General features: G+C 65.8%; 63 protein-coding genes and 7 pseudogenes (1 of these 70 running past the window's edge). 38 read left to right on the top strand and 32 right to left on the bottom strand.

Features of this window, described 5'->3' with window-relative positions:
* A protein-coding gene (locus F9929_RS20080; RefSeq protein WP_152048409.1) for a methyl-accepting chemotaxis protein crosses the window boundary here: on the bottom strand, positions 1 to 345 show its 5' portion. 1,590 nt of this gene lie to the left of the window's left edge; only the first 345 of its 1,935 coding nucleotides appear in the window; its start codon is at positions 343 to 345; the stop codon falls past the left edge of the window.
* Positions 346 to 577: 232 nt separating this feature from the next.
* Between F9929_RS20080 and F9929_RS24760 the strand changes: the two genes are divergently transcribed.
* A complete protein-coding gene (locus tag F9929_RS24760; protein WP_268915683.1) occupies positions 578 to 712 on the top strand; it encodes a hypothetical protein in 135 nt (44 codons plus the stop codon).
* 26 nt (positions 713 to 738) lie between these two features.
* Here F9929_RS24760 and F9929_RS20075 read toward each other — a convergent pair.
* A pseudogene (locus tag F9929_RS20075) lies at positions 739 to 1,513 on the bottom strand (integrase core domain-containing protein); the annotation flags it as partial.
* Here F9929_RS20075 and F9929_RS20070 point away from each other — a divergent pair.
* Positions 1,466 to 2,482, top strand: a complete 1,017-nt coding sequence (locus tag F9929_RS20070; RefSeq protein WP_152048332.1) for an IS110 family RNA-guided transposase — start codon at positions 1,466 to 1,468, stop codon at positions 2,480 to 2,482. The pseudogene F9929_RS20075 and the gene F9929_RS20070 overlap by 48 nt on opposite strands.
* Before the next feature lie 235 nt (positions 2,483 to 2,717).
* Here the strand turns inward: F9929_RS20070 and F9929_RS20065 are convergent.
* From F9929_RS20065 to F9929_RS20045, 6 genes and pseudogenes are all read right to left on the bottom strand, one after another.
* Positions 2,718 to 2,846, bottom strand: a pseudogene (locus F9929_RS20065) (IS3 family transposase); the annotation flags it as partial.
* Between the two features lie 70 nt (positions 2,847 to 2,916).
* Positions 2,917 to 3,066, bottom strand: a complete 150-nt coding sequence (locus F9929_RS24905; RefSeq protein ID WP_193227844.1) for a hypothetical protein — start codon at positions 3,064 to 3,066, stop codon at positions 2,917 to 2,919.
* Positions 3,067 to 3,173: 107 nt separating this feature from the next.
* Entirely contained in the window at positions 3,174 to 3,371 is a 198-nt protein-coding gene (locus F9929_RS24900) for a hypothetical protein (protein ID WP_193227843.1), read from the bottom strand.
* 206 nt (positions 3,372 to 3,577) lie between these two features.
* Positions 3,578 to 4,099, bottom strand: a complete 522-nt coding sequence (locus tag F9929_RS20055) for a Mov34/MPN/PAD-1 family protein (protein WP_152048331.1) — start codon at positions 4,097 to 4,099, stop codon at positions 3,578 to 3,580.
* On the bottom strand, positions 4,080 to 5,792 hold the full coding sequence (locus F9929_RS20050) for a ThiF family adenylyltransferase (protein WP_152048330.1): 1,713 nt from the start codon (positions 5,790 to 5,792) through the stop codon (positions 4,080 to 4,082). Before F9929_RS20050 ends, F9929_RS20055 begins: the two co-directional genes overlap by 20 nt.
* A complete protein-coding gene (locus F9929_RS20045) occupies positions 5,789 to 7,105 on the bottom strand; it encodes an adenylate/guanylate cyclase domain-containing protein (protein ID WP_235919462.1) in 1,317 nt (438 codons plus the stop codon). The genes F9929_RS20050 and F9929_RS20045 overlap by 4 nt, the downstream gene beginning before the upstream one ends.
* 38 nt (positions 7,106 to 7,143) lie before the next feature.
* Between F9929_RS20045 and F9929_RS24895 the strand changes: the two are divergent.
* Positions 7,144 to 7,250: pseudogene (locus F9929_RS24895) on the top strand (DDE-type integrase/transposase/recombinase); the annotation flags it as partial.
* A 161-nt stretch (positions 7,251 to 7,411) separates the two neighbouring features.
* Here the strand turns inward: F9929_RS24895 and F9929_RS20040 are convergent.
* Positions 7,412 to 7,591, bottom strand: a pseudogene (locus F9929_RS20040) (IS3 family transposase); the annotation flags it as partial.
* A 73-nt stretch (positions 7,592 to 7,664) separates the two neighbouring features.
* A complete protein-coding gene (locus F9929_RS20035) occupies positions 7,665 to 8,372 on the bottom strand; it encodes a GntR family transcriptional regulator (protein ID WP_235919460.1) in 708 nt (235 codons plus the stop codon).
* 271 nt (positions 8,373 to 8,643) lie between these two features.
* On the opposite strand from F9929_RS20035, the gene F9929_RS20030 reads away from it, so the two are divergent.
* The 10 genes from F9929_RS20030 (at position 8,644) to F9929_RS19985 (ending at position 17,456) form a co-directional block, all read left to right on the top strand.
* The gene (locus F9929_RS20030) at positions 8,644 to 9,633 is read left to right on the top strand and encodes an ABC transporter ATP-binding protein (protein ID WP_152048327.1); all 990 of its coding nucleotides are present in this window, start codon (positions 8,644 to 8,646) and stop codon (positions 9,631 to 9,633) included.
* 39 nt (positions 9,634 to 9,672) lie between these two features.
* Positions 9,673 to 10,968, top strand: coding sequence for an ABC transporter substrate-binding protein (locus F9929_RS20025; protein ID WP_152048326.1), 1,296 nt, complete (start codon positions 9,673 to 9,675; stop codon positions 10,966 to 10,968).
* Positions 10,969 to 11,083: 115 nt separating this feature from the next.
* Positions 11,084 to 11,968, top strand: coding sequence for an ABC transporter permease (locus tag F9929_RS20020; RefSeq protein ID WP_193227842.1), 885 nt, complete (start codon positions 11,084 to 11,086; stop codon positions 11,966 to 11,968).
* Position 11,969: 1 nt separating this feature from the next.
* Entirely contained in the window at positions 11,970 to 12,854 is an 885-nt protein-coding gene (locus F9929_RS20015) for an ABC transporter permease (protein ID WP_152048324.1), read from the top strand.
* Between the two features lie 8 nt (positions 12,855 to 12,862).
* The gene (locus F9929_RS20010; protein WP_152048323.1) at positions 12,863 to 13,507 is read left to right on the top strand and encodes an aspartate/glutamate racemase family protein; all 645 of its coding nucleotides are present in this window, start codon (positions 12,863 to 12,865) and stop codon (positions 13,505 to 13,507) included.
* A gap of 399 nt (positions 13,508 to 13,906) precedes the next feature.
* Complete coding sequence (gene rutA / locus F9929_RS20005; RefSeq protein ID WP_152048322.1) at positions 13,907 to 14,998, top strand: pyrimidine utilization protein A; 1,092 nt, start codon at positions 13,907 to 13,909, stop codon at positions 14,996 to 14,998.
* The gene (gene rutB / locus F9929_RS20000) at positions 14,995 to 15,747 is read left to right on the top strand and encodes a pyrimidine utilization protein B (RefSeq protein WP_152048321.1); all 753 of its coding nucleotides are present in this window, start codon (positions 14,995 to 14,997) and stop codon (positions 15,745 to 15,747) included. The genes rutA and rutB overlap by 4 nt, the downstream gene beginning before the upstream one ends.
* A 13-nt stretch (positions 15,748 to 15,760) precedes the next feature.
* Positions 15,761 to 16,150, top strand: coding sequence for a pyrimidine utilization protein C (gene rutC / locus F9929_RS19995; RefSeq protein WP_152048320.1), 390 nt, complete (start codon positions 15,761 to 15,763; stop codon positions 16,148 to 16,150).
* Complete coding sequence (rutD, locus tag F9929_RS19990; RefSeq protein ID WP_152048319.1) at positions 16,147 to 16,941, top strand: pyrimidine utilization protein D; 795 nt, start codon at positions 16,147 to 16,149, stop codon at positions 16,939 to 16,941. Before rutC ends, rutD begins: the two co-directional genes overlap by 4 nt.
* On the top strand, positions 16,938 to 17,456 hold the full coding sequence (locus tag F9929_RS19985; RefSeq protein WP_152048318.1) for a flavin reductase: 519 nt from the start codon (positions 16,938 to 16,940) through the stop codon (positions 17,454 to 17,456). The genes rutD and F9929_RS19985 overlap by 4 nt, the downstream gene beginning before the upstream one ends.
* Before the next feature lie 23 nt (positions 17,457 to 17,479).
* On the opposite strand, the gene F9929_RS19980 is transcribed toward F9929_RS19985, so the two are convergent.
* From F9929_RS19980 to F9929_RS19960, 6 genes and pseudogenes are all read right to left on the bottom strand, one after another.
* The gene (locus F9929_RS19980; RefSeq protein WP_152048317.1) at positions 17,480 to 18,133 is read right to left on the bottom strand and encodes a TetR family transcriptional regulator C-terminal domain-containing protein; all 654 of its coding nucleotides are present in this window, start codon (positions 18,131 to 18,133) and stop codon (positions 17,480 to 17,482) included.
* Between the two features lie 117 nt (positions 18,134 to 18,250).
* Entirely contained in the window at positions 18,251 to 18,451 is a 201-nt protein-coding gene (locus tag F9929_RS19975; protein ID WP_235919458.1) for a DUF3830 family protein, read from the bottom strand.
* 142 nt (positions 18,452 to 18,593) lie between these two features.
* Positions 18,594 to 19,049, bottom strand: a pseudogene (locus F9929_RS24550) (DDE-type integrase/transposase/recombinase); the annotation flags it as partial.
* A gap of 15 nt (positions 19,050 to 19,064) precedes the next feature.
* Positions 19,065 to 19,304: a hypothetical protein gene (locus F9929_RS24545; RefSeq protein WP_235919456.1), complete on the bottom strand. Its 240-nt coding sequence runs from the start codon at positions 19,302 to 19,304 to the stop codon at positions 19,065 to 19,067.
* A gap of 281 nt (positions 19,305 to 19,585) precedes the next feature.
* A complete protein-coding gene (locus F9929_RS19965; RefSeq protein WP_152048316.1) occupies positions 19,586 to 20,239 on the bottom strand; it encodes a CoA transferase subunit B in 654 nt (217 codons plus the stop codon).
* On the bottom strand, positions 20,239 to 20,976 hold the full coding sequence (locus F9929_RS19960) for a CoA transferase subunit A (RefSeq protein ID WP_152048315.1): 738 nt from the start codon (positions 20,974 to 20,976) through the stop codon (positions 20,239 to 20,241). Before F9929_RS19960 ends, F9929_RS19965 begins: the two co-directional genes overlap by 1 nt.
* A gap of 55 nt (positions 20,977 to 21,031) precedes the next feature.
* On the opposite strand from F9929_RS19960, the gene F9929_RS19955 reads away from it, so the two are divergent.
* Complete coding sequence (locus F9929_RS19955; RefSeq protein ID WP_235919454.1) at positions 21,032 to 21,658, top strand: helix-turn-helix transcriptional regulator; 627 nt, start codon at positions 21,032 to 21,034, stop codon at positions 21,656 to 21,658.
* Positions 21,659 to 21,755: 97 nt separating this feature from the next.
* On the opposite strand, the gene F9929_RS24890 is transcribed toward F9929_RS19955, so the two are convergent.
* Positions 21,756 to 21,965, bottom strand: coding sequence for a helix-turn-helix domain-containing protein (locus F9929_RS24890; RefSeq protein ID WP_152048407.1), 210 nt, complete (start codon positions 21,963 to 21,965; stop codon positions 21,756 to 21,758).
* On the opposite strand from F9929_RS24890, the gene F9929_RS19945 reads away from it, so the two are divergent.
* Positions 21,940 to 22,626 carry an APC family permease gene (locus F9929_RS19945; protein ID WP_235919452.1) on the top strand — a complete coding sequence of 229 codons (687 nt, stop codon included), beginning with the start codon at positions 21,940 to 21,942 and terminating at the stop codon, positions 22,624 to 22,626. The genes F9929_RS24890 and F9929_RS19945 overlap by 26 nt on opposite strands.
* A 305-nt stretch (positions 22,627 to 22,931) precedes the next feature.
* On the opposite strand, the gene F9929_RS19940 is transcribed toward F9929_RS19945, so the two are convergent.
* The gene (locus tag F9929_RS19940) at positions 22,932 to 23,696 is read right to left on the bottom strand and encodes a nucleotidyl transferase AbiEii/AbiGii toxin family protein (protein WP_152048313.1); all 765 of its coding nucleotides are present in this window, start codon (positions 23,694 to 23,696) and stop codon (positions 22,932 to 22,934) included.
* Complete coding sequence (locus tag F9929_RS19935; protein WP_152048312.1) at positions 23,653 to 24,018, bottom strand: hypothetical protein; 366 nt, start codon at positions 24,016 to 24,018, stop codon at positions 23,653 to 23,655. Before F9929_RS19935 ends, F9929_RS19940 begins: the two co-directional genes overlap by 44 nt.
* 138 nt (positions 24,019 to 24,156) lie before the next feature.
* Between F9929_RS19935 and F9929_RS24540 the strand changes: the two are divergent.
* From F9929_RS24540 to F9929_RS19915, 6 genes and pseudogenes are all read left to right on the top strand, one after another.
* Positions 24,157 to 24,276, top strand: a pseudogene (locus F9929_RS24540) (IS481 family transposase); the annotation flags it as partial.
* Between the two features lie 446 nt (positions 24,277 to 24,722).
* A pseudogene (locus F9929_RS24885) lies at positions 24,723 to 24,848 on the top strand (DDE-type integrase/transposase/recombinase); the annotation flags it as partial.
* Between the two features lie 67 nt (positions 24,849 to 24,915).
* The gene (locus F9929_RS24755) at positions 24,916 to 25,050 is read left to right on the top strand and encodes a hypothetical protein (protein ID WP_268915679.1); all 135 of its coding nucleotides are present in this window, start codon (positions 24,916 to 24,918) and stop codon (positions 25,048 to 25,050) included.
* Between the two features lie 155 nt (positions 25,051 to 25,205).
* Complete coding sequence (locus tag F9929_RS24535; RefSeq protein ID WP_407922260.1) at positions 25,206 to 25,673, top strand: DUF2269 family protein; 468 nt, start codon at positions 25,206 to 25,208, stop codon at positions 25,671 to 25,673.
* A complete protein-coding gene (locus tag F9929_RS19920) occupies positions 25,670 to 27,007 on the top strand; it encodes an SDR family oxidoreductase (protein ID WP_152048309.1) in 1,338 nt (445 codons plus the stop codon). Before F9929_RS24535 ends, F9929_RS19920 begins: the two co-directional genes overlap by 4 nt.
* 174 nt (positions 27,008 to 27,181) lie before the next feature.
* Complete coding sequence (locus F9929_RS19915; RefSeq protein ID WP_152048308.1) at positions 27,182 to 28,216, top strand: energy transducer TonB; 1,035 nt, start codon at positions 27,182 to 27,184, stop codon at positions 28,214 to 28,216.
* A 107-nt stretch (positions 28,217 to 28,323) separates the two neighbouring features.
* Here the strand turns inward: F9929_RS19915 and F9929_RS19910 are convergent, their stop codons facing one another.
* Positions 28,324 to 29,148: a DMT family transporter gene (locus F9929_RS19910; protein WP_328596010.1), complete on the bottom strand. Its 825-nt coding sequence runs from the start codon at positions 29,146 to 29,148 to the stop codon at positions 28,324 to 28,326.
* A 5-nt stretch (positions 29,149 to 29,153) separates the two neighbouring features.
* Positions 29,154 to 29,285: a hypothetical protein gene (locus tag F9929_RS24825; protein WP_328596009.1), complete on the bottom strand. Its 132-nt coding sequence runs from the start codon at positions 29,283 to 29,285 to the stop codon at positions 29,154 to 29,156.
* A 112-nt stretch (positions 29,286 to 29,397) separates the two neighbouring features.
* On the opposite strand from F9929_RS24825, the gene F9929_RS19905 reads away from it, so the two are divergent.
* Positions 29,398 to 30,321, top strand: a complete 924-nt coding sequence (locus tag F9929_RS19905) for a LysR substrate-binding domain-containing protein (protein WP_152048307.1) — start codon at positions 29,398 to 29,400, stop codon at positions 30,319 to 30,321.
* Positions 30,322 to 30,555: 234 nt separating this feature from the next.
* On the opposite strand, the gene F9929_RS19900 is transcribed toward F9929_RS19905, so the two are convergent.
* A complete protein-coding gene (locus F9929_RS19900) occupies positions 30,556 to 31,038 on the bottom strand; it encodes an RrF2 family transcriptional regulator (RefSeq protein ID WP_152048306.1) in 483 nt (160 codons plus the stop codon).
* Between the two features lie 129 nt (positions 31,039 to 31,167).
* Between F9929_RS19900 and F9929_RS19895 the strand changes: the two genes are divergently transcribed.
* Both F9929_RS19895 and F9929_RS19890 read left to right on the top strand, forming a co-directional pair.
* A complete protein-coding gene (locus F9929_RS19895) occupies positions 31,168 to 32,085 on the top strand; it encodes an NAD(P)/FAD-dependent oxidoreductase (protein ID WP_152048305.1) in 918 nt (305 codons plus the stop codon).
* A 12-nt stretch (positions 32,086 to 32,097) separates the two neighbouring features.
* On the top strand, positions 32,098 to 32,676 hold the full coding sequence (locus F9929_RS19890) for a class I SAM-dependent methyltransferase (protein WP_210251366.1): 579 nt from the start codon (positions 32,098 to 32,100) through the stop codon (positions 32,674 to 32,676).
* 248 nt (positions 32,677 to 32,924) lie between these two features.
* Here F9929_RS19890 and F9929_RS19885 read toward each other — a convergent pair whose 3' ends face one another.
* Positions 32,925 to 33,314 carry a tautomerase family protein gene (locus tag F9929_RS19885; RefSeq protein ID WP_152048304.1) on the bottom strand — a complete coding sequence of 130 codons (390 nt, stop codon included), beginning with the start codon at positions 33,312 to 33,314 and terminating at the stop codon, positions 32,925 to 32,927.
* Between the two features lie 96 nt (positions 33,315 to 33,410).
* Here F9929_RS19885 and F9929_RS19880 point away from each other — a divergent pair, with 96 nt between their 5' ends.
* A complete protein-coding gene (locus F9929_RS19880) occupies positions 33,411 to 34,289 on the top strand; it encodes a LysR substrate-binding domain-containing protein (protein WP_193227841.1) in 879 nt (292 codons plus the stop codon).
* A 207-nt stretch (positions 34,290 to 34,496) separates the two neighbouring features.
* Here the strand turns inward: F9929_RS19880 and F9929_RS24150 are convergent, their stop codons facing one another.
* A complete protein-coding gene (locus F9929_RS24150; RefSeq protein ID WP_193227840.1) occupies positions 34,497 to 35,057 on the bottom strand; it encodes a TetR/AcrR family transcriptional regulator in 561 nt (186 codons plus the stop codon).
* Between the two features lie 75 nt (positions 35,058 to 35,132).
* Here F9929_RS24150 and F9929_RS19870 point away from each other — a divergent pair, with 75 nt between their 5' ends.
* Together F9929_RS19870 and F9929_RS19865 are read left to right on the top strand one after the other, a co-directional pair.
* Positions 35,133 to 35,423 (top strand): hypothetical protein, encoded by a 291-nt coding sequence (locus F9929_RS19870; protein ID WP_210251365.1) that lies wholly within the window; start codon positions 35,133 to 35,135, stop codon positions 35,421 to 35,423.
* A gap of 1 nt (position 35,424) precedes the next feature.
* Positions 35,425 to 35,904 carry a hypothetical protein gene (locus F9929_RS19865; RefSeq protein ID WP_152048303.1) on the top strand — a complete coding sequence of 160 codons (480 nt, stop codon included), beginning with the start codon at positions 35,425 to 35,427 and terminating at the stop codon, positions 35,902 to 35,904.
* Between the two features lie 23 nt (positions 35,905 to 35,927).
* On the opposite strand, the gene F9929_RS19860 is transcribed toward F9929_RS19865, so the two are convergent.
* Complete coding sequence (locus tag F9929_RS19860) at positions 35,928 to 36,404, bottom strand: MarR family winged helix-turn-helix transcriptional regulator (RefSeq protein ID WP_152048302.1); 477 nt, start codon at positions 36,402 to 36,404, stop codon at positions 35,928 to 35,930.
* An 89-nt stretch (positions 36,405 to 36,493) separates the two neighbouring features.
* Here F9929_RS19860 and F9929_RS19855 point away from each other — a divergent pair, with 89 nt between their 5' ends.
* Positions 36,494 to 36,940: an anthrone oxygenase family protein gene (locus F9929_RS19855; RefSeq protein WP_152048301.1), complete on the top strand. Its 447-nt coding sequence runs from the start codon at positions 36,494 to 36,496 to the stop codon at positions 36,938 to 36,940.
* Between the two features lie 38 nt (positions 36,941 to 36,978).
* On the opposite strand, the gene F9929_RS19850 is transcribed toward F9929_RS19855, so the two are convergent.
* From F9929_RS19850 to F9929_RS19840, 3 genes are read right to left on the bottom strand one after another with little or no spacing between them, the layout of a single operon-like run.
* Complete coding sequence (locus F9929_RS19850) at positions 36,979 to 37,551, bottom strand: YdeI/OmpD-associated family protein (protein WP_152048300.1); 573 nt, start codon at positions 37,549 to 37,551, stop codon at positions 36,979 to 36,981.
* Complete coding sequence (locus F9929_RS19845; RefSeq protein WP_152048299.1) at positions 37,548 to 37,964, bottom strand: DUF1761 domain-containing protein; 417 nt, start codon at positions 37,962 to 37,964, stop codon at positions 37,548 to 37,550. The genes F9929_RS19850 and F9929_RS19845 overlap by 4 nt, the downstream gene beginning before the upstream one ends.
* 5 nt (positions 37,965 to 37,969) lie before the next feature.
* Positions 37,970 to 38,623: a TetR/AcrR family transcriptional regulator gene (locus tag F9929_RS19840; RefSeq protein ID WP_210251364.1), complete on the bottom strand. Its 654-nt coding sequence runs from the start codon at positions 38,621 to 38,623 to the stop codon at positions 37,970 to 37,972.
* A gap of 82 nt (positions 38,624 to 38,705) precedes the next feature.
* Here F9929_RS19840 and F9929_RS19835 point away from each other — a divergent pair, with 82 nt between their 5' ends.
* From F9929_RS19835 to F9929_RS19820, 4 genes are all read left to right on the top strand, one after another.
* Entirely contained in the window at positions 38,706 to 39,752 is a 1,047-nt protein-coding gene (locus tag F9929_RS19835) for an aldo/keto reductase (protein WP_152048297.1), read from the top strand.
* Positions 39,749 to 41,434: an FAD-dependent monooxygenase gene (locus tag F9929_RS19830; RefSeq protein WP_152048296.1), complete on the top strand. Its 1,686-nt coding sequence runs from the start codon at positions 39,749 to 39,751 to the stop codon at positions 41,432 to 41,434. Before F9929_RS19835 ends, F9929_RS19830 begins: the two co-directional genes overlap by 4 nt.
* Before the next feature lie 11 nt (positions 41,435 to 41,445).
* On the top strand, positions 41,446 to 42,597 hold the full coding sequence (locus F9929_RS19825; protein WP_152048295.1) for a metallophosphoesterase: 1,152 nt from the start codon (positions 41,446 to 41,448) through the stop codon (positions 42,595 to 42,597).
* 310 nt (positions 42,598 to 42,907) lie between these two features.
* The gene (locus F9929_RS19820; RefSeq protein WP_152048294.1) at positions 42,908 to 43,264 is read left to right on the top strand and encodes a response regulator; all 357 of its coding nucleotides are present in this window, start codon (positions 42,908 to 42,910) and stop codon (positions 43,262 to 43,264) included.
* On the opposite strand, the gene F9929_RS19815 is transcribed toward F9929_RS19820, so the two are convergent.
* Both F9929_RS19815 and F9929_RS19810 read right to left on the bottom strand, forming a co-directional pair.
* On the bottom strand, positions 43,261 to 44,829 hold the full coding sequence (locus tag F9929_RS19815) for a sensor histidine kinase (protein ID WP_193227839.1): 1,569 nt from the start codon (positions 44,827 to 44,829) through the stop codon (positions 43,261 to 43,263). The two genes, F9929_RS19820 and F9929_RS19815, sit on opposite strands and share 4 nt — an antisense overlap.
* Before the next feature lie 261 nt (positions 44,830 to 45,090).
* Positions 45,091 to 45,540 (bottom strand): GNAT family N-acetyltransferase, encoded by a 450-nt coding sequence (locus F9929_RS19810; protein WP_152048292.1) that lies wholly within the window; start codon positions 45,538 to 45,540, stop codon positions 45,091 to 45,093.
* Positions 45,541 to 45,662: 122 nt separating this feature from the next.
* On the opposite strand from F9929_RS19810, the gene F9929_RS19805 reads away from it, so the two are divergent.
* The 3 genes from F9929_RS19805 to F9929_RS19795 all read left to right on the top strand — a co-directional run bounded on the left by F9929_RS19805 (position 45,663) and on the right by F9929_RS19795 (position 48,381).
* A complete protein-coding gene (locus F9929_RS19805; RefSeq protein ID WP_152048291.1) occupies positions 45,663 to 46,604 on the top strand; it encodes a DMT family transporter in 942 nt (313 codons plus the stop codon).
* A gap of 465 nt (positions 46,605 to 47,069) precedes the next feature.
* The gene (locus tag F9929_RS19800) at positions 47,070 to 47,531 is read left to right on the top strand and encodes a transposase (protein WP_152048290.1); all 462 of its coding nucleotides are present in this window, start codon (positions 47,070 to 47,072) and stop codon (positions 47,529 to 47,531) included.
* Positions 47,532 to 47,922: 391 nt separating this feature from the next.
* Entirely contained in the window at positions 47,923 to 48,381 is a 459-nt protein-coding gene (locus tag F9929_RS19795; RefSeq protein ID WP_152048289.1) for a hypothetical protein, read from the top strand.
* Between the two features lie 110 nt (positions 48,382 to 48,491).
* Here the strand turns inward: F9929_RS19795 and F9929_RS19790 are convergent, their stop codons facing one another.
* Complete coding sequence (locus F9929_RS19790; protein ID WP_152048288.1) at positions 48,492 to 49,271, bottom strand: SDR family oxidoreductase; 780 nt, start codon at positions 49,269 to 49,271, stop codon at positions 48,492 to 48,494.
* Between the two features lie 79 nt (positions 49,272 to 49,350).
* On the bottom strand, positions 49,351 to 50,307 hold the full coding sequence (locus F9929_RS19785) for a sugar-binding transcriptional regulator (protein WP_152048287.1): 957 nt from the start codon (positions 50,305 to 50,307) through the stop codon (positions 49,351 to 49,353).
* Between the two features lie 316 nt (positions 50,308 to 50,623).
* On the opposite strand from F9929_RS19785, the gene F9929_RS19780 reads away from it, so the two are divergent.
* From F9929_RS19780 to F9929_RS19770, 3 genes are all read left to right on the top strand, one after another.
* Entirely contained in the window at positions 50,624 to 51,439 is an 816-nt protein-coding gene (locus tag F9929_RS19780) for a transketolase (RefSeq protein ID WP_210251363.1), read from the top strand.
* The gene (locus tag F9929_RS19775) at positions 51,436 to 52,386 is read left to right on the top strand and encodes a transketolase family protein (protein ID WP_152048285.1); all 951 of its coding nucleotides are present in this window, start codon (positions 51,436 to 51,438) and stop codon (positions 52,384 to 52,386) included. The genes F9929_RS19780 and F9929_RS19775 overlap by 4 nt, the downstream gene beginning before the upstream one ends.
* A 5-nt stretch (positions 52,387 to 52,391) precedes the next feature.
* Positions 52,392 to 53,399 (top strand): FGGY family carbohydrate kinase (locus F9929_RS19770; RefSeq protein ID WP_210251362.1); only part of this gene is annotated, 1,008 nt, incomplete at its 3' end.

The raw sequence follows: 53,399 nt of genomic DNA, 5'->3' as shown, positions 1-53,399 counted from the left end.
GGCATCGATGTCCGACCGGGCGTCGGGAAGTTTCGCCAGGGCATCGCCGAAGAGCTTGCCAACACCGTCGATCCCCTTTTCGACATCGGCGCCGGCTTTCTTCGCCTGGGCCGACTGCGCGTCGTAGGCCATGGTCATATAGGCGGCGTAGGCGATCTGGTTCGTGACGCGGCTCGCACGCAGGACTTGCATGACGCCCGCATCGCGCTGATCGATCAGGTAATGATAGGACGTGTCCATGCGCTTCATCTGCACGGCAGAGTAGAACGAAAGAGTAAGACCGATCAGGCTGACAAGCACGACGGCCGAAATGATCTTGGTCGATATCTTGAAGTGCTGGAGCATCGACACGGTCCCGAGTGTATCTTCCCCAAGGTTATTTTGGGGCTGAAAGGGACGATGAGCCGGGAAAATGAATTGGAAGTTAAGATTTGGTTTGCGGCAAAGATGATTTTCGAAAGTCAACCCTTTCCGTGGCCGTGACCGAACAGGAAGGCACAGGACGTAACAGCGATTTCGTTGTCGGCGCTGAGGGTTAGGCCTGCCCCCATCAGGTGGCCCGGTTGAACTCTCATGCATGGCTGGCTTGCCGGCCACGGCTGAGGTGGCCGGCGAAGCGGGTTGGGGTGCCGCAGCCGGCCATGGCGCGGCGGCGGGTGCGAGTGGTTTGAAGCCGAGCAAGGAATACGGTCGCCTCGTGTTGTCGAACTGACGTCAACCTTCCATGACGATCTCGGCCTCGCGCAGGCTGTGGAAGGCCTCGACGTTCAGAAGCTCGTCCCGGAGTTTCGAGTTGAAGCTTTCGCAATACCCGTTCCCTCAGGGCGAACCCGGCTCGATCGCGGCGGTTCTAGCGCCAACCGCCGTGATCCATATGCGCGCCGCCCTGGCGACGAACTGCGGACCGTTGTAGGAACGAACATAACCAGGCACGCCGCGCAGGATAAACAGGTCGGACAGGACGTCGATCGCCTTCAGCTTGCGGGCCGCCAGATCCGCTCAACCCGCTTCACGTTCACGACCCACCGGGCACTCGCCGGCAGAGCGGCGATCCGGCGGTATCCGTGGCGTCCATACTGCGTCGCCAACCCGATGATATCGGCCGTCAGCGCTGCATCGTCCGCACGCTCCTTCGGGAACTTGCGTTGTGTTGATCGATGCTACCCCAGAACCCGGCACGCCAACCGCTCCGAAACGCTGAACTTCTCCATGACGTGCTCGATGCAGCGGCGGCGTCGGGCGGGGCTCACCAGTTTCCCGATGCGGCTTCCTCCAGGATCAGCTTCTCCAGCGTCAAGTCCGAAACGGCTTTGCGAAGGCGCTCGTTCTCTCGTCCAAGCTCCTTCAGACGCTTCACTTGCTCGACCTTCAGGCCGCCGAACTCCTTGCGCCAGCTAATGGCATGGACGGCTCTCCCTCTCGGGGCGCAGACTTCAGATCTGCCAACAGGAAAGGAGACACGAAGATGACCCTCGACATCCTCGGCATCGACCTCGCCAAGAACGTTTTCCAACTCCACGGCGTCAATGCCGCAGGTCGTGTTGTGCTGAAGCGGCGTGTCATGCGCGATCAGCTTCTAGAAGTAGTGGCGCAAACCCAGCCATGCACGATTGTTGTCGAAGCCTGCACGGGCGCCTTCACTTGGGCTCGTAAGTTCGAGGCGCTCGGCCATCACGTGAAGATCATCAGTCCGCAGTATGTGAAGCCCTTCGTGCGGCGGCAGAAGAACGACGGCAACGATGCCGAGGCGATCTGCACCGCCGCCCGGCAGCCCCATATCCCGCTGGTGCCGAAGAAGACGATCGAGCAGCAAGACATCCAAGCCCTTCATCGAGCTCGCCAGCGCATGGTGAACCATCGCACGGCCGTCGTCAGTCAGATCCGGGGGCTTCTGCTTGATCGCGGCCTGGCCATGCCCAAGAGCATCACCTGCGCTCGCAGACTGATCCCCGACATCCTGGCTGACTTCAACAACGAACTGACGCCGATGGCACGCGAGACCATGCACGAGCTTTACGATCTCTTCCGGGATCTCGATCGCCGGATCGGCTCCTTCGACAAGAAGATCGAGCGGGTGTTCCGCGAGAGTGAACCTTGCCAGCGCATCGCCAAGATCAAAGGTGTCGGCCCGAAGACCGCCACGGCGATCGTTGCGGCTGTCGGCAACGGCGCCGAGTTCAAGAACGGCCGCCATCTTGCCGCGTGGGTCGGGCTGGTGCCGCGCCAGTTCTCAAGCGGCGATCGCACCGTGCTGATGGGCATCTCGAAGCGCGGCAGCCAACATCTACGCAGCCTTCTCGTTCACGGCGCCAGAGCCGTGGTGAGAACCTGCACCAACAAGACCGACCCGCTGAACCAATGGGTCAACCAGCTTCGGGAGCGACGTGGCTTCAACCGGGCAACGGTTGCTGTCGCCAATAAGAACGCACGGATCATCTGGGCCGTGCTTCGAACAGGCGAGCCTTACCGCGCCGCTGCCTGAAGAGCCTGCCCTCGTGATTGCGAGCTGACGGAGAAATGAAACGCACGAGGTAAGGACCGGCGCGCAAAGAGCCTGATTACTATCGAGGCCTTCGAGGCCTACCAGCTGTAGAGGCGTGCGCGAGCGGATTTGCCATTTGGGCGCCCCGGAACCGGGTGACGCCGGATAGATGTTTGCAACAGACCAACGCGGATCAGTTCAAAACCAGCTTGCAACGGGAGAGCCGTCCATAGAGGTAGTACGTGAACGGCGTCACGCTGATCGTGCGCACCGCTTCCGCCACCGGGCGGCCTTGCGACAACAGCACGTCCACTTACCGAAGCTTGGCGACGATCTCTTCAGGCCTGTGCTTCTTCTGTCCCATCTGGGCATCCTCCATCCGCTCAAAAGCCTACTTCAGGGAGGACCACTTTTCAGGGGGCAGACCATTGCCGTTAACTGGCGTGCTCAAGTGCCTCGCTCGCGTCGGCCGCGGAACGCCTCGTATTCTCGGCCACGCGGCCGTGGCCGCTGATCTCGCGGCCGGCAACCACCGCAAAACGAAGGTTCCAGACCGTCGCCACCAGCGAGATCGCAACCACCACGCGAAGGCCACCGAGAAGTCGGAGAATTCCGGCACGCCGTGGCCCCGGACGCTCATCGAGCCGTAGAGGGCCAGCGCCGCCACGCAGATGCCGAGCGACAGCATCAGCTATTGGAAGGTCGTGTAGAAGCTCGTCGCCGAACTCATCTGCGCCGGCGAGATTCGGTCGTAGGCGATCGTGTTGTAGGCGGTGAACTGGGACGACATCGAGAAGCCGCAGCAGACCGCCAGCCCGAAGATCAGGTGCAGCGGCCAAACCGGCCGGAAGAAGGCGCAGGCGCCACAGATGTATCGTAGTAGCTGCAATAGACTCGCCGGAAATCCGACGCGGTGGCAGCGACGAAGCTTGAGACGGCGGGCTGCCAGTGGCCGTCGATGCAAAGCGCTTCCGGACGGGGACGGGTCTCGTAACGCACCCACGGTGTGTCCCAGGCAACCAGCAGGCCGTGACCGGCGAAGAACGGCACCAGATGCGAACATCCGTCCCAGGTGAAACGCGTGCGCTCCTCACTTTACGATGTCAGGAAGCCGAGGAGCCGCCGCCAAGGCGACGAACGCCCGCCGTGAGCTCCCAGCTCGACGAAGACCGATACCGGGCGGGCCGTGCTGTCTCCCAGCACCGCAGTCGCCGACATCGCCAGCGAACCTCGACCATCCAACCGAACGATGATCAGGACGGCAAAGTTCACGCCCACGTCGGGGTCGCGCACGATCGCCGCCATCGTTGCTAGGTCCTTGGCGCTCGGCGAGACCTCGAAGCATGGGTGGGAATGCCACTCCCCGATGTAGTTGAACCGTCGGAAATCTTTTCCGGTGCGTTCGAAGAAGGCGTCGAGGTCAGCTTGGTGGCGGCGCGGGTCCCGTTCGAAGCTGGCGCGGGTGCCCCCCGCCGTCTGGATCGTGAGATCGACTAGGCGGAACCTTCGGGCGGATAGGTGTTCCGCCATCAGGAGGCCCCCGATCTCCCGGCGGCCCGCCTTGCGCAGGGCGCGACGCATGCGGTTCGCAAGCGTTTCAGGAAGCAGCAATTCCATTGGCGGTTCCCAGGAAGATCCGGACTACCCGTGCCCGCTCGTCCGCAGCCTCTTCCGCATCCAGGTTCGGAGGGCGGTCGCTTTCGGACGGCGCACCGACATTGACGGGATGCGTCTCGAAGGGCTGGGAGAATATCCAACCCGGCCCGAGGCCCACGAAGTAAGCAGAATGGGGGAAGATCGAAGGCTCCCGGGGAATGAGGGCGTCGATCGCGAAGCGCGCCGCGTGCGCCGCGATGACCGCGACGTCGGCGTCGTCCGCGACCATCGTCGACGTCCCGGCGCCGGACTCGTAGTGAGAAGGATGCCGTTCGATCGGCAGCGCATGTTCCGCGCACCAGTTTTCGATCGCGCGCCGCATCAGGGCCGGCTCGGGCTCCTTGCCGGGCCTGTGCCTGGCCACCAAGCCACCAATCCCGCCGCCGTAGACCTCGGCCCAGATCATCGAGGTCTTGCCGACCTCGGTTGCGGCCGACAGGTAGTTGAACACTTCGGGCGTTGCCGACGCGTCCACGATGAGGTCGCATTCGGCCAGCGCGGTCATCAAGGTCTCCACCGAGCCGCTCGCTTCTTGGCCCCCCAGGCGATGCTGACGCGTGACCACCGTGGCCGACGGGTTCACGAGATCGATGCGGCGCGCGACGGACTGCGTCTTGTGCGTGCCGACCTCGCGCCAGTCGAGCTCGTGCCGGACGAGGTTCTCCGGCAGCAGGATGTCGTCGTCGACCAGCAGGAAGTTGCCGACGCCGGAACGGGCGAGACTGACGGCGACCTTACTGCCGAGCGAGCCGCATCCCACGACGGCGACACGCCGGGAGGACAGGCTCCCGTGGTCGGCGTCGAGCCGGCGCCCCGAAGGATCGGCCGACACGACGTCGATCGACTGGACCGTTTGATCCCACGCCGAATAGCCGCGACGGAGCTTGCCGCGAGCAACCAGGACGACGCACCCGGCCGGAGGCACCTCGGCACCGTTCGCCGCGAGATCCGCCCGGAAGTTTTCGGAAACGTCGGTTCGCGGCCACGCCTCCCCGTCGGGCAGCCGAACGAACATGACCGGGCGATCGTGGTTCTCTTGCCGCAGGGATACGGGATGGGTGGGATCGGCGCATTCGGGATCCGATCCCCAGGACCTGATCGTGTAGAGCACCATCTCCTCGCGGAAGGATACGGTTCCCTGTCCGTGAAGCACCGTCCCGACGGGGATCGCGTTTAGGAACCCTTGCGAGAACGCGGTTAGGACGAGCCTCCACCGCGAGCCCCGCAGGACTTGACCGAGGGTGGTCGAGTGCCTCGAGGGCAACCTCCCGGCCGGACCGTCGGGCGTCGGGCTCTCGCCCGCCAGCAGGCGATGTGCGCTCTCGAGCATCATCCGGCCCGAGATGGTCCTGTCCCAGTTGTCGGCCCCGTACTCAAGGCAGAGTTCCCCGCCGGGACCGTACTGGTGGAGCGACCACCGTTCCGTGTCGTCTCGGGGCATCACGACGGGAGGCGAGAAGGGGAAATGGTTCGGGAAGCGCAGGGAGATCGGCCACGTCCTCCCGCCGTGCTCGATCTCCGCGTCGACGGTTAGTCGGAGGTCGGCGTCGACGTGCCACTTAGTGATCAGGAGCCACGGAGCCCTGGCCGCCAGGAGTTCGAGCTGCTGTCGCTCGTGCCGGAACCTCTCGGGACTCTCGAGGTACCAGATCAAGCGAAGCCGTCCCTCTTGGCCGGGCCGGCCGGCCTGTTCCGGAACGTGAAGGGATCGGCTGCGGCAGCGGCAGGCTTCAGAAGGCCGGAGGCCAGCGCGACGGACGCTTTCGCGACCCTGTCCCCCTTCCCGGCGAGGGCGGGCGCGGCGGGGTCGTAACGGAGGCCGGAGAGCTTCCTGGACGTCCCGAACAGCTCCCTGACGGGATTCGCGGCCGCCTTGTACGCCCGCTGCCCGATCGCGGTCTCGTCACCACCGCACCGACGCTGTTCCGCTTCGGAGCCGAGAACGCCGCGGCTCACGGAGCATCGGACCAAGTCGCCCTTCATGCCGAGCCTTGTCGCCGTGATCGGTCCGTACTCGAAACCGATCGCCAGACCCAGCGACGTCGCGTCGGTCCCGACCGCCGCAAGCTTCCCCAGCGCGAGCTCGAAGCTGCTGCGCATGGCCGCGGCGCAGAGCGTCATGTTGGTCACTGTCTCCTCGGCATCGGTGGACCTCGCGGTTCCCTCCGCGAGGAGACCATGGACACAGTCCCCGACGAAGCGGACCTTACGGCCACCGAAGTCGGCATGGAGGACGGCATCGAGCTCGCTTCGCAGGACGTGGAGGGCTCGCACGACGTGCTTGGCGGCGGTGTCGGAAACGACGCTCCGGCTGACGTAATCCGTGAACCCGTCAATATCCGCGTAGACGCTCGCCGCATCCTGCCGCCGCGAGTTCCTGGCGGAAAGGGTTTCGAAGTCGAGGTTTCCGAACGGCGGGGTATGTCCGCTGAACTCGAATCCTCCGATGGGGTTCGCCTCGAGGTCGGCCCGCCACTCCCTCACGATATCGTCCGCGGACACCCCAAGGCCCGCAGCCTCCCGGCAACGCTCGATCTCGTCCGCGGTCAGCGGCGCGCTGTCGGGATCGGCGACTTTGGGGTACGCGAGCGCCCCGCGCGCGTTGTGCGTGAGGTAGATGCCGGTGCCTTTCCCGCCACCGGAGCGTTTCGCCGCGTGGTTGGCCGGCTCGCCCAGGAACAATGGCTCGCGATGGCCCCGCCGCCCGTTGCTCACGGCCAGCGCCAGACCGCTGTCGATGCCGACGCGAACCCGTGCCGCCGGATGATCCGAGTCCTCCCCAGTGCGGGACAGGACGTCGATCACCAACTGGGCGATCGCCACGGCCCGGCGAAGCCGCATGGCCTTGGAGCCATATGGCTTCGTGACGACGGAATGGAGTCTTTGATTGTGGAAGTCCACGAGCACGGCTTCGCAGCGGCGCAGGATCCGGTGGACGGCGCGGTAGTGCAGGTTCAGGAACCGCAAGGTGCGCCGATGGCTGGTACCAGGGATACCGGCATCTCTCGTGGCGCGGGGACGAGACTTACGTTCGCGTTGGCGGGGAGTGGAAACCCTGTTCCGCGCCGTGGATCGGAATGGCTGCCTGATCGACTTCCTGCTGTCGGAGCGCCCCAACACGAAAGGCGCTCCACCGGTTTCTGGCCAAGTCTCTGACGGTGATGAAGGGCCGCCTGCCTTCCTCGATCATGACCGATAAGCTTGCCACCCATCCGAAGGCGATCGCATGGCTTGAGAGCGATGATCTTTCCCCGGTTCGGCGGACAGGCTGGGTTAGCCGATCATGGGCTGCTCGGCTTGTTCGGGCGTGAGATACCCGAGGGCTGAGTGCATGCGGTGTCGATTGGAGTAGCCCTCGATGTATCCGAACAGCGCCTGGCGGGCTTCGGCCTGCGTCGCCCACCGGCACTGATAAACGAGTTCAACCTCGAGCGTGTGGAAGAAGCTCTCCATCACCGAAAGACTGAAACTGGCATGTTCAGGCGGTAGAGGCGGATAAAAAGCACCTCTACCCAAAATTCCACCGTCATCGGCTGATTGTTCGCAGGGCGCTGGCGAGGTCAGACGACGGCGGCAGAGCGTAAGTAAGATCGAGGTCTGCCAGAAGCGCGTCGAGATGGCATCGCATGAGTTCGGATGCATTTGGGCCGTCGCCACGGGTCAAGGCGTCCAGCAGCTCCGAATGCGCGGCGTTGTCGCAAAGCGTCCTCGGCTGTCGCCAGTAAAGCGCGATGACGAGGGAAGAGCGGGACAAGAGGCCGTCGACGATCGCGGCCAGCACAGTCTGTCCCGATAGGCGCGCGATCCTTCTGTGGAAATCGGCGGAATGATAGACGGCCTCGCGTGGGTTGTCGGCATGTAACGCACCATGCTCGGCGTCGATCGACGCGCGCAACATCTCCGCATCGCCGGCCCCCAGGCGGCCAGCCGCCAAAGCGGCAAGCGGCGGCTCGACCACGGCCCGCGCCTCAAAGATCTGGCGCGCCTCCTCCGGGGTCGGATGGGCGATCCGGGCCCCCTTGTTGCGTTGGAGGATCACCACGCCGTCGCGCGCCAGGGCCTGCAGGGCGGCTCGGACAACCGTGCGGCTGACGCCGTAGATCTCGGCGATCTCCTCCTCCGCGAGCTTGGTCCACGGCCCAAGGCGGTGCCTGGCGATCGCGTTCAATATGGCGTCGTAGATGGGCTGCCAGGAGGCAGCGGTCCCCCGTTCAATGGTGAGATCGGCTGGCACTCGTCGTCTCCGCAGCAGGCGGTCGGCGACCGCCTGCTGCTTCTTGCACGAACCATGCCACCCGCGAAGCCCTGACGCCGCGCAAATCGGATACAACGCCTGTATACGATACAGGCAGTTTGTTCGATCCGGCGCTGCCTTCCTGTGCAGAGTCGGCAGATCAACCCTTTCGACCGGAGGCAGGAAAGCCGCTCCACCGGTTTTCCTCCGGCTCTGAGCAATCTGGCACGCTTCCTGCTCTCTCCCCTTCAAGTGAAGTGGAGACATCCGTATGGCCTCTGGAGACCTCGAACTTGTAAAACTGACCAAGCGCTATGGCGCCACAACGGCCGTGGACGCGATCGACTTGCGCGTGCCGGCCGGCACTTATTGCTGCGTCCTCGGGCCATCGGGCTGCGGCAAGTCCTCGACCATGCGCGTGATCGCCGGCCACGAGAGCGCTTCGGGCGGCGACGTCATTCTCGGCGCCAGCAACGTGACCGACCTGCCCCCCGCCCGGCGCGGCACCGCCATGATGTTCCAGTCCTACGCGCTGTTTCCGCACCTGACCGTGCTGGAGAACGTCGCCTTCTCCCTCAAGATGAAGGGCACCTCCCGTGACGAGCGCACCCGCAAGGCGCGCGCCGTTATGGAACTCGTCGACCTCGCCCGCTTCGAGACGCGCATGCCCGCGCAGCTGTCGGGCGGCCAGCAGCAACGCGTGGCGCTCGCCCGCGCCCTTGTGACCGATCCCGGCATCCTTCTCCTCGACGAGCCGCTTTCCGCGCTCGACCCGTTCCTGCGCCTCCGCGTTCGCACCGAGCTGAAGCGCCTGCAGCGTGAGCTTGGCATCTCCTTCCTCCATGTCACCCACGGCCAGGACGAGGCGATGGCGCTCGCCGATCTCGTGGTCATCATGCGCGACGGGCGGATCGAGCAGGCGGGCTCCCCGCAGGACGTCTTCCATCGCCCTGCCACCGGATTCGTTGCGCGCTTCATGGGCGGTCACAACGTGCTTCACCTCGACGGGCGCCCCGTCTCGGTGCGGGCCGACCGTGTGCGGATCGGCCAGGGCGATGCGGACACCCGTTCGCTCAGCGGCGAGGTGCGCGGCGTCGAGTACGGGGGAGCCACCGTCACCGTGGTCGTCCATGCGGGCGAAGCCGGCGAGATCACCGCCGTGATTCCCGAGGACCTCTTCAACGCAACCCCAGCCGAACTAGGCGAAACGCGCGTCGTCCACTGGTCGCGCGGCGACGAGTTCGCCCTCCAGGCCGCCTGACGCCTCGCCTTCCAGACCTTCACCCCAGGAGAAAGCCTCATGAGCGACACCCCCAAAACCTCCGGCCTCGATCGCCGCGCCTTCTTGAAGTCCGGCGCGGTGCTGGCGGCAGGCACCGTGGTGACCACCAAGGTCACCGGCTTTCCCTTCGTCTCTGGAGCGCGGGCGCAGGAGGCGAAGACCCTGCGCTATCTCGGCACGGCGGTGAACCAGTCCACCGAGATCGCCGCCAAGGTGAAGGAGGATCTCGGCATCACCATCGAATATGTGCCGGTCACCACCGACGAGGTGACCAAGCGCATCATCACCCAGCCGAATACGTTCGACATCGTCGACACCGAATACTTCTCGCTGAAGAAGTTCGTGCCGACCGGCAACCTGATGGGCATGGATGCCAAGCGCATCAAGGAATTCGACAACATCACCACTGTCTTCACCAAGGGCGAGATCGACGGCAAGGCGATCGGCGGCCAGGGCACCGCGCCTTGGAAGGTGCTCTATCTCGAGGCCAACAAGTCCAAGGCGTTCTCGGCGACGCCGACCGAGTGGATCTCGTTGATCCCGACAACCTACAACGCCGACACGCTCGGCATCCGTCCCGACCTCATCAAGCGCCCGATCGAGAGCTGGGCCGAACTCCTCAACCCCGAATTCAAGGGCAAGGCGTCGATCCTCAACATTCCCTCGATCGGCATCATGGACGCCGCCATGGCAATCGAGGCGAGCGGCAAGTACAAGTATCCCGACAAGGGAAACATGACCCGCGACGAGATCGACCTCACGATCGACGCGCTGATCGAGGCCAAGCAGGGTGGTCAGTTCCGCGCCCTTTGGTCTGATTTCAACGAGAGCGTCAACCTCATGGCCTCGGGCGAGACCGTGATCCAGTCCATGTGGTCGCCCGCCGTCACCGCCGTACGCGCCAAGGGTATCGACTGCCGCTTCCAGCCCCTGAAGGAAGGCTATCGCGCCTGGGCGTCCGGCTTCGCTCTGCCTGCGACCCTGGAAGGCCCGAAGCTCGATGCGGCCTACGAGTTCGTCAACTGGTTCCTGTCGGGCTGGGCCGGGGCTTTCCTCAACCGCCAGGGCTACTATTCCGCCGTCCTGCCCACCGCCAAGGCCTCCATGGAGCCCTACGAATGGGCCTACTGGATGGAGGGCAAGCCCGCAGAGAAGGACATCCTTTCCCCCCAGGGCCAGGTCATCGCCAAGACCGGCGACAGCCGCGACGGCGGCTCGTTCACTGAGCGCATGGGCGCCGTCGCCTGCTGGAACGCCGTCATGGACGAGGACGCCTACATGGTCCGCAAGTGGAACGAGTTCGTCGCGGCCTGAAGCGCGGCGGATTTGGCAGGGGACGGCTGGTCCCCTGCACCCCAGGCCCGGGGCGACAGCTTCGCCACGACCCATGCGCTCCTGGCGCCACGATGTTCCTACCCACGGAGGCCGCATGGCCGCGTCCGATCGCACGGGGCTCGCGCCCTATCTTCAGGCGGCGCCGCTGGCGCTGGTCTTCCTGTTGTTCCTGGTGGTGCCGCTCGCTTTCATCGTGATGGTGAGCTTCTGGACCTACGACAACTACCAGATCCAGCCGGCCTTCACGCTACAGAACTACGCGGATGTCTTCGACCGCTGCATCACGCGGCTGCCGACGCTCTGTACGACCTTCCGCACCTATGTTTCGACGCTCGGCTTCGCCCTGCGGGTCTGGGTGCTGACGCTCGGGATCGGCTTCACGATCGCCTATTTCCTCGCGTTCGAGGTGCGCTCGAAGGCGGTGCAGTCTGTGCTGTTCCTCGTCTGCACCATCCCATTCTGGACCTCCAACGTCATCCGCATGATCTCGTGGATTCCGCTGCTCGGCCGCGAGGGACTGGTGAACCGGACCTTGATGGGCATCGGCGCCATCGACCATCCGATCGACTGGCTTCTTTATTCGAGCTTCTCGGTCACGCTTACCTTCGTGCACCTCTTCACCTTCTTCATGGTGGTGCCGATCTACAATTCGATGCTGCGCATCGACCGCTCGCTGATCGAGGCGGCGCGTGACGCGGGCGCGAGCGGCTGGCAGATCCTGTGGAACGTGATCATGCCGCTGTCCAAGACCGGCATCGCGATCGGCTCGATCTTCGTCCTCACCATCGTGATGGGCGACTTCGTGACCGTCGGCCTGATGGGCGGCCAGCAGATCGCCTCGGTCGGCAAGACGATCCAGACCGAGATCAGCTACCTCCAGTTCCCAATCGCCGCCGCAAACGCCGTGGTGCTGCTCGCCACCGTCCTCCTCATCGTCTTCGCGCTCCTTCGCGTCGTCGACATCCGCAAGGAACTGTAGAGTGCCGGAAAAACGCTCCCGCGCCTTCCTACCCCTTGCGGTCTTCTTCGCCCTCTTCGTCCTGTTTCTCTACGGGCCGACGCTCACCGTCCTCGTCCTGTCGTTCCAGGGGCCGCAAGGCGGGCTGACCTTTCCGATGAACGGCGCCTCGACGCACTGGTTCGGGGTGCTCTGGGAAGGGCTCGGCGTCGTCGATGTCTGGGCCGCGTTCGGACGCTCGTTCCGCCTCGGCCTCGTGGTGACGGTGCTCACCGTCGTGATCTCGGTGCTGGCGGGCCTCGCCTTCCGGCGGCGGTTCCGCGGCTCGACGCTTCTGTTCTATACGGCGATCGCCAGTCTCATCCTGCCATCGATCGCGGTCTCGCTCGGCATCGCGCTGGAGTTCCGCATCTTCGACGACTTCGTGAAAGCCTATGGTCTCGGGGGGACAAGCTACCAGTCGGCCATGGGCCTCTTCACCTCGGCGCTCGGCGCGCACCTCACCTGGACCCTGCCCTTCGGCATGCTGGTGATGTTCGCCGTCTTCAACCGCTTCGACCCGGCCTATGAGGAGGCCGCGCGCGATCTCGGCGCGACGCCCTGGCAGACGTTCCGCCACGTCGTGCTGCCGATCATCGCGCCCTATCTCGTGGGCGTCGCGCTCTTCGGCTTCACGCTCTCGTGGGACGAGATCGCCCGCACCTCCCAGGCGATCGGCGGACCGAACACGCTGCCGCTCGAACTCCAGGGCCTGACCACCACCGTCACCAATCCCGCGATCTACGCTCTCGGGACGCTGACCACCGCGGTCTCCTTCCTGGTCATCGCTTCGACGCTCGGCGCCGGCCTCGTCCTGCGGGCCCGGCGGCTGCGCGGAGCGTCGGACGCCGGCAAAGGAACGCTGTGAGGGGTCCGATGCGCATCCTCTTCATCAACCCCAACGCCACCGCCTCGATGACCGAGAAGATCGCGGCGGCAGCCCGCGCGGCCGCAGGGCCGGGTACCTCCATCCTGTCGGCCACCAATCGGGCCGGCCCACCCTCCATCCAGGGGCCGGCGGACGGCGCGGCGGCCGAGCCCGGCCTCTTGGCGTTGATTTGCGAGCGGGAGGGGGACGCCGACGCCATCGTGATCGCCTGCTTCGACGACACGGGATTGGAGCGGGCTCGCGCGCTGACGCTGAAGCCCGTGATCGGCATCGGCGAGGCGGCGATGCGGGCGGCGGGCGCTGGAGGGCGCCCTTTCAGCGTGGTCACGACGCTTTCTGTCTCCGTGCCTGTGATCGAGGACAACGTGCGGGTCTATGGGCTGACCGCCGCCTGCCGCCGGGTACGCGCCTCCGAAGTGCCGGTCCTGGCCTTGGAAGAACCGGGCAGCACGGCGCGCGAGACGGTAGCCGCCGAGATCGCGGCGGCGCTTGCTGAGGATCGGTCGGGCGCCATCGTGCTCGGCTGCGCCGGCATGGCCGACCTCGCCGACCAGTTCGCGGCACGCTTCGGCCTGCCCGTCCTGGACGGGGTGGTCTGCGCCGTGAAGGCGCTGGAAGCGAGGGACGGCTAAGCCGGCCGTTCCGGCGCGCAAGTTCGCAGCCGGCGCCATGCAACGGCCTAGTGGCTCATCGCCGCCGTCCCATCGCCCGGTTGCGGCTACTTCGTTCAATGAAAACAATTTGTTGAGATACCGACGGGCGGGCGTCCGTCGCGTCCCGCCGATCGATCGCGGCCGCGTTTGCGGGGCATGCCGTGTCCTTTGGTGCTGACGGCTTGAACACCCAATGACGCGGAATTCGGCAGCCGACCGCGATTTTTATCCATTTGGTCAGTTTTTTTGGCGAACCAACGGGACTTCCAGCACATCCGCTTCGCAAGCCTCTGTTCGGAATACGGAAATTATTCTGGCACGCGAATTGCTCCTGTTCTGGAGCGGCGATCCAGCCGCGGTGCTGGAGCAGGAGGACGGATGGAAATCGGTGTCTTCATCCCGATCGGGAACAATGGCTGGCTGATCTCGGAAAACGCGCCGCAGTACAAACCGAGCTTCGCGCTGAACAAGGCGATCGTACAGAATGCAGAACGGCACGGCTTCGACTTCGCGCTGTCGATGATCAAGCTGCGCGGCTTCGGCGGCAAGACCGAGTTCTGGGACCACAATCTCGAAAGCTTCACGCTGATGGCGGGCCTGGCTGCCGTCACGACGCGCATCAAGCTCTTCGCCACAGCCGCGACGCTGGTGATGCCGCCGGCGATCGTCGCCCGGATGGCGGCGACGATCGACAGCATTTCGGACGGACGCTTCGGGCTCAACCTCGTCACCGGCTGGCAGCGGCCGGAATACTCGCAGATGGGGCTCTGGCCCGGCGACGAGTATTTCGCCCGGCGCTACGATTATCTCGCCGAATACGCCACGGTCCTGCGCGAGCTCTGGGACACCGGACAGTCCGACCTGAAGGGCGAGTTCTTCCAGATGGACGACTGCCGCCTGTCGCCGCAGCCCCAGGCGCCGGTGAAGATCATCTGCGCCGGCTCGTCCAATGCCGGCATGGCCTTCTCCGCCCGCCATGCCGACTACAACTTCTGCTTCGGCGTCGGCGTCAACACACCCAAGGCCTTTTCCGGCAATACCGAACGCCTGAAGGCGGCGACGGATGAGACGGGGCGGGACGTCTCCACCTTCGTCCTGTTCATGATCATCGCCGACGAGACCGACGAGGCGGCTCGCGCCAAGTGGGAGCACTACAAGGCCGGCGCCGACGCGGAGGCGATCGCCTGGCTCGGAGTTCAGGGCGCCGCCGACACCAAGTCCGGCACCGACACCAACGTCCGGCAGATGGCCGATCCAGTCTCCGCCGTGAACATCAACATGGGAACGCTTGTCGGGTCCTACGAGACGGTGGCGCGAATGCTTGACGAGGCGGCGTCCGTGCCGGGCACCGGCGGCGTGCTCCTCACCTTCGACGACTTCGTGGCAGGGGTGGAAGCCTTCGGCACCCGCATCCAGCCGTTGATGGCCTCCCGTCGCCACGTCGCGCCGCAGCAGGAAGCGGCCGAATGAGCGCTTCTCCGATCGCCGGCCATGTCACGCGGCCGGAAGCGCTCGCGAGCGTGACCCTGCCCGCGCGGCCCGAACCTCTATCCCTGAAGCCGCACGAAACCGCCGTCGTGGTGGTCGACATGCAGAACGCCTATGCCACACCAGGGGGCTATGTCGACCTCGCCGGCTTCGACATTTCCGGGGCGCAGGCCACGATCGGCGCCATCGCCAAGGCGCTGGAGGCGGCGCGCGCCGCCGGCCTCCTCGTCGTCTATCTCCAGAACGGCTGGGATAAGGACTACCAGGAAGCGGGCGGCCCCGGCTCACCCAACTGGCACAAGTCGAACGCGCTGAAGACGATGCGCCGCCGCCCCGAACTGCAGGGAACGCTGTTGGCGAAGGGCACGTGGGACTACGCGATCGTCGATGCCCTGCAGCCGCAGCCGGGCGACCTCCTGGTGCCCAAGACCCGCTACAGCGGCTTCTTCAATTCCACGCTCGACAGCACGCTACGCGCGCGGGGCATCCGCAACCTCGTCTTCGTCGGCATCGCCACGAATGTCTGCGTCGAGAGCACTCTGCGCGACGCGTTCCACCTCGAATATTTCGCGGTGATGCTGGAGGACGCGACCCACCAGTTGGGCCCCGCCTCCATCCAGGAAGCGACCGCCTACAACATCGAGACTTTCTTCGGCTGGGTCTCGACGGTCGGCGACTTCTGCGGTGCGATCTCGCAGGCCGCCCCCGTCCACCCCTCCCCTTCGATCTGATCCCGGAGCCCCCATGCCCAAAACCATCGTCGTTCCCGAAGGCACCTCGAAGCCGATCGCTCCCTTCTCGCCGGGCACACTCGCCGACGGCGTGGTCTACGTCTCGGGAACCCTGCCCTTCGACGCCAACAACGATGTCGTCCATGTCGGCGACGCGGGTGCGCAGACGCGTCACGTCCTCGAAACCATCAAGTCGGTGATCGAGACCGTCGGCGGCACGATGGAGGACGTCACCATGAACCACATCTTCATCACCGACTGGGCCAACTACACGGCCGTCAATACGGTCTATGCCGAATATTTTCCGGGCGACAAGCCGGCGCGCTACTGCGTCCTTTGCGGCCTGGTAAAGCCCGATGCGCTGATCGAGATCGCGAGCGTCGCGCATATCGGCCGCCGATGACGCTTCATCACGAGATACGGGGGCTCGATGGTAAGGACGCCCCGACGATCGTCCTATCGTCCGGCCTCGGCGGGTCCGACGCCTATTGGGCGCCGCAGATCGAACTGCTGCACTTGCTTTTCCGCGTCGTCACTTACGACCATCGTGGCACGAACCGAAGCGGAGGCCGGGCCACGGGTGAAATCGCGGCCATGGCCAACGACGTTCTGGAGATCGCTGCCAAGGCCGGGATCGATCGCTTCCACTTCATGGGCCATGCGCTCGGCGGCCTGATCGGGCTCGACCTCGCGCTGCGGCCCGCCTCGCCGGTCGAAAGCCTCGTCCTCGTCAACGCTTGGGGCTGGGCCGATCCCCATTCGGGCCGCTGCTTCGATACGCGCATCACGCTCTTGGAAAAGGCGGGCGTCGAGGCCTTTGTGCGGGCGCAGCCGCTGTTCCTTTATCCCGCCGTCTGGATGACGGAGAACGCGGAGCGCCTGGAGGCCGAGATCGCCCACGGGATCGCGCACTTCCAGGGACGGGACAATGTCCTGACCCGCATCGCGGCCCTGCGCGCCTTCGACGTGGAGGCGCGGCTCGGGGAGATCGCGGTCCCGACGCTGGTGGTGGCCGCACGGGACGACCTCCTTGTCCCCTACACGCGCTCGCTGGCCCTCGCCGATGCGATCCCGCAAGCGGCGCTCGCGCTGTCGGACTTCGGCGCCCATGCCGTGAACATCACCGAGCCCGCCTGGTTCAACGCGGCGGTCGGCTCGTTCCTTACCGCTCTTGGGAAGGGTTCTGCCCCATGATTGCCGCACCCGACCTCGCCGAAGCGCCTGTCGAGAGGGACGGGATCGACCGCCTGGCTTTCCGCGACGCGATGGCGCGCCTCGGCGCCGCGGTCACCATCGTCACCACCGACGGGCCGGCCGGCCGGGCGGGTTTCGCCGCCAGCGCCGTTTGCAGCGTCACGGACGACCCGCCGACGCTTCTGATATGCCTGAACCGCGGCTCGTCGGCCCATGCGCCCGTCCAGCGGAACGGCAAGGTCTGCGTCAACATCCTCGCGGGCGAGCAGGCGGAGCTTGCCCGCGTGTTCGGCGGGAGAACGCCCGTCGCCGAGCGCTTCGGGGCGGCGACTTGGCGCCCGAACGCATCTGGGACGCCAGAGCTCGAAGGCGCCCTGGTCTCGGTCGGCTGCGAGATCCAGACGGTGACGGAGGTCGGCACGCACGACGTTCTGTTCTGCCGCGTCGTCTCGATCCGCTCCCGTCGCGACGGCAACGCCCTGATCTATTTCGACCGGACGTATCACGCGGTCTGAAGAGCGATCGCACGGGTGAACGCTCAGCGCGGCGTCACCCCTCGGAGGATGATGGACAGAACGGCCTGACAGGCATGCTCTTGGAAGCTGGACCGATCGACCTCCGTCCCGAGGACGGCGCGGATCTGGACGTCGAAGTCGGCGTAGTGCTGGGTCGTCGCCCAGATCGCGAAGATCAGGTGGAACGGGTCGACCGGGGCCAGCCGGCCTTCCGACACCCATGTCCGGATAATCGCCGCCTTCTCGGCCACGAGCGAGCGCAGTGTCGTTTGAAGAGTCGGCAGAATCACCGGGGCGCCGGCCAGTATTTCGTTGATGAACAGGCGCGAGGCCTCCGGCCGCTCGGCCGAAAGGACGAGCTTGGCCTCGATGTAGCGCCGCAGTTCCTCCACCGGCTCGCCGTCGACATCCATCGCTTCGAGGGGACGCAGCCATTCTTTGAGCGTGCGCTCCAGCACGGCCTCGTATAGGTCCTGCTTGCGGCGGTAGTAGTAGAGAAGGTTCGCCTTGGAGAGGCCCGCACGGGCCGCGATCTCGTCGACGGTCGATCCGCGCAAACCGTGCCGCGAGAAGATTTCCAGCGCGGCGTCGAGGATCAGCGCCCGCGTGACGGCCTGGATGCGGGTGGCCGGCGCCGCGGGCGACATACCCGGCCGATCTGCACCATCTGCGCCCATGTCTCCTCCCTGCACGGTCGCGGGCCGCCGCCCGGACTCGCTTCGAATCCCGGCCCGCGCCTTCCGTTCGGGAAGAGGGTTGAAGCGGGCGGCATGGAAAGGCAATGGGCGTTCCGCTCAGGCGCTATCCCGACGAAGGCGGATCGCCTTGGCGCTGGTCCACAGTATCCCGCGATCGAGGTCGGCGAGGCGGTCGAGCCCGTCCGTGACCGTCAGGAAATGGTTGCCCGCAAGCGGCCCGGCCTGAGAGGCGAAAGCCACGGGGCCGGAAGCCAGAAGGATTTCGGCTTCCGATACGTTGCCCGGATAGAGGATCATCTGGCCAGGCGCGGGATGGCTCGTCGCGTTTTCGGAAGGTAGGCCAGAGATCTCGATCGCCCAACCGGATCGAGCAGGCCTCGCCCGACGGCTCCGTTAAAAGCCGCCAATCGGGTGGTAGCGATCCCGTTCCGTTCTTTTCTCAGGCGAAGAAGAACCTGAACAGCCGTCCGATGAAGCGCGCCGCCGATCCGCCAGCGAGGCCGTCCACCATTGTGCGGAAGTGGCCCTTCCAGAACATGTGCATCGTCTCGAACCCTCGAATGGCGTTGTGCGTCGTCTTCTGCGACTGGAAGCCCCGCACCGGACGAATGCGCTGCTTCAGCTTGCCATGATCGGACCCGAGACGGTTGTTCAGGTACTTAACCTGCCGGTGCCGGCAATGGGGCGCGAGCCGCCCCTCGTGTCGGAGCGCCGCGATCACTTCGTTGTAGGCCGGGTTCTAGTCGGTCGAGATCACCGAAGGACGATGGTGCGATGAACGGCTCGGCGCCTTGCCCAGGAAGCGCTTGGCGGCTTTGCTGGTCCGCTTCTGCGACAGGTGGAAGTCGAGAGTCTCGCCGCGGTCACCGATGGCGCGGTAGAGGTACATCCACTGCCCGCGGACTTTCCGTTAAGTCTCGTCGACATACCAGCTGCCGCTGTTGCGGTCCCGGCACCATTGGACCCGCCGGTCGAGCTCGGGGGCGTAGTGCTGGACCCAGCGATGGAGGGTGGCGTGATCCACGGACAGGCCGCGCTCGGCCATCATTTTCTCTAGGTCGCGGTAGCTCAGCGCGTAGCGGCAATACCAGCGCATGAAAAGCCGGATGATGTCGGGTGCGAAGTGCCGGGCTTTGAGCGCTGCGCTCATGCCTTGCCCCCTACCTATCGGTGCAGAGGTAAAACGCTCGCATCCCGCTCGACGGTTTGCAACGGAGCCGTCGGAGACGAGCGTAGTAGCCGATGCCCGGTGTGGGCCGTAGTCCCTGCTCTTCCCTCTACTGACCGAAATGGAAGAGAGTACCGCCGGCATTCGGGAACGCCTCGGGACTCTCCTTCTTGCCTTGGCTGATTCTCGCCCGTGCCGGATGAAACCGAGAGCGGTTCAGGAGCGCCCGCTCCCGATCCGCAAAAGACGGATGGACGTCGGCTTCAGTTTGCTTCTCGGAGATCGACCGCGAAGGACGCCTTCGTCTTCGCCTGAATCTCGTCGAGCGTCACGCCGTCGGCGAGTTCGATCAGCGTCAGGTGCTCCGGCCCCTTGCGCTCCACGGTGAAGACGCCGAGGTCGGTGATCACGAGATCGGCGACGCGCGCGCCGGTCAGCGGCAGCGTGCATTCGGGCAGGAGCTTCGATTCGCCTTTCGCCTCGTGCTCCATGAGCACGACCACGCGCTTGACGCCGGCGACGAGGTCCATCGCTCCGCCCATGCCCTTCACCATCTTGCCGGGGATCATCCAGTTGGCCAGATCCCCGTTGGCCGCCACCTGCATGGCGCCGAGGATCGACAGGTCGATGTGGCCGCCCCGGATCATCGCGAAACTGTCGGCCGAGGAGAAGAAGCTCGTCATCGGCAGTTCGGTGATGGTCTGCTTGCCGGCGTTGATGAGGTCGGCGTCCTCCTCGCCCTCATACGGGAAGGGGCCCATGCCGAGCATGCCGTTCTCGGACTGCAGCACCACCTCGATGCCCTCGGGGATGTGGTTGGCCACCAGGGTCGGGATGCCGATCCCCAAGTTGACGTAGAACCCATCCTCGAGTTCGCGGGCGGCGCGTGCCGCCATCTGGTCGCGCGTCCAGGCCATCAGATTTCCTCCCCTGCGGCGGCGCCGGCCGGTGCCGCATCCCGCTTCCTGACCGTGCGCTGCTCGATATGCTTCTCAGGGCTCGGCACGTGGACGATCCGCTGCACGAAGATGCCGGGCGTGTGGATATGATCGGCGTCGATCGAGCCGACCGGCACCATGTGCTCGACCTCGGCCACGGTCATGCGTGCCGCCGTCGCCATCATCGGATTGAAGTTGCGCGCCGTTTTCCTGTAGGTGAGATTACCTTGCGCGTCGCCTGTATGGGCGTGGACGAGCGCCAGATCAGCGAACAGTCCCCGCTCCATCACATAGGTCTCGCCGTCGAACTCGCGCACTTCCTTGCCTTCGGCGATGAGGGTGCCGACGCCGGTCTTGGTGAAAAAGGCGGGGATGCCTGCCCCTCCCGCGCGGATGCGCTCGGCGAGCGTGCCCTGCGGATTGAATTCCAGTTCCAGTTCGCCCGACAGGTATTGCTGGGCGAAGAGCTTGTTCTCGCCGACATAGGACGAGATCATCTTCCGGATCTGGCGCGTGGCCAGAAGCCGGCCGAGGCCGATGCCGTCGACGCCCGCATTGTTGGAGATCACGGTCAGGCCCTTCACTCCCGAGGCCTGCACCGCGTCGATCAGGGCCTCGGGAATGCCGCACAGGCCGAAGCCGCCGGACATGACGACCATATCGTCGCGTAGGGCGCCCGCCAGGACCTCCGTCGCCGTTGAGTAGGTTTTCTTCACGTCGCGCCTCCCGTCGCCGGCCGATTGCTCGGCCCCGTCGAGATAAGGTTAGGGCTTGCCCAGCAGCGGAGGCGAGTGGTATTTCTACCACATGCCTGCACACCCGCCTCGTTCGGTCGAGCACTCCGCCGTTTCGCGCTTTTCGCTGGCCGAGCTGCCCGTGCCGCTGGTCTTTGCCACCTATCGCATCATCCGCGACTGCAACGCCGAGTTCGCCGCACTCTTCGGTTTCGAACGGGCGGAGCTGATCGACACCAGCTTCTCACGCCTCTACCCCCAGCTCGATGACTTCGTGCGCACCGGCGAGATGTGGCGCAGCCATCTGCCCGGAGGTCAGGTCTTCCAAGACGAGCGCATCATGCGCGGGTCCATGGGGCGGCAGTTCTGGGCGAAGGTGAACGGGCGCTCGCGCCGGGCGGCCGATCCGTTCGCCGAGGCGATCTACTGCTTCGAGCCGCTGAACCGCCCGGTGAACGGGGCGACGCAGCGGTTGACCGGCCGGCAGCGACAGATCCTCGCGCTCGTGGCGCAGGGGCTCACCAACGCCGAGATCGGCCTCGCCATCGGTTTGTCGCAACGCACCGTCGAAGCGCATCGGCTCCGCCTGTCCCGTGCCGTTGGCGTGCGCAATGCGACCGAGCTCGTCGCCTGGTTCCTCGCCGATGGCGGCATAGGGGAGTGAGGTGCTTCGTTCGTCTCGGAGCCGCCGGTTCGCCGGACAGGCTCGATGCCGACCCCGAACCCGTCGGGCGTTCGACGCACGGACGGCGCGAGGAGGTTCAAACCCGCTTGCGATATCCATGAGGCGTCATTCCGGTTCGCGTCTTGAACGCTCGCCAGAAGGCGGTGCTGTCCGAATATCCAAGATTGCGTGCGATGTCGCCGACCGGCCGATCGCTCTCGCTCAGAAGGGCGCGGGATGTTTCAAGGCGAAAGCTGCCGAGGAGCTCGCGAAGCGACGTGTTGCGGTCCGCAAGCCGGCGCTGCAGCGTGGGAGCGTTCTACACCTATATCTCCCAGGCGCTAGGCGTGCCGAGCGGCATCGCCGGCGCGGCTCTCGCGATCAGTTCCTACAAGCTGATCCAGATCGCGGTCTACGCGCTGTTCGGAATCTTCGCCGCCGCCATGCTCGCCAAGATCGGGATCGTGGTTCCCTGGTGGGTGCCGGTGCTGGCCATCGCGGCCGTCGTCACGCTGGCGGGCTCGCGCAACATCGTCTTTTCCGGACACGTCCTCAGCGTCTGCATGGTCTGCGAGGTGCTGATCCTGTTCGTGCTCGGCGTCAAGATCGTGCTCGAGGGCGGCGGCCCGGAAGGGATGAGCCTGACCTCCTTCGCGCCGACCACCGTCTTCGCTCCCGGTTTCGGCGTGGCGCTGGTTTTCGTGGTCGGCTCCTATATCGGCTTCGAGGCGACGGCGCTTTATGCCGAGGAGGCGCGCGATCCGGCGCGGACCGTGCCGCGGGCGACCTATGCCGCGGCGCTTCTGATCGCGGGCTTCTACGGCTTCTCCACCTGGGCGATCACCCAGCATTACGGGCCGAGCCAGGTCCAGGCCAGCGGAAAGGCAAGACGGCAGCGATCGATCGGTACTGGACGATCGTCGAGGTCGCGATTGAAGGCGATCGCGTTGTTGTCAGCGACTGTCTGAAAAGTCCCACGGGTCGGCTGTCCGGTTCTTTTCGCTGCCCGCTTTGTTGCCTCGGGGCGAGCCACTTGTCTCGCCCGTCCTGCGGACCGCCGATGCCGCCGGCATCACTTAAGTTTGGCGCCTCGCGGACCGACGAAAATTCCTCGGCCATCCTCAGCCAGGGACTTCTCGGACAGCCTCCTAGGTGTTTGATCCCAGGCTTTGATGGTGCAGGTTTTTTGCGGGAGTGGAACGCCATTCGGTAGCAACTGCCACCAATGGCTATTTCAGGGTTGATCCAGGCGACGGCTGGTGGCCTGAGACACTCAAGGGCAGTGCCGGGTATCGGCGCCAGCTTCGATCGACAGTCCAAGCCGAGCCTCGAGATGCCCGAAGTTCAGGGTCGCATCATGCTCGACGAAATCCGTGGCAGGGGCTGCCGAGGCCAGTTCGAGCATGCTGCGACGCAAGTCGTCTAAGCCGGGATGGAGCGCGCGATGCGACAGTTCCCGGATCTCCTCCATGATGCGGTCGGTATCGTACTCCAAAGCCTCGAGAACGGCATCGAACCGCTCGGCACCGACGACCCCGGCCAGGTTGGACGGCCGGATGACGCCCGCACCGAGACATGCATGGATATCGTAGATGTCCCGTCCCTTCACGGAGCCGGCGCTGGTCGCTCGGTAGACCAGCTTCTTTGTCACGACTTCTTCCGGATGCTCGAGGCACAGGTCGATCTCCCGGACGCGCACCGGAATGCCGGGATGCGACGTCAACGGCGCGGCAGCGAGGAGGTCGATCTCGCCGATGCCGTTCCAAACCAGCTTCACGAAGTTGCCTGGATACCGAACGTCGCTGGTTAGGCTGCGCGGCAGGCCGCTCGCCATCAACCTGTGCAGATGGCCAGCGCGCGGAGCGGGATCACCGACGAAGAGGTCGAGATCGAAGGACAGGCGATGATCGATGAAGAACGTCAGCGACGTTCCGCCGCCAAGACGCAGCGTTGAGTTCTCTTTCGTCCGGTAGTGGTCGAGGATGGCCTCGGCATCACGAAGGAGCGCCGGCCATCTCTCTGATGTTTCGGTTCCCATGTCGGCTGGCCCTGTCCTGGATCGTGGCGACGTTGTCGCCGCTTCGCGCCCCTACACTGTCCGCGATCTCGGCAAGGGACCGATAGCCCAGAGACGATCGCCGGATCGCCGAAAAGAGAAGGGTGGAATCGGCCCCCTCGAGAAGCTTGCGGACGACGAAACGATCGTGATCGCTGCCGCGTTCGCCGACAATCACGGCATACACCGTCCCCAGTGTGGAAGAGCGACGGCCATAGGGGGTCCAAGCGTTCACGATCAGTGAGCGCCAAGCTTGCGGAACGTCGGCTTCTTCGAATTTTCTCATTTTGAAGACCCAGACCAATCTCTCCCCTTACCACGGGTTGGCAACCGATCGAAAGGCGCTCTCCCATCGCGCCGCGTCCCGTTCGGAACTCGGTGTGCTATCCAATCGATGGTGAGTTCCGCATGGTGGCGACTGCTGCCTAATGCCGCGACGGACGACCGCCGGACGGGTCCAACCGAACCGCATTCCACAGTGCTGTCCGTCGAGGACGAGGCGGTGATCGTCGCTTTCCGCCACCATACGCCGCTGACCCTCGACGACTGCCTTTACGCGCTACTCCGAACAGACGGGGCACTGTTGCAGGAAGGCTTATGCGGTAATCTGGCGGCCTTGAGGTTGGGGGCTCACAAGGCCGGACTGTTTGCACGCCGCCGCTTCCCGGTCGAAGGTCATCCTCCTCTGCCTGCGCTGGTGTCTCGAATACGCGATATCCTGCCGCGACCTCGCCGAGATGATGGCCGAGCGGGGCCATCGAGGTCGATCACACGACCCACTTCCGTTGGGTGCAGCGATCTGCGCCGGAACTTGAGAAGCGCGTGCGCTGGTACCGGGGATACCGGCATCTCTCGTGGCGCGGGGACGAGACTTACGTTCGCGTTGGCGGGGAGTGGAAACCCTGTTTGAAGCCGCGGATCGGAACGGCTGCCTGATCGACTTCATGCTGTCGGAGCGCCCCGACACGAAAGGAGCTCCACCGGTTTCTGGCCAAGTCTCTGACGGTGATGAAGGGCCGCCTGCCTTCTTCGATCACGACCAACAAGCTCGCCTCCTACCCGAAGGCGATCGCGCGGCTGCAACGCGAGGGTCGTCTGCCCAAGCGCGTTCGCCATCGAACTTCGCAGTATCTCAACACCATCATCGAGGCCGATCATGGCACGTTGAAGCGCCTAATCCGACCAGCAGGGGGGTGGGTCGATGCGAACGGCGACAGCGACGATCAAAGGCTTGGAAGCGATCCGCATGATCCATCGCGGCCACTGCATTCTACGTCCGCCGGGCGTCGCAGGAGAGGTGCGCTTCATCGCCAACCTCTTCGACATCATGACCTGATTGAAAGCCATCAAAGCCAAAATCTCGCCTTTGAACTCGTTGCTGCAACGGAGCCCATCGCGGACCGTACTTTTCGCCTTTACGGCTTTCCAACTCATGCGAGGGTATCGTTCCGTTCGGGGCGGTGGTCCAGCGACCATGCGGCGAGGTTGGGCTTGGACTATCTTCTCCTGAAATACCTGCATGTCATCGGGGCGGTCGTTCTTCTCGGGACGGGAACCGGTATCGCTTTCTTCATGCTGATGGCGCACCGAACGAAGGATGCGGCCTTCGTGGCCCGCACGGCGGCGGTCGTCGTCGTCGCGGACATGCTGTTCACCGCGAGCGCCGCGATCGCCCAGCCCATCACCGGATACCTTCTGGCCGACATGATGGGCGTTCCCTTGTGGGAAGGGTGGCTCGGGCTTGCGCTCGTTCTTTATGGCGTGGCCGGCGTCTTCTGGCTGCCGGTGGTCTGGATTCAGGCGCGGATGCGTGACCTTGCCCGCGAGGCGGCTCGCAACGGAACAGCGCTCCCACCCTCCTATCACCGCCTTTACCGCATCTGGTTCATCTTCGGCTTTCCGGGCTTCGGCTCGGTGATGGCGATCTTGTGGCTCATGATCGCGCGGCCGTCGCTATGACCGGTGCTGCGCCCGCACCCGTCGTCGCCGTGCTCGGCGCCTCGGGGCTCATCGGGGAAGCGTTGTGCTCCTTCCTCCTGCGGAAGGGCTATCGGGTCGTCCCCGTGGCACGGCGCTTCACGCCGGCGCAGGAAGCCGCTTGGCGCGGCCGAACGCTTTCTTTCCCCCTGGTCGACGCCGATGAAGCGAGGCTGCGAGCGGCTCTCGCCGCAACCGGGGCGGATGTCGTCGTGAACTGCGTCGGCGTCCTGCAGGACGCGCCGGGCTCGTCCGCCGGTGGTGCCAACCATGATTTCGTGGCAAGGCTGCTCAGCGCCCTGCAGACGCAGGAGCCGCGCTCTCCGGTCTTCGTCCACATCTCGATCCCAGGCCAGCCCGAGGACGACCGGACCGATTTCAGCCGTGGCAAGCGTGCCGCCGAGGCGGCGATCGCGGCTTCGGCGCTTTCCCACATTATCCTGCGCCCAGGCTTCGTTCTCGCGGGCGCGGCCTATGGCGGCAGCGCCTTGATGCGGGCCCTGGCCGTTCTCCCCTTCGATCTCCCACGAACCCTCGCCGATCGCCCCTTCGCGGTGACCGATGCCGCCGATATCGGACGCACCATCGCCTTCCTGCTGGACGAATGGCAGGCCGGGCGCCGCGATTGGCGGGCGAGCTGGGACGTCATGGAGGAAAAGGCTTCGAGCGTCGGCGAAGTCCTGTCCGGCCTCGCCACCCGGCTTGCCGGCCCGAGGCGTCGAATAAGATTGCCGGGTTGGGGGCTCGCCGCCGCAAGCGCCGCCGGCGACGTCGTTTCGCGGTTCGGCTGGCGCCCTCCCGTGCGCTCCACCGCGCTGGCGGAGATGCGTCGCGGGGTGACGGGCGACACGTCAGGATGGCGCGAGGCAACCGGCCTCATGCCCTCGTCTGGTCCCGACACCCTCGCCACGATCGCGGCCACCGTGCAGGAGCGTTGGTTCGCGCGCCTTTACGCGTTGAAGGCACTCGTTCTCGGAATCCTCGTGCCGTTCTGGATCGTCTCCGGCGGCATCGCGATCTCCGTGGCATTCGGTCCGGCCGTCGGCATCCTCACCGATCACGGTTTTGGCGAGCCCCTCGCGAAGGCGGTCACGGTGGCGACGAGTCTCATGGACATCTCGATCGGCATTCTGATCGCCAACCGGCGCACCTGTCGCCTCGGCTTATCGTGCGGGATCGCCCTGTCCCTCCTTTACATGATCTCCGCTGCCATCATCACGCCCGCCATGTGGATCGAACCTCTCGGGGCTCTCGTGAAGACCGGGCCCGCCATCGTCTTGATGATGGTTGGTCTCGCCGTGTTCGAGGATCGGTGAACGGCCGCCGGTCCTCATCAAGGAAGCTAGGCGAACAGGCCGGAAACGACCCCGTACCAGTCTTGTTCGGCCCTCCTCCGCCCTCTCGAATGCGGACATTCGCGGCGTCGCCTGGTAAGTCGTCATTCGGCGACGTCGCGGGCGTGAGCGGTCGGTCCGATACAGGAGATGCCGATGTTCAGACGCAGCCTTCTTTCTGCCGTCGCCGCTCTCGGCCTGACCGCAGCCAACGCCGCCAACGCTTCCGACCAAGCGATCACCGAGGCGCTCAGCCGAGCCGTGCAGGCGTGCTGGCTGCCGCCCGGCGACGCATCCGGCGCAGCGGTCGTACGACTTCGCATCGCACCGGACGGCACGCTTTCGGCCGCCTCGGTGCTGAACGAGGGCAGCGCGGGGAGAAGCACCCTTGCGGCCAGTGCGCTGCGCGCCGTGCGGTCTTGTGCGCCCTATCCCCGCGTCGGCGAACTCATCGGCCGGGAGGCCGTCGAGATCCAGGCGACCTTCTCGCTTGCGGGCTTCTCCGCGGTCACCGACGGGAGGTCGGCGCCGGACGCTGCCAGGAGCGTCGCGATCCGGGCCGGCGACGACATCACGCTGCGCGTGCCCGAGCCGGAAGGGCTGTGCTACGTCGACCCGGCGGGCGGCGGGCTGCAATCGCGGTATCTGGAGCTGATGAGCGGCGCGCTCGCCGGCAATTATGTTCACGGCTTCTTTCTGGACTGCGGGACGGTACGCCAGCTCGAAGCGGGCGAAACGGACTTCACGCTGCCCCAGCGCACGATGACACTGTCCTCGCCGCTGGCATCGGGCGGTGGGTTGCAGCGCTTCCCCGAGCGCTCGCCGGCGGAGGCCGTGGCCTTCTACGAACACTTCTTCCGGCAACAGGGCGCGCCGGGCTCGGCACTTGATCGCCATCAACGAGCGGTGGAGACCCGCCTGCGCGAGACGTGGGACGTCGCGGTGGCGAGCGGAGCCCAGGTCGTTGCGGCGGTGGACGAGCGGGCCGTCTACACCGCAATGGTCTCGACAGCGCAGACGCAAACGGGACCGCTGCGGCAGATGTCGATCGGCGCCTTCGGTCAGGTGCTCGATCTGCCCATCACGCTCAGCCTCTACGCGCCCTACGAGGACGGCGGCATCGATGGGCTTCTCGCCCAAACGCAAGCGCTGGTGGCAGCCCTGGTCGCGAACTCGGGGCGAGAGGACTGACGGCGCTCCAACCGGCCATGCCGATTGCGGCCGAGAACGCGGCGGGACCGCAAACGACCCTTCCACGTCATCCGAGCGACTTGGACGCGACGCCCGGAAGCGGACTTTCACCGGACGGGTGCCGGCTCCGCCTCGACCACCTGCCTCGCCGTGCGTTGCCTGCCGATCGCCAACCCGACACCGACGAGGATCAGCACCACACCCGCCATGAACAGCGTCCCCATGCGGTCCCCGAACAGGGCGGCCGAAGCGGCGATGCCGAACACGGGCTGGAGGAACTGAACGCTCGCCGCGACACGTGCGGGAACCGTGCGTAGAAGCCACAGCCATAGGAACAGACCAGCGACCGTCACCAGGATGCCGAGATAAGCTGCCGCCGCGAGTGCTTCGGGTTCGACCGTGAACGGGACTTGCGACATCTCCCACGCGCTGAACGGCACAAGCACCAGGAACCCGGCCAACGTGCTCCAGATCGACACGGTGACCGTCCCGTACGCCTCGGTCAGCTCGATGCTCCAGACGTAGTAGAACGCGATCGTCACGGCAGACAGGAAGACGAGCGCGACCCCGGAGAGCGTCGTCCCGGCGAGGCCTGCGCCTCCGTCCCCCTGTCCGAAGGCGACCAGCGCGATCCCGCCGAAAGCAGCAAGCAAGCCGACCTGCTGCAGGCGCCCGACGGACTGGCGAAGGCGCAGGCTCGCGAACACCACGACGAACAGCGGGATGGTGGCCGAGATGATCGTGCTGACGGATGCCGACGTGCCCGCGATCCCGAAGGTCTGAGCGACCTGCCCGACCCCGATCCCAAGGACGCCGAGCGCGGCGACGTTGGGCACGGCCTTCCATGGGAGCCGCAGGCGTCCAAGCCCGAACAGAACAAAGACCGGCACGGCGATGGCGAAGCGCAGCGCCGTCAGGGTCAGCGGTGGCATCGTGGCTAGGCCGAGAGCTTCGTGATGGGGATCGACAGGCCCCAGACTAGCGCCAGAGCCAGCATGGCTGGGACGCTCCAAGGGGAGCGTAACGGGAAGATCGCACCGGCGGACTGGACGGATGTGTCGGTGGTCATGAACAAGTGCCGCGCGGTTGAGGAAGCCGACGGCTCGTCACATGCGCAGGCGACGCTGACAAACGATTTGTCGGCCCGCTATGTTTGAGCCACACGCAAGCGTCAGGGACCCATGTCGAACCGCCCCCCGCCTCTTCAGACGCTACGCGCCTTCGAGGCGACAGGACGGCTCCTCAGCATGACCGAAGCCGCCGTCGAGCTTCATGTCACGGCTGGCGCGATCAGCCGGCAGGTCCGGGCGTTGGAGGACGATCTTGGCGTTCCCCTGTTCCACCGCCTCATCCGCCAGATCGTCCTGACGGAAGCTGGAGCCTCGTTCCACGCGACGGTCAGCCGGGCACTCGCGGACATCGCGAGGGATGCCGACCTCCTCCGGGTTCGGACTGGCAACGATCGCCTGACGATTAGCACGAGCGTGTCCTTTGCGGCCAAATGGTTTGCCCCGCGTCTTCACCGGCTTGCAGCACGGCTTCCCGATGTCGACATCCATTTGGAGGTCAGCGACGTGAACATCGATCTATCGGACGGACGGGTGGATGCTACGATCCGCTACGGCGTCGGCAGCTACCCGCAGACCGTCTCGGAACGCATTCTCGACGAGACCATGTGTCCGGTTTGCAGTCCGCGCTACCGGGACGAGAAACGGATCGACGCGCCAAGCAACCTTCTCGGGTGCACGCTGCTCAACGAGGAGCGGCTTCTCCACGACGACAGCACGCTTCCGAAGTGGAGCCTCTGGCTGGAGGCCGCCGGGATGTCGGCACCTCGAATGCGGGGGCCGACCTTCAGCCACGGGAGCCTTGTGATCGAGGCGGCGATCCGTGGCGAAGGCGTGGCGCTGGGGCGAAGCGCGCTCGTGGCCGAGGACCTAACCGCAGGCCGTCTGGTCGAGCCCTTTCCGGACATCCGCTTGCCGGCAGGACGGGGCTACGATCTTGTCCATCGCTCGGGCGAGGAGAACGAGCCGACGATCGTCACGCTACGGGACTGGCTTCGTGAGGAGGTGCGGGACTTTCTTGCGACGCCCGAAGCGTAAGGAGCGCCGTCCGCTGCCGGACTTCGCGATCGTAAAGCTGCCTGACCGCTTTCCACCCCGTCCGGTCTCAGGCAGTCGTGGAGGCTGACGCGCGAAAGCGGTCGGACGGGTTTCGACCCTTAATCGTCATCGTTTGCGACTTGGGGTCTCACTGAAAGCGGACGCGTTGGCGCAACATGATCGACGCGTTGCTTGATTAGGCTCTACGCGCGGCATGCAGCCAATAGGCCGCTGTCAGGCACAACGATGGCTCCTGACAGGTTCCCCGTGGTCGGAGACGCTCCCGACGCATGCCGAGCCGAGGCCACGCTCGAAGTCTTTGGCAACGTCCTCGACAGAGACCTGAGAGAACTGTTCGAGCAGGCGGGCCTCCGCCTCGCGGAGGGACGCGTCGAGGCGGGCGTCGACGGCCCTCTCGACGAGGCACACGGCCGGCTCCGCGCCGGGCCCGATGTTGAACAGGGGCGGCGCACCAACGGCATCGTAGACGTCGCGTAGCGTCACGTCGGCGAGCGAACGCGCGAGTTGCCAACCGCCGCCGTGCCCCTTCTCGGACGAGACGATACCGCGATCGCGCAAGCCCCCCATCATACGGCGGACCACGACAGGATTGGTGGAGATCATCCGGGAGATCTCGTCCGAAGTCGCAAGCGGCACGTGGCGATCGAGGTGGATGAGCACGTGGAGAATGCGGGACATGCGCAGGTCGCGTGGCATGCGGGGAACCCTTCCTGTCTGCGCGGACGTTCTAGCTGACATCACGCAACATGCAAAGTGTCATGTCTTGCATCGAGACTGTCCGTCATGTAACTCGTCGAGTGTCGTAATGGATAGAAGGGTTGAACCATGGACCACGATGTCATCGTCATCGGAGGCAGCTTCGCGGGGCTGTCTGCCGCCATGCAACTGGCGCGGGCCCGACGCACCGTGCTCGTCCTCGACACGAACGTCCCCCGCAACCGCTTTGCCGCGACCTCGCACGGCTTCCCAGGGCAGGACGGACGGGGCCCGGCCGAGATCGGCGCGGCCCTTCGGGCGGATCTCGCCGTCTACCCGACGGTTACCTTCGCCAGCGGGGGCGCCGTCGCGGCCCGTCGGGACGGCGGCGGGTTCACGGTCTCGCTGGCCGCCGGGAGCGAGATTACCGCGCGCCGGCTCGTCTTTGCCTACGGCGTCCGCGACACCCTGCCGGACTTGCCCGGCCTCGCCGAGCGCTGGGGTGTGAGCGTCCTGCACTGTCCCTACTGCCACGGCTACGAACTCGACCGGCAGCCCGTCGGAGTGCTGGCGCGCAACGAGATGGCATTCCACCAGGCGATGCTGCTGCCCGACTGGGGACCGACGACGCTGTTCACGCAAGGGAAGTTCCTGCCGACCGGAGATCAGCGACAGGCACTCGACGCCCGAGGCGCGAGGGTCGAGACGACGCCTGTCACAGCCCTTCTCGGTCCTTCTCCTGTGCTCGAGGCTGTGCAGCTTGCCGACGGTCGGACGATCCCGCTCGCGGGCCTGTTCGTCGCTCCCCTGACGCTTCCGTCCAGCGATCTCGCCAACCGGCTCGGCTGCGCGACGAGGGATGGACCCACGGGACCCTACCTCGAGGTCGATGCCATGCAGGCGACGACGGTCCCGGGCGTCTTCGCGGCCGGCGACCTCGCGAGCCCCATGCCGAACGCGACCCTCGCCGCGGCGGCAGGCGTGATGGCTGGCGCAGCCGCGCACCGTTCGCTGGTATTCGATCCTGACCTCGCGCTGGCGGCCTGAAGGGAGCGTACGATGAACACCGAGACATTCTGGAACGACATCTACCGCCAGGGCTCGCCGACGACTTCGGGACGGCCGGGGTTGATAGTGGCCCAGTTCGCCGGGCCGCTTGCGTCTCGCACGGCACTGGAGCTCGGCTGCGGCAAGGGGGACGGCGCCGTGTGGCTGGCTCGGCAGGGATGGGCAGTGACGGCGGTCGATGTCTCGACCGTCGCCCTCTCGCTGGCGGCAGGGAACGCCGAGGCGGCGGGTGTTGCGGAGCGTGTCCGCTTCGAGGCGCATGACCTTGCTACGTCCTTCCCGGCCGGGACTTTCGACCTCGTCGTCGCGAGCTTCCTCCACTCGCCGCAGGACTGGCCTCGCGCAGAGGCCCTCATCCGTGCCGCCGGCGCGGTGGCGCGGGGCGGACATCTCCTCGTCGTCGAGCACGGATCGCGTGCGCCATGGTCCTGGTCCGCGGAAGACACCCGGTTCCCCACAGCCGAAGAGACCGTCGAGGCGATGCGCCTTCCGCTGACGCTTGGCGCATCCGTTGCCTGTGCCCGATCGCGCGGCTGGCCGAGGGGCCGGATGGGCAATCCGCCACCGTGACCGACAACGTCATCTTCTTGAGCCGCAGATGAACGAACTGAGCGGACCACCGAACCAACGTCCGCTGTCGCGCCTTCCCGGCCGATACCGGACCGACAGCAAACCACCCCGTCCGGTCTCAGGCCGTCGTGGAAGCTGACGCCCGAGAGCGGTCGGACGGGTTACGACCCTTCTAAGCCACTCTCGAGCGGTTCCGATCGCTCCCGGACCGAACATTCGCGATCGGGTCGCCAAGGTCGGGCCAGCGATCAGGCTGCCGCTACCCGTCGAGCCTCCTGCGTCAGTCCTCCGTAGCCCCAAGCATCGGCCGACACCTCGTCAACCACGACATAGGTTGCGAGCGGAAGACTGGCGCCGAGCGCGCTTCTGAGCAGATCATGTGCCTGTCTGACGAACTCAGCCTTCTCGTCCGCGCTGTTGGTGCCCGCGGTGACCTCCACATCGAGATGGGCAGCACGCGGGACCTGCTGACCGCCGATGCTCCAGCGCGCCGTGTCGTGCGTCTCGACGAGGACGGCCGTCAGTTCGGCCTTCTTGCGCATGACGCTCGCCATGAGCTGCGTCGCCCCCTTCTGGACGGTCTCGATCTGGGTCGGCTCGAGTTCAAAGCCGGAGATGCGGATATGAACGAAGGGCATGACGGTCGCTCCCGATCTGGTTGACGGGACGATCATGCCGCTCCACGATCGTTGCGACTATCGCGTAGTTCCAAACCCACAATCGAGCAGAACTGAATGGTGGCCGGACTCATCAACCTCGACATGGACGTGCTGCGCACCTTTGTGATCGGCACCGATCTCGGCAGCTTCGCCAAGGCTGCCGACCGGCTCGGGCGCTCCCCGTCCGCCGTCAGTCTCCACCTTCGCAAGCTGGAGGACCAGATCGGACAGCCGCTCGTGCGCAAGCAGGGTCGCGGCCTCGTCCTGACGGAAGCGGGCGAGACGCTGATGGGCTACGCCCGGCGTATCCTCGACCTCAACGACGAGGCGAGGCTGGCTCTCGGCGCTCTGGCGGGGCTGGAGGGTTGGGTGCGCGTCGGCGTTCCGCAGGACTTCGCCGAGACGTGGCTGCCTTCGCTGCTGGCCCGCTTCCAGCGTGCTCACCCGAAGGTCCGCGTCGAGGCTCGGGTCGACCGGGGCGCCGCGATGGCGGACGCGGTCGGCGCCGGGGTGCTGGATCTCGCCCTGACCTGGGGGTCGATGGGCAAGCCGGACGGCCAGGTCGTGAGTGAACGGCGGCTCGCCTGGATCGCGGCCGCAGACCACCGCATCGTGGACGGCGAGCCGCTCCCGCTCGTCGCCTTCGACGCGCCCTGCGCCTTCCAGAGCCGTGCCACGGAGGCGCTCGACGCGGCGGGTCGCCGCTGGCGCCATGCGTTCTCGACCTCGAGCCTTCTCGGGGTGTGGGCTGCCGTCCGGGCCGGGCTCGGGGTCACGGCGCGGACCGTGGACGCGATCCCGTCCGATCTGCGCGAACTCCACTCCGGCGATGCCCTCCTTCCCGATCTCGGATCGCTCGCGCTGGTGCTTCACCGGTCGCCGTCGAGGACAGCCATCGCGGATGCGTTCGCGGACCTGCTCCTTGATGCGGTCAGGGCTCCTGACGACCTATGATTGCCGTTTCAAATCCTCTAGCGGCTTCCTCAAAGCGGTCGTTTGGGCGCTCGACGTTACGACCCTCTTTCATGATCGCTGCACGGCCACCCCGACGGCCAGCATTCTGAAGCAAGTTTCGAGATGGCGAACTACGGCTCCGAACTACGTCGCGGGCCATCCCGAACGCCTCCGCTTCACGGCGTCGCTCTGGAACGCCCCGGCACCTTACGTCCCCAAGCCGGCGACCGCACGGGCGAACAGGCGCGCCCTGCCGGGACGCGCAGCAGGATTATCGATGCCGGCCTCGATGCACAGTTGCGTGTAGCCGTGCACGAGACTCCAGGCAACGAGCGTCGCGTCCGCAACGACATCGGCCCCCACGACCCGACCGACGATGGCCGACAGGGATGCCAGGGCCGCCGCCGCCTTCGCCTGCACGTCCGGATACCGACGCAGGTCCACCAGCTCGCGCGCGAACATTAGCCGGAACGTCGCCGGCTGCCCGGTGCCGAACGCGATATAGGCGTCGGCCGCCGCGACCAGACGATCGAACGGTGCAGCCTCAGCCGTTGCGTCCATGCGGCGCGACAGCTCGGCAAAGCCGTCGCCCACCAACTCGGCCAGCATCGCCTCCTTGTTGGCGAAGTGGTTGTAGGGGGCTTGGCGCGAAAGCCCGGCAGCCTCCGCGACGCCGCGCAACGACAGTCCTGCGGCACCCTCGCGTTCCAGCAGAGCCGCAGCCGCGGCGAGCAACGCCCTGCGGGCGTCCCCATGATGATAGGCCATGAATTCACCTACCGACCTATATTGACGACGTCAATATGGCAGCACATATTGACGTCGTCAACAGAGGAGACGATCGTGTACCACGCAATGGTGAAGCGAATTGCGCGCAAGAACTTGCTGCGCGTCAACAACAAGGAATTCGGCGCGCTGCTAGGGGACTGCGCCCCCAACATCCACCACCGCTTCGTGGGCCGGCACGCGCTCGGTAGCGAGCGTCACGACAGGGCTGCGCTGGCCCGCTGCTGGTTCGACCGCCTCGGCCGGCTCGGCGTCATTCCGCTGGCGGCCGTGACGGGCTTGTGGCTCTGGAAGCAGAGACGCATCGCCAAGCTGCTTCGCCGTCGTTCTCCTGCGGAACGGGCGTGACATGGTCTACGCGCCGAGCCGTTCGGGCGACTTGAGCAGGCGGACGACGGTTCTTCTTTTGACGGCGCTCGGGCTGGCGGTTCTCCATCACATCGACCACGCCCTGCGGGTCGATCACAGCGGATGGCCGTTCCGGGAGCGTGTGACGCCCTACACCTACAGCCTGGCCGCCTATCCGATCCTCCTCTTCGCGCTGATGGGACCGGTCCGCGCCTTCTGGCTTCGCTGGGGGCTGCTCGCGATCGCGACGGCGTTCACGATCTATGCCCATACGGTGATCGAAAGCCCCGGCACGCAGTTTCATATGTGGCTGCACAATCAAAGCATCCATGACGCCAACCTTCACAACGCGCTGAACATCCGCTCCGCCGGGATGGGAGCGGTTTCCGTTACGGTGGGCATGGCTTTGAACCTGACGGTCGTGCTCGCCACGCTTTCCATGCTGCGCGACATGGTCGGCGCCTCCGGACGTCATCGCTGACCGGACCGACCTCAAGGCAGACGTCACCTCGCCTCGCCTCCCTCCGCCGCATCGTCCGCGGTCAACCTGCTGCGGATCGTTCGCAGAACTTGGACGCTCATGGCCAGTTCCTCCTGCGAGAGCCCCATCGCCAGTTCGTCGGCGGCGCGGTACCAGACTTCAACCGCTTGCTCGTAGGCTGCTCTTCCGGAAGCCGTCAGGACCACGAGCTGCGCCCGCTTGTGGCGAGGATTGCTCTGGAAGACGACCAGCCCTTCCTTCTCCAGCTCGTTCACGATCCGCTGGACGTTCTGCCGGTTGGCGCCGAGGTCGCGGGCCAGCCATGCCACGGGGCGGGGCTGGTCGGCATAGGCGATCGCTCCCATGACCTGCCACCGTGCACTCGTCAGCCCGAAGGGCTGCACCAACCGGTCGCCCCATACCAGCATGGCATTGTTCACCCGGAAAAGGGTGAGAACTAGATCCATCAAGGTTTGAGCGGCGCGGGAATCAGAAGGCATGGCAGCATCGCTGGCAGTTGACATCAAGATGTCAATTCCAGCATGTTGGCATCATGATGTCAAATATGGCTCTTCCGGAGGATCGCTCCATGCTGCTTCCGTTCCAGTTCCTCGCCGTTGCCGGATCGGCGCTCTTCGCGGGCGTGATGCTCGCCATCGCGCTGATCCTCGGCACCTACTGGCGCAGCCTCCCGCCTGCCGAGTTCCTCGCGTGGTTTGCCGCCAACAGCGGCGTCATCGCGCGAACGATCCCCCTCGTGGTCGCGCCGACGCTGCTCGGTCTCGTCGGGTCGCTCGTTCTGTGCTGGGCCGACACCACCGCGCGCGCGCTCTGGTTGGCGGCCCTCGCCTGCATCGTCGCGCTTCTAGCTCTGACGATGGCCTACTTCCTACCGATCAACGCGACGTTCAACGAGGGTACCATCGCACTCCGCGACGTTCCCGAACGCATCGACGCCTGGCTCGCCATGCACTGGATCCGGATCGCCTTGGCGCTCGCATCGGCCGGCCTCGGCCTTGCCGCCGCGACGCGCTGATCCTCGTCGGCCTCCGCATCCATTCGAATGCCAGCCCTTCATCCAGCCAGGAACCCGGCGATGCAGCGCTCGCGCGTCGTCGCCAGCCTGGCGTTCGTGAGCTTGAGGATCAGCGCATAGCGCTCAGGTTTGGGCATCGCGGCGAACCGCGCGGCGGCCGCCGGGTCGCCGTCGAGCGCAGCCTGAAGATCGGGCGGCGGCACGGCGGTGCTGGAGGGCGGGTAGGCGGCGTCCCAGCGGCCGTCCCGCTGCGCCGCAAGGACCTCGGCCAGACCCGCGTCCCGCATCCGTCCGGCCTCGATCAGCTGCAAGGCTCGCTGCCGGTTGACCTGCGACCACCGCCCCCGCGGGCGACGCGGCGTGAAGCGGAGAAGAAAGAAGCGCTCGTCCCACGTCGCGCTCTGCCCGTCGATCCAGCCCTCGCACAGCGCGGCGTCAATCGCGTCCTGCCGGGACAGGCTGCTGGCGTCCGTGCCCTTCTTGGCGAACAGGAGCCATGCGCCACGCGCCGCCTGATCCGTATCCTCCAGCCACCGCGCGAAGGCGGCTGCGTCCGGGAACAGGAGCACCGGCAGTCCGGCCTTGATATGGGGCGCGACCACATCGCTCATCCGACCAGGAACAGGACGATGCTGATGAGGATGCTGGCGACCACGAAGTAGCTCGCGCTGAGGAGCCCGTAGGCGAGCGGCCGGGACACCAGCGGATTGATCGCCATGTTGACCGCCGTCGAGCCGAGATAGCCGACCCCGACCAACGTCCCGAACCCGATCGCCCCCGGCAGCGTCGCGACGCCCACCGCCGGCATCAGGAAGGCGCTCGCGACGGTCGTGACGAGCATGCAGAGCGAGGGCCCGGCGATGAAGAGCGGCGGCATCTTCGCGCCCGGCTCGAAGGGCCGGTCGAGGACGCTCGCATAGGCGCGGGCGAACAACGCCGCGAACCAGACCCACCCGAGCACCATCACCGCAACCGCGGCGGCGAGGATGCCGATCCAATTGATCGGCTGAGACAAGAGGGACACGGAGCTCACTCCTTCGGAAGGTCTGGGGAAACGGGTTTCGACGGCGCCTCCGTTCGTATGCCGAGGGCGGGCAGGACGACGTCGTCGAGCATGGCTTCGAGAAAGGCGCGGTCGAATGCCTGGCGCTGCACGAGCGAGCGGAAGGCCCCCAGCGAGGGAATGATGGTCGCCAGCGTGTCGATCGGCGCCGACGCGCTCGCCTCGCCGCGCGTCACGGCCCGTTCCATCAGGATCCGGTTGGCGGCGACCCAAGGCCCGACCAGGGCGTCCGAGGCGGCATCGCTTAAGCCCGGCTCGAACGAGAGCAGCGTCGCGACCCCCGCCATGGCGCGCAGCTTGCGCTCGGTTTCGGCCACCGACTTCGGCCGGAACAGCGCCAGCATATCGCCGCGGAACGAACCGGTATCGGGCAGTTGATCGAGGTCGACCTGATCGCGCTTCGTTTGCGCGACCGCATCGAGCACCAGCGCCTCCTTGGACGGCCAGCGGCGGTAGACGGTCGCCTTGCCGGCACCGGCCCGCGCCGCGACCATGTCCATCGTCATCCGCTCGAAGCCCACCTCGCCCAGCGTGTCGATCGCGGCATGGAGGATCGCGGAGTCGCGCGAAGCGTCCCGCTTACGGCCTCCACGTGATGGGTTTTGGTCCTGTTCGATCATTGACATTCCCAATCGATACCATTTAGTTCCGGAACCAACAAGTCCGTTTCATGTTCTGGTCCCATCACGCAGGAGGATCGTCATGCGCTACAATCGTCTCGGCCGCACCGGCCTGTTTGTTTCCGAACTGTGCCTCGGCACGATGACCTTCGGCCAGTCCAAGGGACGATACGCAGCCGCCAGCGGTGTCGGCCAGGACGCGGTGGAGGCCATCCTCAGCCGCGCCGTAGATGCCGGCGTCAACTTCATCGACACCGCCGACGTCTATGCGGAAGGGCAGTCGGAGGAGATCGTCGGACGGGCGATCCGCAACCTCGGGATCAGGCGTAAGGACATCGTGCTGGCGACGAAGTTCGAGCACCCGACGGGGCCGGGTCCGAACGACGCGGGCGGCTCGCGCAAGCATATCGTCGATGCGGTGGAGGCGAGCTTGAAGCGGCTCGGCACCGACCATGTGGATCTCTATCAGATGCACGGCTGGGATCCGGCGACGCCGGTCGAGGAAACGGTCGCCGCCCTCGATGATCTCGTTCGCCGCGGCCTCGTGCGCTACCTCGGTGTGTCCAACTGGGCGGCTTGGCAGGTCGCCACCGCGCTTGGGCTCACCGAGCGGACCGGCGCTGCCCGGTTCGCGAGCTACCAGGGCTACTACTCGCTCGTCGGCCGCGAGATCGAGCGCGACGTCTTGCCGGCGCTGGAGCACCACGGCCTGAGCCTGATCGCGTTCAGCCCGCTCGCGGGCGGCTACCTGACCGGCAAGTACCGGAACGGCCTCGAAGGCGGCCGGCGCAAGACCATTCCCTTCCCGCCGGTGGACGAGATGCGGGGGGCCAAGCTGCTCGACGCGATGGAGCCGATCGCGACGGCGCACGAGACCTCGCTGGAGGCGGTCGCGCTCGCCTGGCTGCGCCGGCAGCCCGCGGTCGCCAGCATCATCACCGGGGTGAAGAGCGTCGAGCAACTCGACGCCAACTTGAGGGCGACCTCGGTCGAACTGTCCGGTGAGGAGATTGAGACGCTCGGTGGGATCGCGGGGCCGAACCCGGAATATCCCGGCTGGATGCTGGCGCAGGGTAGCGCGGCACGGGCGTCGCTCCTGGCGACCGGCGCCTTGCCGGGGGGCGAATGACCATCACCGCGTCCTTCGACACCGACGTCGTCATCGTCGGCGCGGGGCCCGTCGGCCTCGCTACCGCCTGCGCGCTCGCCCGCCACGGCGTTGCGTTCCGCATCTTCGAGCGTGCGCCCGGCATTTCGGGCGCATCGAAAGGACACAACGTCATCGCCCGAGCGCAGGAGCTGCTCGCCTCGATCGGCGTGCGCGACACTCTGGCGAAGACCAGCTACGTCGCGCCCTACACGCAGTACATGCTCGACGGGCGACCGATCCACCGACAGAGCACGCGCGACCTGCCGTCCCCCTATCCGGACGTCCTGTTCTCCAACCAGGGCACGATCGAGGCGGAACTCTCCGATCACCTCAAGGCGGGCGGCCACCATATTGAGCATTCGCACGAGGTCCGCGGCATCGATCAGGACGCTGACGGCGTGGCCGTGACGGTTGTCCCGGTCGACGAGGATGGCGACGCGTCCGGCGAGGCGATGACGTTGCGCTGCCGCTACCTCGTCGGGGCCGACGGGGTGAAGGGTGCGGTGCGCAAGGCGGTCGGGCTCGACTTCGAGGCGCAGGACCTGCCCGGTTGGGCGATCCGTCAGATCGACGGGACGCTGACGTGGCGTCGCCCGATCGAGCGCGACACCGCCTTCTTCTTCCTGTTTCCGCACGGCTTTGCCGGCGTGCTGCCGGTGTGGAAGGATCAGTACCGCCTGTTCCTCTTGGAAAGCGAGGAGGCGATGCCGGCGCGCGACCCGACGCGCGAAGAGATGGTGGCGCGAGGCCGCGAGGTGACGGGCGACGCGACCTTCGACATCGCCGACCCGACCTGGGTGTCCCACGGCACGTTCCGTCACGGCGTCGCGCCGAGCTATGGGGCGGGGCGGGTGTTCCTGGTGGGCGACGCCGCGCATGCCAACCTGCCGATCGGCGGGCAGGGCATGAACTCCGGCTTCATCGATGCCGTCTCGCTCGGCTGGCGGCTCGCCATGGTGTTGGCGGGCGCGGCGACGCCTACGCTGCTCGACAACTACGCCGAGGAGAGACATGCGGCCAACCGCCGGCTCGACGCGCAGCAGGTGCGCGGCTTCCGGCAGCTCATGGGGCGCGGCCGCGCGGCCGACGCGGTGCTGGGCGCGATTGCGGGCGCCGTGCCGCAGGTCGCCGACTACGTGTTCGGCGGCAGCGATCTGGCGCAGCTCGACCTCACCTACCGAGACAGCCGGCTGAGCGAAGACCGCTTCGCGCGTCTCGATCCGCGCCATGTCGGCTCGACCCGTGCGGGCGACCGGGTGCCGGACGCGCCGCTCGTGCTGAACGGCGGGGAAGCCACCACGCTGTTCGATCAGATCCGCAATCCCGACGGGCGGAGTTGGGGTTGGCGCCTCCTCCTGCTCGACGGCGGCGATCGCGAGACCCATCCGCATCTGGCCGCGGCAGCGGATGCCTTCTCGTCATACGATTGGGTGCGCCCCCTGCTGGTCGTCGCCGACCTGATCTCTACCGGCGACGAACCGCAGATGCGGGCGGCATGGGACCTCGATCAGGTCGTCCACCAGGCGCTCGGCCTTATCGGGGCGCCTGCCATTCTCTTGGTGCGTCCCGATGGGCATCTGTCGTTCCGGGGCGACTTCAACGACCTGTCGGCACTGGTCGATCACGTCGCGACGTTCGCCGTCCCGATGGCGAGATCGTAGGTCCCGTCCGTATGCTTCACCTGATCTTCTCTGTACCCTGCCTCTATGTAGTGACCCGCTTCGTGGCTCCGCTGCCCTGGCCCCTCCTGTTCAAGCTGGTGCTGGGAGCGGCGATGCTGGTGGCCTCGCAGTACCACCTGTGGAGCCGCCTTTCGTCCGGCTCCGTGTTCGCGCCGGAGTTCCCCCGTCCGATCGTTCTCCTGTTCAACTGGGCCTTTGGCACGATCCTCTTGCTCGCCGTGCTCCAGCTTGCGATCGATCTGGGATCGCTTTCGGTGTCGATGGTACGCCAGTGCGTCACGACGATCCCGGCGTCGTTGCGCTATGCGGCGGGTGGGCTTGCCGCGATCCTGGCCGCAATCGGCGTCGCGCAGGCGGTGCGGGTGCCGCCCGTGCAGGACCTCACCGTCGAGATACCCGGACTGCCTGCCGCCTTCGAGGGCTATCGCCTCGTCCAGCTTACCGACCTGCACATCAGCCGCCTGTTTCCGGAAGGCTGGGCGCGCGACGTCGTGCGCACCACCAACGCGTTGGGTGCCGACCTGATCGTCGTCACCGGCGACTTCATCGACGGAACGGTTGCCGCCCGACAGCGTGACGTTGCGCCTCTGCGTGACCTTGCGGCGCCCGATGGCGTATGGTTCGTCCCGGGCAACCACGAATACTTCTTCGGCTATGACGCGAGGATGCGCCATCTCGCCAGCTTAGGCCTGCGTCCGCTGGTCAACGCCCATACCCTCCTGATCCGAGATGGCGAGCGTCTCGTCCTGGCGGGCGTGACGGACCTTTCCGCATCCGAGACCGGCGACGCGCCTGCGGACCTGAACACAGCGCTTGCCGGCACGCCGCCGGGCGTCCCCGTCGTTCTTCTCGACCATCAACCGAAGAATGCGCGCGAGGCAGCAGGACGGGGCGTGGCGTTGCAACTCTCCGGCCACACGCACGGCGGAATGATCCGCGGCCTCGACCGCATCATCGCCCGGGCGAACGGCGGCTACGTCTCGGGGCGCTACGAGGTCGATGGCATGACCCTCTACGCCAACAACGGCACGGCGCTCTGGCCCGGGTTCGCCTTGCGGTTGGGCGTGCCGTCGGAACTCACTCTCGTAACCCTTCGCCGGAAAGAAAATCGGTCGCAAGACAATGTCGGTGCCATTCCCTGACCCTCCGGACGATCTCCGGTTCTCGTGGCAAACGCTTGCGGGGGAAGCCAGGGCTCTCCGCCGACGGCAGCTTTCGCCCAACTCGTCCCGAAAGCCGACAAGCAGAAAACCACCCCGTCCGGTCTCGGGCAGTCGTGGAAGCTGACGCCCGAAAGCGGTCGGACGGGTTTCGACCCATCCCCGTCGTACCGACCCGTAAGACGGCTTTCCGAAAGCAGCCGTTCAGCCGAGATCATTCCCTCGCAGTGTGAACGCGCTAACTCGACTGGACGGTCGAACGGCGTTCGCTCCTCCGCAACGGGAGCCGCATATGCCACACCGCATCCTGATCGTCGAAAACGAGCCACTGATCGCTCATGAACTCGAGGCGATCGTCGAAGACGAAGGGTATGAGGTCGTGGGCATCGCGGCGACCATGACACGAGCTCTCAGAATGGCAGCCGGCGCACGGGTCGATGTCGCTATCATCGACATCCGTCTCGCAGGCGGCGACAGCGGTCTGGAAACCGCACGGCGGCTCCGGGCCGATCACGACGTTGCGTCGCTGTTCGTCAGCGCCAACATCACCGAAAAGGTGATGGCGCTCGCTCTCGACTGGGCGCCGATCGGCTTCATCGGTAAACCTTATAATGCCGACGCCGTTCTCGCGGCTTTGCGATCCGCCTAGCGCCGATCGTCGGCAATGGTGCCGTTCAGTTCGTATCGAACGCCATCCGGTGCGTAGGCGAGGCTCGCGTTGCCCGTGAAGTAGCTCGGGACGATGCGCGTCAGGAGACGCGAGCCAAAGCCCTGCCGTTCAGGTAGCGTCACAGGAGGTCCGCCCTTCTCAATCCAAAGAAGGCAGAAGTTGTCGTCCGTTAGATACCACTGCACGACGATACGCCCGTTCGGAACGGACAGGCCGCCGTACTTCGCCGCATTGGTGGCAAGTTCGTGAACCGCGAGCGCCAGCCCCATTCCCTGCTGCGCCGACAGGAAGGCGGGTGGACCTTCCATCGAAACCTGAGCGTGATCAGCACCGACATGGGGTCGCAGCGACGTCGTGATAACCTCCGCGACGTCCGCACCCTCATTGAGAGCCCGCACCAAGATATCCTGCGCGTTCGAGAGCGCCTGGACGCGGGCTGTGATTGCCTTGCCCGCGTCCGCAGCGGACGGGCTGTTACGGACGCTCTGCGAGACGATCGCCTGCACCATGGCGAACGAGTTCTTGAGGCGGTGAGAAAGTTCGCGTTGCAGAACCTGACGCACCCGGTCCGCCTCGCGCTGGTCAAGGAGCTCCTGGTTGGCAAGCCCGAGCGCCTCGTTCAGAGCATCGTTGCGCGAGGTCTGCGCCAGCTCGGCGGTGACGTCGCGGGCGACGCAGTAGAGAAGGCCATCCGTGGGGACGGCCCGCCAGGACAGCGTCCGATACGTACCGTCCTGCGTGCGGAAGCGGTTCGTGAACTCCCAGGTGGTCGCCCCCTTGGCTAGTCGCTTGATCTCGGCTTGGGTCTTCGCCTGGTCGTCGGGATGCTCCAGCCATTGCGATGTGCGCCCGACAACCTCGGCAGCGTTCCAGCCCAGCACCGTCGTCCAGGCCGGGCTGACGTTCAGCCAGACGCCGTCGAAATCTGCAACACCGAGGAGATCGACGCTGAGGTTCCAGATCCGGTCGCGGTCCTGCGCGTTCGTGTCGGCCTGGAGCTTCAAATCGACGTTGAGCGCTTTCAGCTCGGCTTCCGCCACCACCTGACGCGTGGTCTCGGTGACGACGAGGAACACGCCTTCGATCTCGCCGGTGTCACCCCACAACGGACTATGGCAGTGCGTGAAGTAAGCCGTCTGGCGGCCGTGCGCCCGGTCGGGGTGGTACGCAGCGTTCTCGACATAGAATGCTTCACCGCGCCGGACGGTCTCGAAGATCGGGGCGAGATCGTCCCACATTTCCGACCACCATTCTTTGGCCCGACGTCCGAGTTGACCGGGGTGCTTGGTGCCAAGGCTCGGCGCGTAGGCATCGTTGTAGAAAGTGACGAGGTCCGGCCCCCAATGCACCATCATGCCGAAGCGCGAGTGCAGCAACATCCGAACGGCAGACTGGAGCGCGATCGGCCAGGTCTCGGGCGATCCCAGCGGGTTCCTCGCCCAGTCGATCTTGCGGAGCAGTTCTCCGCACTCGCCCCCACCGGCGAGACAGCCAACATATCCAGACGTCATTTCCCAAGCCGCGATCGCCAGTTCGGTCCCCAATTCGCGAGGCGTTGCATGGCACAGGTTTTGTGGTTCGTCACCGGTGTCGTCCGTAGGGGCTAGCCGCACACACAGTTCCCTCGGTGCCATGCCATACTGGCCGCTTTTTACAAACCCAGCACAATAACCGGACCGTCCGGGGACCACCCCGTCCGGTCTCAAGTAGTCGTGGAAGCTGACGCCCAAAAGCGGTCGGATGGGTTTCGACCTTTTGCGGTAGTTGAGCGAGGTGATACCCGGTCCCCGAAGCCGCCGTTCAATTCAGCCGCTGCTGCGGCGCCGATGCTTCTCAAACCGTGCGTCGCCGTTTTCCAGCTCCTCACTGCGCTCCCACCCCAACCGTTCGTAGAAGCCAGCGGCTCGCGACGAACCGTTGGTTTCAAGCCAGATTGAGGGGTGGCGTTCGAACAGGAACGCTTCCGCTCGTTCCACGAGTTGGCGGCCGATGCCTAGCCCTTCCCGTTCCGGGCGAACGAAAGCGGCGAACATGCAGGCATCCTCAACGTCCACCATCGAGAAGCCGACGATCAGCCCTTCATGTTCGGCGACCCAAATGCAGGGCTGCTCACGAAGCGCCTTTCGGATCGTATCGAACGTGACGCCCATCTCGGCCAACTGCTCGACCGACAGATGGTTCTCCCGGACGCTCGTGCGGACCTCGAAGATCGCAGGAATGTCGTCATCAATGGCATCGCGAATGGAAATCGTCATGGGCAACCGGATGGACACGCGAATGGGTGGTGGGCTTCCTGGGATGTCCGCCTTCTGGTCCTGCCAACCGAAAGCAGGCAAGGATGATACCTTGCGCCAGCGGCACGACATGAGGGGATTGGATGGCGGCAACGCATCGTGGGCGGATCGGAACAGCGATCGCTTTGATCCTCATCTCTATGTTTCTGCTTTCCGGTACCGACGCCAGCGTGAAGGCTGTTTCAGCCGACTTTCCTCTTTGGCAAATCTATGTCGCCCGATCCGTGTTCGCCGTTCCGATCCTGATCGGTCTCTCGGCCCGTTCCGGGATTGCGCAAGCTGCCCGGATCATCCAGCCGTGGATCGCCCTGCGCTCGGTCCTTCTGACGAGCATGTGGATCGCCTACTATACCGCGCTCCCCCACATGGACCTGTCGATCGCGGCGACGGCGCTCTACACCACCCCGCTGTTTATCGCGGCGTTGTCGGCGGTCTGGGGAAGCGAACCCGTCTCCCGTCGAACGCTTCTCGGGATCGGCTTCGGATTCGCGGGCGTCCTCGTCATCCTGCGGCCGACGGGCAGCGACTTCTCGTTCTGGACTTTGCTACCTGTCTTGGGCGCCCTCTTCTATGCAGGTGCGGCGGTGCTGACGCGAGCGCGTTGCGCCGAGGAAAATCCCGTTGTTCTCGCCCTCTCGCTTCATTGCTGCCTGCTGGCCGCAGGTGTGCTTGGCGGTCTCGTCGCGGTTCTTGAACCGCTCGATACATCCGATCCTTTCCTCTTTGGACGATGGGAGGCGATGGAGGGAACAGACTGGTTGCTGATGATCGGCTTGGGCTGCGTCATGGTTCTGGTCGCGCTCGGCGTCGGAAGGGCATACCAGAGTGCGCCTCCAGCCATCGTGGGCACATTCGATTATGCCTATCTCGTCTTCGCCGCTGTGTGGGGCCTAACTTTCTTTGGGGAGCGGCTTGATGCCCTCGCACTCACGGGCATGGGACTGATCCTCGCCGCAGGCGTGCTCGTCGTGTCCCGCTCCGAACGGTGGAAAGGAATGGCGGCTACGAGCCCTCCTCGCTCCTAAGCGGACTGACGGGTTTCCACCTCGTCCGGTCTCAGGCGGGAGATGAAACCGACGCCCGGAAGCGGTCCTTCCGCTTTCGACCCGGCCATTCTCGAAACACCCTCGTTTGCGGGAAGGTCATAGTGGCGGAATCAAGCATTCCGAGCCCCTTCCCTTGTCTGGAAGCAGGTCGCTACGACCATGCTGCCCGGCCATGATGTGGCGTGACCGCTGTTCCGCTCGGCCCGATCATTCCCGAAGGCATCTGTCCTCTGCCGGGGTTCGAGTGTCATACCGGCGCAGCCGTCACGCTCGAACCGCTTTCCACACGACACGTCGATGATCTGTGGAAGGTAGGTCAGGCGGCAGAGGTGTCGTGGGCTTATCTGAAGTACGGACCGTTCCCGGTGAAAGCGCCGGCAGTTCGCCGCGCTGCACCGGATGATGCTCCGCCTCACTCGGGAACATCCGGCCTGCTGAAGCCTGATGACCGTGCCGGGCGTCGGCGCCGTGGTGGCGCTGACCTACGCGACCGCGGTCGCCGCATCTGAGTGGTTCGTCCGCTCGCGCGACATCGGCACCCATTTCGGGCTGACGCCGCGCAAGTACGCCTCCGGCGAGATCGACCGGAACGGCGCGATCAGCAAGTGCGGCGACGGCGCAGCGCGCCAGGCCCTGTTCCAGGCGGCGCTGTCGCTCCTGACCCGCACGCAGCGCTGGTCGTTGCTGAAAGCCTGGGGCATGGCGCTCGCTCAGCGCCGCGGTTTGAAGCGCGCCACCGTCGCGGTAGCGCCGCAAACTCGCCGTTCTTCTGCATCGCCTGTGGAGCGATGGCATCGACTTCCGCTGGACCCGCGAAGCCACGAGCGGACCGGATCCGCGCAACCATTCCGCCGTCGCGTTGGAACGATGTCCCCTGCGGGACGCAGTTTCGATGACTGCGGATAATGTCCTGCACCGTCCGCCCTCAAGCGGTCGAGTGCGCGTTTAAGATCGCAGCATCCGAACTGTCGGACCCCATCATGAGGCGGTCTACCACCGACCTCGAAGAGAAGCGTGCTCCTCGCAGGGGGCAGCCCAGGCCCTGACGATGCGTCTGCAAGCCGCTGGCACGGGCATCGAAGCGTGCGACGGTTGCGCCTTGACCGCCCTTGCGGACGCCGGCACGAGGGCAATCGCCAAGCAGCAGATCGGCACGAGTGGAAAGACCGGAAATCTACGCGTGATGTTCGTGAGTTGCACTACGGCACCCTCCACGCGAATTATTCCGGACGTTAATCCTCCCCGCTCAGGAAGTAAATAACGTCAATCAATGGCTGATGCCGGCATAGTTCGATAATTGATCGAGCAAACGGTCTATATAATTCTATATACGAACTGCGTTCTCGCATTTTTTCTTAACGTCAAGCGCCAAGCTGAAAACAGATATATCGCAATGATTGTACTCTCGGCGGCCGTCCCTTCTTCTGCTTTGCCTGCACCATCATACGACACGAGATTCCTCGATCGCATGATTAGCTTTGCGGACACGTTTGATTGGGAAAAGCGGCGAACCAAGGTGGCGCAGCCGGGGAATGTCACGGCGACCAGAAAGCGTTACTCAATGCAAGTTCGGTTTGTACGTTGTTGTCGCCTGATGGTTTCGAGCGATGACGAGCGGGATCGGCCGAAGGAGTGGCGCGCCATCGCCACCCGCAACGATCGAGCCGAAGCCAGCTTTCTGGGTGGCCTGCATCTCGCCGCCGCTCTCGACTGGTTGTCCGACGGTCCCTGGCGCTTTTCAGGGCGACGAACATGACAGACATCCGCGTCGAGGCGAAGGCCGAAACCCGCGCGCAAGACGTTCGACGACGCTATTCTCCTTGCTGACGATGCAAGTGCAGGGGAACGCTGCGTCGCCGGCGGGCATCAGGACATGATCAGGCCGCCGTCGACATTGACCGTCTGGCCGGTGATGTAAGCGGCATCGTCGGACGCGAGGAATGTCACGAGACCGGCGACGTCCTCGCCGCTGCCGGCGCGCGCCATCGGGATGTTGCGCACCCATTCCGCCATCAGTTCGCCCGGCTTGTAGTCGCCCAGAAGCTTGCCCCAGGCGGTGTCATTATAGGCCCACATGTCGGTCTCGATGATGCCGGGGCAGAAGGCGTTGACCGTGATCTTCTCCTTGGCCACTTCCTTGGCGAGGCTCTGCGTGATGCCGACGACGCCGAATTTCGAGGCGGCGTAGTGCGGCGTGAAGATGAAGCCCTGCCGCGCCTGGCCCGAGGCCGTGTTGATCAGGCGCCCGCCGCGCCCGTGCCGGCGCATCCGGCGAATGGCTTCCTGGCAGCAGAAGAAGACGCCGGTGGTGTTGACCTCCAGCACCTTGCGCCATTCATCGGCCGTCAGGTCCTCGACCTTGCCGATGGTGATGACGCCGGCATTCTGGATCGAGATGTCGACCGATCCGAACTCGGCTTCGGCCGCGTCGTAGAGCGCCGCGACCGCCGCCTGGTCGGTGACGTCGGCAATGAGGCTCGCCGCCCTGCCGCCCTCAGCGCGGATCGCTTCCACCGTGACTGAAGCGTCTTCATTGGCGCTCACCATGACGTTCGCCCCTTCGCGCGCGAAGCGCTTGGCGATCGCCGCGCCGATGCCGCGGCTGCCGCCGGTAATCACGACGGTGCGGTTTTCGAATCTTCTCATCGGATCGTTCCTCCATGGACGAGCGCAAGCCCTTCGGCGGCGTGCCAAAGAACAGGATGGGTTGACAGGGAAAGGGTGATCAGGCGGGCGAGGCGACGAGCCGCGCAGCGGTGTGGTTGTCGGTCACCAGAATGGACAGGAAGCCGCCGAGCATCGCGGCGCGGATCGCGTCGACCTTGCGCGGTCCGCCCGCCACCGCGACGACGCGCGGCACCTTCGCCAGCTCCGGCAGATCGATGCCGATGATCCGCTCGTCGCAGGATGAGCGGACCTGCCGCCCCGTCCGGTCGAAGAAGCGCAGACCCATGTCGCCGACGGCCCCCGCTTCGCCGAGCTCCCGGAGTTCGGCCGGCGTCAGCCGGTTGCCGCTGTCGGCCAGCATCTGCGACGGCTCCAGCGCGCCGATGCCGACCAGCGCCAGGGTGATATCCTTGAACTGATCCAGCGTGTCGCGCACGAAGGGGTCCTCCACGAGAACCGCCCGCGCTTCCGGCGTTTGGGTGAGACCGGGCGCCGCCAGAAGCTGCGGCACGGCCTCGGTGACCTGCGCCATGCGCAGCGTCAGATGGGTCGCATGTTTCTCGACGCCCGGATTGCCTGTCCCGCCGAGAAGCTGGATCACCCGCGCAGCCGGCACGCGGGGCGAATGCACCGCGTCCACGACGCGAAGAAGCGTCGCGCTCCAGGAGGAAAGGCCGATGACCTCCTTCTCGCGCAGCGAATTCTCGATGAAATGGGCCGTCGCCGCGCCGATCGCCGTCAGGATTGAATCCTCCGACTCCTCGCCGGCTTCCGCCACGATCGCCTCTTCCAGGCCGAACCGCCTCCGCAACTCCTCCTCCAGATCCGGGAAGGTGCCGCGGGGAGCGTTGATCGTGATGCGGACGATGTCCTCTTCCTGCGCCCGCTTCAGGAGCCGCGAGATGGTCGCCTGACTGATGTTCAAGCGCCGCGAGATCGCCGACTGCGTTTCCTTCTCGACGAAATAAAGCTGCGCGATCCGACCCATCAGTCTGAGATCGTGAATGCGGGCCAAGGCTCGGTCGTCCTCCAGAAACACCTTTCCGCCGGCGGAGCATCCCGACGGCAGCCGCGCGGAACCGGCGGTCGCGTTCCCATAGCATCAGACGCATGGCGCAGACACTGCCGGAATGCCGGGGTCGCTTCCGAAGGGGAAGCAGCGTCGTGATCCGCATCGTCCGAGCCTCCCGCTCTGCGCTGCACAATCGAAATGCGCTTGACACATCAGAGAGCACCTCCTAGCCTGAATATCAATACATTATTGAATAATTATTCATGGTGGCGCAATGGCTCAGGCACAGGCGATCCCTGGTTGGACGCACGGGAGGCAGATGAGCGGTCTCGATGCAGCCGGTATCCGGGATGAAGCGCGCGAGGTCCGCAAGCGTATCCTCGCGATGATCGGCGAGGCCGGGCTCGGCCATGTCGGCGGGGACCTGTCCGTCACCGACATCCTCACCACGCTGTTCTTCGGCGTGCTCGACGTCGATCCCGCCGATCCGACGAAGGCGACCCGCGATCGGTTCATCCTGTCCAAGGGACATTGCGCGGCCGCCCTCTACACCGTGCTCGCCCGTCGCGGTTTCTTCGACGAGGCGGAGCTTTCGACCTTCATGAAGCCGCTGTCGCGCCTCAACGGCCATCCGAACCGCCGCAAGGTGCCGGGGGTCGAGGCCAATACGGGCCCGCTCGGCCACGGCCTGCCCATCGCCGCGGGCGCGGCGATGGGTGCGCGCCTCAAGGGCGAGAGCTGGCGGACCTTCTGCGTGACGGGCGACGGCGAGTTGCAGGAAGGCTCGAACTGGGAGGCGATGATGTTCGCCGGCCATCAGCAGCTTTCCAACCTCACCCTCATCACGGACCGCAACGGGCTGCAGCAGGGCGCGCGCGTCGACGACACCAACGACCTGTCGCCGCTCGGCGAGAAGCTCGCCGCCTTCGGTTGGGAAGTGCGTGACATCGACGGCCACGACCATGCCGCGCTGCTCGACGCGCTCGGGCGGCCGGGAACGACGAAGCCCGTCTTCGTGCTCGCCCGCACGGTGAAGGGCAAGGGCGTTTCCTTCATGGAGCACGGCGTCGAATGGCACCACAAGGTGCCGAGCGCCGATCAGATCGAAGCAGGTCTCGAGGAGCTTTCCCGATGAGCGAGAAGCCCGCCGTCGCCGGCCTTCACGATTGCCGCAAGGCCTTCGCGGAAGAACTGATCGCCCTGGCTCGCGGGGACGCGCGCATCGTCGCCGTTTGCAACGACTCGGTCGGTTCCTCGAACCTCAAGGAGTTCCAGAAGGAATTCGGCGACCGGCTCGTGAATGTCGGCATCGCGGAGCAGAACATGGTGGGCGTCGCCGCCGGCCTCGCCAATGCCGGGCTGATCCCCTTTGTGTGCTGCGCTTCGCCGTTTCTTACGGGCCGCGCGACGGAACAGGTGAAGGTCGACGCCGCCTATAACCGCTATCACATGGTGCTCTGCGGCATGAGCCCGGGCATGGCCTATGGCGAACTCGGGCCCACCCATCATTCGATCGAGGACTTCGCCTGGATGCGGGCGATCCACGACCTGACCATCCTCGTTCCCGCCGATCCGTTTCAGACACGCCAGGCGGTGCGCTGGGCGGCGGAGGCGAACGGTCCGGTGTTCATGCGCGTCGGCCGCTTCGGCGTGCCGGATGTCTCGCGGGAAGAGGACGGCTTCGCGGTCGGCCGCGCGGACGAGTTGCGTTCGGGCGACGACGTCGCGATCGTGGCGACGGGCGTGCTCGTGTCCCGCGCGGTTGAAGCGGCGGACAATCTGGCGAAGGCGGGCATCCGCGCCCGCGTCCTGAACGTCTCGTCGCTGGCTCCGATCGACGCCGAAGCGCTCGTCAAGGCGGCGCGCGAGACCAAGGGCATCGTGACGGCCGAAGAAGGCGGCACCCATGGCGGCCTCGGCGGCGCGGTGGCCGAGATCGTGTCGCAGCGCCATCCGGCGCGGCTGCGCATCCTCGGCGTCGACACCTTCGCGCCGACCGGCGACGCCGCCTTCCTGCTCGACCATTTCGGGCTGAACGCGGCCGGCATCGAAGCCGCCGCCCGCGAAATCGTGGCAGCCTGACGGTCATGGCCTCCGCCGATCTCCTTCTTGCGATCGATCAGGGCACGTCCTCCACGAAGTGCCTCGTCCTCGACCGGACGGGCGCTGTCGTCGCGGAAGGCATGGCGCCGCTTAGCGAGAACTGTCCGCGTCCGGGCTGGGTCGAGCAGGACCCGGAAGACATCTGGCAAAGCGTCCAGTTGGCGGTGGCTGCCGCCTTCCATCGGGTGGATGCCTCGCGCGTCGCGGCCGTCGGCTTGTCGACGCAGCGCGAATCCGTTCTTCTCTGGGACAAGCGGACCGGCAAGGCGCTGTCGCCGCTTTTGTCCTGGCAGGATCAGCGCACGGTCGAACTCGCCCACGCCATCGGCACGGACGAGATGCGCCGAACGGTGCGAAGGCTCAGCGGCCTGCCGCTCGACCCGATGTTCTCCGCGCTCAAGGCGTCCTGGCTCCTCGACACGCACGATCCCGACCGCGCCCGCGCGAAACGCGGCGAAATCGCGCTCGGCACGGTGGATTCGTGGCTCCTCTGGAAGTTCGGCGGCGAACACGTCACCGAGGTCGGTAACGCTTCGCGCACGCAGCTTCTCGATACGACGCGCGCCGAGTGGTCGCCTGAACTCTGCGGCCTCTTCCGTGTGCCGGTGGAGGCGCTGCCCCGCATCCTGCCCTCGGTCGGGCCCTTTCCGGCCGTGCGCGGCCTCGCGCCCTTGCGCGACGGCACGCCCGTCACGGCGGTTCTGGGCGACAGCCATGCGGCGCTCTTCGGCCACGGCGCGTTCCGGCCGGGCTCGGTGAAGGCGACCTTCGGCACCGGCTCGTCGGTCATGGGCCTCGTCGGGGACGCGGCCGACGGCATGGACGCCGGCACCTGCCTCACCATCGGCTGGCAGATCGAGGCGAAACGCCCGGCCTTCGCCGCCGAAGGCAATATCCGTTCCGCCGGCTCGACGCTGCGCTGGCTTGCCTCGATCTTCGACCGGCCGGTCGCCGAACTGGCAGTCGAAGCGATGACAGCGGAAGCCGCGAAC

The sequence above is a fragment of the Aureimonas psammosilenae genome, assembly GCF_009176975.1.
Lineage (GTDB): Bacteria > Pseudomonadota > Alphaproteobacteria > Rhizobiales > Rhizobiaceae > Plantimonas > Plantimonas psammosilenae.
Note: the sequence above shows the minus strand (reverse complement) of the source record. Positions and strands in the feature narration are given on the sequence as shown.

What these genes read in the sequence shown, in the direction of transcription:
- F9929_RS24760 (WP_268915683.1), top strand. Translation starts at nt 578, where the DNA reads ATGGCTGGCTTGCCGGCCACGGCTGAGGTGGCCGGCGAAGCGGGTTGG.
- F9929_RS20070 (WP_152048332.1), top strand. Translation starts at nt 1,466, where the DNA reads ATGACCCTCGACATCCTCGGCATCGACCTCGCCAAGAACGTTTTCCAA.
- F9929_RS20055 (WP_152048331.1), bottom strand. Translation starts at nt 4,099, where the DNA reads ATGGAATTGCTGCTTCCTGAAACGCTTGCGAACCGCATGCGTCGCGCC.
- F9929_RS20030 (WP_152048327.1), top strand. Translation starts at nt 8,644, where the DNA reads ATGGCCTCTGGAGACCTCGAACTTGTAAAACTGACCAAGCGCTATGGC.
- F9929_RS20025 (WP_152048326.1), top strand. Translation starts at nt 9,673, where the DNA reads ATGAGCGACACCCCCAAAACCTCCGGCCTCGATCGCCGCGCCTTCTTG.
- F9929_RS20020 (WP_193227842.1), top strand. Translation starts at nt 11,084, where the DNA reads ATGGCCGCGTCCGATCGCACGGGGCTCGCGCCCTATCTTCAGGCGGCG.
- F9929_RS20010 (WP_152048323.1), top strand. Translation starts at nt 12,863, where the DNA reads ATGCGCATCCTCTTCATCAACCCCAACGCCACCGCCTCGATGACCGAG.
- rutA (WP_152048322.1), top strand. Translation starts at nt 13,907, where the DNA reads ATGGAAATCGGTGTCTTCATCCCGATCGGGAACAATGGCTGGCTGATC.
- rutB (WP_152048321.1), top strand. Translation starts at nt 14,995, where the DNA reads ATGAGCGCTTCTCCGATCGCCGGCCATGTCACGCGGCCGGAAGCGCTC.
- rutC (WP_152048320.1), top strand. Translation starts at nt 15,761, where the DNA reads ATGCCCAAAACCATCGTCGTTCCCGAAGGCACCTCGAAGCCGATCGCT.
- rutD (WP_152048319.1), top strand. Translation starts at nt 16,147, where the DNA reads ATGACGCTTCATCACGAGATACGGGGGCTCGATGGTAAGGACGCCCCG.
- F9929_RS19985 (WP_152048318.1), top strand. Translation starts at nt 16,938, where the DNA reads ATGATTGCCGCACCCGACCTCGCCGAAGCGCCTGTCGAGAGGGACGGG.
- F9929_RS19980 (WP_152048317.1), bottom strand. Translation starts at nt 18,133, where the DNA reads ATGGGCGCAGATGGTGCAGATCGGCCGGGTATGTCGCCCGCGGCGCCG.
- F9929_RS19975 (WP_235919458.1), bottom strand. Translation starts at nt 18,451, where the DNA reads ATGATCCTCTATCCGGGCAACGTATCGGAAGCCGAAATCCTTCTGGCT.
- F9929_RS24545 (WP_235919456.1), bottom strand. Translation starts at nt 19,304, where the DNA reads ATGAGCGCAGCGCTCAAAGCCCGGCACTTCGCACCCGACATCATCCGG.
- F9929_RS19965 (WP_152048316.1), bottom strand. Translation starts at nt 20,239, where the DNA reads ATGGCCTGGACGCGCGACCAGATGGCGGCACGCGCCGCCCGCGAACTC.
- F9929_RS19940 (WP_152048313.1), bottom strand. Translation starts at nt 23,696, where the DNA reads ATGGGAACCGAAACATCAGAGAGATGGCCGGCGCTCCTTCGTGATGCC.
- F9929_RS24755 (WP_268915679.1), top strand. Translation starts at nt 24,916, where the DNA reads ATGCGAACGGCGACAGCGACGATCAAAGGCTTGGAAGCGATCCGCATG.
- F9929_RS19920 (WP_152048309.1), top strand. Translation starts at nt 25,670, where the DNA reads ATGACCGGTGCTGCGCCCGCACCCGTCGTCGCCGTGCTCGGCGCCTCG.
- F9929_RS19915 (WP_152048308.1), top strand. Translation starts at nt 27,182, where the DNA reads ATGTTCAGACGCAGCCTTCTTTCTGCCGTCGCCGCTCTCGGCCTGACC.
- F9929_RS19910 (WP_328596010.1), bottom strand. Translation starts at nt 29,148, where the DNA reads ATGCCACCGCTGACCCTGACGGCGCTGCGCTTCGCCATCGCCGTGCCG.
- F9929_RS24825 (WP_328596009.1), bottom strand. Translation starts at nt 29,285, where the DNA reads ATGACCACCGACACATCCGTCCAGTCCGCCGGTGCGATCTTCCCGTTA.
- F9929_RS19905 (WP_152048307.1), top strand. Translation starts at nt 29,398, where the DNA reads ATGTCGAACCGCCCCCCGCCTCTTCAGACGCTACGCGCCTTCGAGGCG.
- F9929_RS19900 (WP_152048306.1), bottom strand. Translation starts at nt 31,038, where the DNA reads ATGCCACGCGACCTGCGCATGTCCCGCATTCTCCACGTGCTCATCCAC.
- F9929_RS19895 (WP_152048305.1), top strand. Translation starts at nt 31,168, where the DNA reads ATGGACCACGATGTCATCGTCATCGGAGGCAGCTTCGCGGGGCTGTCT.
- F9929_RS19890 (WP_210251366.1), top strand. Translation starts at nt 32,098, where the DNA reads ATGAACACCGAGACATTCTGGAACGACATCTACCGCCAGGGCTCGCCG.
- F9929_RS19885 (WP_152048304.1), bottom strand. Translation starts at nt 33,314, where the DNA reads ATGCCCTTCGTTCATATCCGCATCTCCGGCTTTGAACTCGAGCCGACC.
- F9929_RS19880 (WP_193227841.1), top strand. Translation starts at nt 33,411, where the DNA reads ATGGTGGCCGGACTCATCAACCTCGACATGGACGTGCTGCGCACCTTT.
- F9929_RS24150 (WP_193227840.1), bottom strand. Translation starts at nt 35,057, where the DNA reads ATGGCCTATCATCATGGGGACGCCCGCAGGGCGTTGCTCGCCGCGGCT.
- F9929_RS19865 (WP_152048303.1), top strand. Translation starts at nt 35,425, where the DNA reads ATGGTCTACGCGCCGAGCCGTTCGGGCGACTTGAGCAGGCGGACGACG.
- F9929_RS19860 (WP_152048302.1), bottom strand. Translation starts at nt 36,404, where the DNA reads ATGCCTTCTGATTCCCGCGCCGCTCAAACCTTGATGGATCTAGTTCTC.
- F9929_RS19855 (WP_152048301.1), top strand. Translation starts at nt 36,494, where the DNA reads ATGCTGCTTCCGTTCCAGTTCCTCGCCGTTGCCGGATCGGCGCTCTTC.
- F9929_RS19850 (WP_152048300.1), bottom strand. Translation starts at nt 37,551, where the DNA reads ATGAGCGATGTGGTCGCGCCCCATATCAAGGCCGGACTGCCGGTGCTC.
- F9929_RS19840 (WP_210251364.1), bottom strand. Translation starts at nt 38,623, where the DNA reads ATGATCGAACAGGACCAAAACCCATCACGTGGAGGCCGTAAGCGGGAC.
- F9929_RS19835 (WP_152048297.1), top strand. Translation starts at nt 38,706, where the DNA reads ATGCGCTACAATCGTCTCGGCCGCACCGGCCTGTTTGTTTCCGAACTG.
- F9929_RS19830 (WP_152048296.1), top strand. Translation starts at nt 39,749, where the DNA reads ATGACCATCACCGCGTCCTTCGACACCGACGTCGTCATCGTCGGCGCG.
- F9929_RS19825 (WP_152048295.1), top strand. Translation starts at nt 41,446, where the DNA reads ATGCTTCACCTGATCTTCTCTGTACCCTGCCTCTATGTAGTGACCCGC.
- F9929_RS19820 (WP_152048294.1), top strand. Translation starts at nt 42,908, where the DNA reads ATGCCACACCGCATCCTGATCGTCGAAAACGAGCCACTGATCGCTCAT.
- F9929_RS19810 (WP_152048292.1), bottom strand. Translation starts at nt 45,540, where the DNA reads ATGACGATTTCCATTCGCGATGCCATTGATGACGACATTCCTGCGATC.
- F9929_RS19805 (WP_152048291.1), top strand. Translation starts at nt 45,663, where the DNA reads ATGGCGGCAACGCATCGTGGGCGGATCGGAACAGCGATCGCTTTGATC.
- F9929_RS19800 (WP_152048290.1), top strand. Translation starts at nt 47,070, where the DNA reads ATGACCGTGCCGGGCGTCGGCGCCGTGGTGGCGCTGACCTACGCGACC.
- F9929_RS19790 (WP_152048288.1), bottom strand. Translation starts at nt 49,271, where the DNA reads ATGAGAAGATTCGAAAACCGCACCGTCGTGATTACCGGCGGCAGCCGC.
- F9929_RS19780 (WP_210251363.1), top strand. Translation starts at nt 50,624, where the DNA reads ATGAGCGGTCTCGATGCAGCCGGTATCCGGGATGAAGCGCGCGAGGTC.
- F9929_RS19775 (WP_152048285.1), top strand. Translation starts at nt 51,436, where the DNA reads ATGAGCGAGAAGCCCGCCGTCGCCGGCCTTCACGATTGCCGCAAGGCC.